Raw genomic sequence first — 57,671 nt, forward strand, 5'->3', positions numbered from 1 at the left:
GCTTAAACCATCTCTTCATAAGTACCCTCCCCAAAAAGGAAACGCTTACAATTTACTTGAGTATATGAATTTGAGCGAGAGCTTTCTCCACAAATATTGTCAATCATCCTTGATATTTTGCGATATTGGACCGATGACGCTTGCGGAATTCGGAAGGTGTACAGTTATTGTATTTTTTAAAAAGACGATTATAAGAGTTCACATTGTTAAATCCGTGACTGATCGCGATCTCCAGAATGGAGTCTTGACGGAACAGCAGTGCCCATTCGGACTTGATAATGCGAAAATGATTCAAATATTCCATCAGCGTGATGCCCTTGATCTCTTTGAACAGCTTGCAGATATGGAACTTGCTGAACTTCATATGCTCTGCCACCTGCTCCAGCTTGATCGGCTCGGCGTAATGCTCCTCCAGATATTCGCAGACCGCTTCAAGAAACTCGAACTTTTTGGATGGTAATCCGCAGGGCAGGCATGGTGCTGTATTGTTCGCATCAGCCGGAGGTGCTGTACGGAGCAGCAGTACGATCAGATCGTACAACCGGGATACCATGAGCCAGCGGTAACCGGGTCTCTGATTTTTTTTCTCGGCAGCAATTGCTTCTACATACGGTCCCGGATTGCCCTGACTGCTGGCTGGAATTACAGTCGTTTGATTAAAAAGTGCCCCCAGCTCCTGCATCTCCACTTCACTTGTAAAGCTTCCGGTCAATAGTTCAAGCCGAAACAGCAAAATCGTCAAGCGTTCGGTTCCCGGCAAAAAATAGTGTACATCCCCCGGCTTGATCAGTAGCATATCTCCTTGGCCCAGCTCCAGAATCTGCTCGTTCACGCCAATCCGTGCCTTCTTTCCATTCACGACCACAAGCTCTACCTCATCATGCCAATGTGCGGCATAATTGAATTGTGCACCTGTATAAATTAACCGAATGGGAAACCCGTCGGCCATGTGACCTGTTTCCAGAAAAGTAGGTACGCCCATATGCTTCGCCTCCTCATTTTTCCACACACATCTGCCTTATGTTTCTATTCATATGCCTGAATGTACTCACCCTGCTCTCCTATTCTAACTAAAATTGGGCTGCATATCCAAATCAACTGATTCAAGCTCTCTGGTTAGGGCTTTGCCATACAGACGTGATAATATAAGCAGTGAACATCTAAGAATCGGAGTGGTAAACATGAAATTTAGCGAATTTAAAGTGGGACAGCGTTACGAGACGGCGTCGGTTACTCTGAGCAAAGAGGATATTATGCGTTTCGCGGAGATGTACGACCCGCAGTATATGCATCTTGATGAGGAAAAAGCGAAAAAGGGACGTTTCGGCGGGCTGATTGCCTCGGGGATGCAGACGCTGAATGTATCGTTCAGGCTGTGGATTGATGTGGGCATCTATGGTGAACATATCATTGCCGGCACAGGCATGAATCAGCTTCAATTTCTCAAGCCTGTATATCCGGGGGATGAGCTGCATGTGATCGCCGAGGTGATTGAACTACGTCCCAGACGAGCAGGCAATGGCACAGTAACCGTGCTGCTGAGCACCTACAATCAGAAGGGACAGAACGTATTTCGGGCAGAGCTGAGTGCACTGGTTGATAATTAAGAGGCAGCAGCTTGATCGCATTGACATGCAGTGCTGCATATTCGTCCCCGCCGTGAATCACTGTATGTTCATATGTGCTGAACAGCAAAAAAGCCGCCAGCGGGCGGCTTTCGTCATGCTTTTTGTTTTTACGAGAACGAACCTCGCAATACTTGTCCAAGAATCTCGACACCTTTGACAATCTGCTCGTCAGACGGTGTCGAGAAATTGAGTCTTATCGCATTGCAAGGGTCCTGCTCATTCACCAGAAATGCATTGCCTGGCACAACAGCCACCCCTTGCGAAGCCGCAGTTTTGGCATATTCCACCATCGGCACATGTGCAGGAAGATCACACCACAGGAACAGTCCGCCATCGGGGCGTGTATAGGTCACGGCGTCACCCATATGCTCCTGCAGCTTCTCCATCATCAAGGTCGCCTTTCTCCGATAAACCTCGCGAATAAGCTGGATATGACCGGCATAATCATATTCTGTCATGAAGCGATGCGCCAAAATCTGCGGAAGCATAGCCGTATGTACATCCTCGCCCTGCTTGGCAACAACCATTTTCTCCACCACTTCATGCGGGGCTTGAACAAAACCAACGCGCAGACCCGCTGACAGGATTTTGGAGAAGGAGCCTACATAGATTACGATTCCCTCTTCATCCATTGACTTGATGGTTGGCACGTCCTCACCGCTGAATCGAAGCTCGCCATATGGATTATCCTCCAGAATCAACACGCCATATTTCTTCGCCAGCTCATAGATCGCTTTGCGTTTCTCCAGACTGGTCGTTACGCCTGTTGGATTCTGAAAGCTTGGAATCACATAGATCATTTTCACATTCGGCTCCGTTTGCAGCGCATGCTCCAGCTTCTCAATGTCCATACCGTCCATCTCCATCGGCACACCTGCCAGCTTCGCACCGGAAGCCCGGAAGGAGTTCAAGGAGCCGATAAAACTTGGACTTTCACAGATAATCGTGTCTCCTTCATTACACAGCACTTTACATGCAAGCTCAATTCCCTGTTGTGCACCTGACACAATAAAGAGCTGGTCAGACGGCTTGCCTGTGTTAAAATTACGCTCCAGATGCTGCTGGAGTGCTTCGCGCAGCGGCACATAACCTTCGGTAATGCCATACTGCAGCGCGGTAACCGGGTCTTGCTCCAGAATCGCTTGGGTGAAGCTGCGGATCGCTTCAATCGGAAATGTTTCCGGTGCGGGGTTGCCCGCTGAGAACGGAATGACATTTTGACCTGAAGAGGCCTTCAAAATTTCACGAATAATGGACGGCTGCAATGACGCAATCCGGTTGGAAAAGGTATAATTCATCTTCATTAACATCCTCTCGGCATCTGATCTGTTCTCTGTCTTCTGTCTCTCCATGATACATCAGACTCTATTATACGAGTATTTTTCGATTTGCTAAACAGTCATGTACTCGTTTGGGTGCTTTTTTTGTCACCCTTGCAATGAATACAGCAAAAAAGCCGCCTCACGGCAGCTTGATTATCTCATCTCAGAGCCTCTACTGCTTTAGTCCAAACGCTCTTCTCATCTCATGCCGGACAATCTCGTGGCCTTCACCACATATGACGCAAGCCCCGGGAACATTCGAGCGAGAGCTGGATAGAAACGATTGGTTCTGGCAAAAGCAAGCTGTTGAATCGTTCTGGCTCTGCGCAGCAGTGGAGCAAATTCACGGTTCGCCTCTCGTGTATACTCGCTTTGCCAAGCGTCATAGTGTAACTCGTCTTTCAAATATGAATCTGTCCACCGTGCGCATAGAATAGCGGAACGAAGAGCGATTGACATGCCGTCGCCACATAACGGTGGAATCACCAGCATTGCATCGCCAATATGCGGATAACTGGACCATGGTTCGGGCACATTGGACAGCTGTAACGGAGCAACGGATACCTGCGTTCCCTGAACCGTCCTGCCTTCGGATAAGCGGGCGGCAAGCCTGGTATTGGTAAGAGCCGCTGCCTGAATAATCTCAGGCACGGACTTGCCGCTCCCCTGCACCGAATCCAGTGTCAGCAGCGCAGCTACATTCACGGTGTCATTTTCAATCGGAGATATCCCTACATAACCTCCATTGCAAAAATAAAGCTCTACCCTCGCCGGAATGCGGATGCCCCTGTAATGAGACTTCACACCGACATATATCGTTTCATCCCGCAGTCCTTCCCCGCTCTCTGTTCCCCGCAGCTTTTTGCTGCCGTGGGCCCCGATAACAGCCTTTGCTTGGTAACGTATATATTCGTCGCCTTGCTTGACCTCAACTTCATACTTTTTGTTTTCAAGCTGCCGGATGGCGATAATGTTCGCTTTGGTAATGATGTTGGCCCCGGCTTCCCGCGCCTGTTTATGCAAATGCTGATCCAGCACATATCTGCTTATGCCATATGCTGTTCCAGGCAAAGGCGCTTCGATCTCACCGCCATCCGGCAGTATAATGCTGGCATGATCCATAAGACCAGTTGTCTTCTCGCAATCCAGCAAATCGACACCCAAGTGCTCCAGCATCTCCCTTGTTTCTGGTGACATAAACTCGCCGCACGTTTTATGCCGGGGAAACTGCTGCCGATCCAGCAGCAGCGTCCGATGGCCCTGCCGTGCAAGCTCGATGGAGCAGGCACTTCCTGCAATGCCTGCTCCAATAACGATGACATCTGTTGATCTTGTCATGTTATTGCCCCTCCCTGCTGAGGGATGACAACAGAAAAGCGAAATAACGGCTTCCATTCATAGGTCATTGTCTCATGATTCAAGCGCTGCCTGAGTTCCTGCCAGTCCTGACGGGTAAAGCCCTTCGCTACCGAAAGCGGTCCATCATGCCGGATATAACGGTTGCGCGAGATTAACCGGGTTGTAATCCACACAGCCTTATAAGACACCGTATGACGATGAATATCGTTGATTACTACACCATACCGTGATGTCCGCAGCATATGGCCCACCATGTTCACGAGCTGCTCTCCTTCAAAATGATGAATAAATTGCGAGCCTGTCACAATATCCGCCGACGCATCTGGCAGCGTCGTTAAATCAGCACGCTGTACTCGAACACGCGGTTCGTTCTGAAACAGCTGCCGGGCTTCCTGACATGCTTCCTCTGTCATATCCACTAACGTAATGTGCATATCAATGCCTTGTTTCTTTGCCCATTTCAGCAGCCTCTGATTCACATCTCCCGAACCAGCACCCACATCCATAAGGGTCAGCTTATCCGGCTTGCCGATGGACTCCCACAGCTTGGCTACGCCGGACACTGTCGGACCAGACGCAGCAAACAGCTTATTCAGGCGTCTCAGATGTCGCAGCGCTTCATGCAGTTCTTCTCCACCCATTGTGAAATCATCCATCAGCTCTTCTTCCTTGGCCCGACTATGCAGCGTTCTAAAAAAAGACATGATTCTGCTCCTCCGCTGCCAACGACAAGGACGGGATATATGTGAATTTCATTAATTCGGCTGTAAGTCCAGGGCCAAAAGCCATCGCCACGCCTGTCGTTGTAGACTGTTCACGAACTTTCATATCCATACGCATCGCCTGAAGCACAAACAGGATCGTATTCGAAGACAAGTTGCCGTAATCTCTCAAAATATCGCGGCTGTACTTCGTTTGCTCCTGCTTCAGCTTCATCACTTCCTGGACAGAGTCTACGATCCCGCGTCCACCCGGATGGATCGCCCACAGCTCCGGGAGCTGTTCATGCTGCAGAAGCCGCCGCAGCTCCTCTTCCAGATGTAAACCAAGCAGCTTGGGTATTCGTGGTGACAGATGCAGATCATATCCGTAATCTGCCACCTTCCAGGTCATATCTTGCGTCGAGTCGGGCAGCAGTACCGAATATCCAGTGCCCAGACTCAAATAATCTGTATGCTGTGCTTCAGGCCTGCCGACAATAGAGGCGGAGGCTGCATCCCCAAAGAAAGATGCCGCGAACAACGCTTCCCGATCCTGTACCGGCTGGAAATGAAGAGAGCATAATTCCACGCAGACCACCAGCACTTGAGAGCCGGGTGTACCCTGCACAACATCACGAGCCATCTGAATTGCTTTTAAGCCGGCAGCACAGCCCTGAAAAATCAACGGCAGGCGATTCACTCGGGCCGAGAGACCCAGACTACGAATCAAATCCACATCCAACCCCGGCAAATATTGACCCGTACAGCTGACCGAAATTAAATGGGTGATGCTTGCGGGTGATGCTCCTGCATCCAGCATCGCTTGCTCCGCAGCCTTGAGCGCCAGAGGAAGAGCCTCCCGCTGGAAGGTGTCCATTCTCTCCTTGGTAGTAGGGATATCACTGGGTTCACCAGATGCAATAGGTAAATAGCGGCATTCCTCAAGCGGTCCGAGATAACTCGGTTCCACCGTATATCGTGTCTCTACCCCGCAGGATCTGAAGATCCGCTTGGCAAATCGGGCCAACTCCGGGCGATCGTGCACCGAGGCGGCGATAAGCTCTGTAATTTCAGCCTGATCTACAACATGTACAGGTAAAGCAGTCCCCATACCAAGAATGGCAGCATCACTATGAAGGTGTTTCAAATTTGAATTCATACGAACCTCCTGTTTCGGGATAGGATCACCTCTGGTTAAAACCTCTTACCCTTTATGAAAAGGCAGGAATCCCCAAAAATAATATTGATCCATACAAAATTAAGCACGCGCGGTTTCTCGTAGATTGCTGATTGCCCGGATTTATATATTTTATTAACCCTTGTGCTCACTCAGAAGCCCGCTTCAGGAATTTGTACGTTCATATAAAAAAAAAAACACCTTCCAGGATACAGGAGAACCACGCTTTACACATGGGACTGTGATCTGTAGAAAGTGTTAGTGTATTCTGTTCTTTTATCACATCAAGTTATCACATCAATGAAAAACAGCTTATCTCGCAAAAACGGCCTTTAACGTGTCACTCATCAAATACCATGCATCTTCAGCCATCTGAATATCGCCGTGATGTGTGAAACCATGAGCTGCGCCCTCGTATTGCTTATGAGTCACATGAACACCGCTTGATTCCAGCTTCGCAGCATACGTACGCGCTTCCTGGGCGAGAGAATCTCTCTCCGCAGTAATAATAAGCGCTTCGGGCAAACCTGCGAATGAATCCGCCAGTACAGGAGAAGCCAGCGGGTTGTGCGCGTCTTCCGGCTCAGTCAGATACATCGCGTTAAACGTTCGGGCGATATCCGCAGGAATGGCTTCTGGAAAATCCGGCTTTTCCGCCGGGTCTGCAGCTACATCGAGTACAGCATAATCAATAATCTGCAGCAGAATTGGAAGCTCATCTCCACGTTCACGATTCAGCAGACATACTGCAGCTGCCAGATTACCACCAGCACTATGACCACCAATCGCGAGAAGAGAAGCATCAGCCGAGAACTGTGCCGCATGCTCATGCACCCATCTCACCACATCATAGCACTCATAGACAGCTGCAGGGAATTTATGCTCGGGTGCCAGCTTGTAATCTATATTTACTACCAGGCATTCTGCACGATCTGCGATCAAACGGCACCAGGCGTCATCTCCGTCTGCTTGTCCAAGCACAAACCCTCCGCCATGCATGTTAAAAAAAACAGGCAAGCCTGAAGACAAATCCTTCTTCCGGTTAGGTGTATATACCAGTACCCGTGTCTCTCCCGCGGAGGTGGGGATAAATTGCTCTTTTACCATAACATCATATGTAACACTTGGCTGTAAGGCTTGGCCCATTCCAGAGCTCTGCGCCTGCATATGCTGCACCATTGCAATCTGCTGCTGCTGATCCATTCTCATGCACTCCTTCGTATTGGTTTCATGCGATAAAATACCTCAACTGCTAGACTACTCTAGGCCCACGTTCCGTAACTTTATTCGCTCAGCGTCTCCTGAACTCTCTTGGGCAGCTTCTGTACAACGAGATTATAGGAATGATCAATCATGGCATAGATATCCCCGTTCGGTAAAGAATCATCCAGCATGACTGTATTCCAGTGCTTTTTGTTCATATGATAGCCGGGTTTGACCGCCTCATGCTGCTCTCTCAGATTTTCCGCAATAATAGGATCACACTTCAGATTAATACGGCTATCTTCTCCATTTCCCTCAAACAAAAGAGCAAACATTTTGTCTGCAACCTTAATCACAGCCGCATCAGGCCCGAACGGATATTCCTTCACAGCACCTTTTTTGGCAAGACAATAACTCATCATCGTTTCTATCAACGGTTCTCCCCCCTTTTGCCACAATCTACCACACTTTATTTTATCGAATGTACGTTTGCATGTAAATGATATTTGCCAACGAACCAAAAAACCTTCTCCGATATTCGAAGAAGGCATGCTTTGTTGTTGTATCTGCTAGAGCGTGTTCCTTCAGCGTTTTCAGACACGCCCTAGTTGGCCTGGTTGCTATGCGTTTTGGCACGGCGCTGCTGGCCCTGAACCGGAGATCGGCTGTTTGTTTGGCTGCGCTCAGCTTTACGAGCTGCTCCAGATGACGAACCACCTTTGGCATGAGACTGCTGCTCGCTCCGTACCGGGCGTGAGCCATTCGAATGACGTTCTCCTGATTTACCCCCAGATGCCCCTTTATCCCGTTTCGTGAACCACTCAGACTTCGGCTTCCGTGCCGGATTTGTCTTGGTTTTACCTGGTCTGTCAGCAGCAGAACGATGAGACCCGGACCCGCCGCCAGACGTTCGGGATGCCTGTTTCGTTGATTTCAGCTGTTGTGCAAACACAGGCATGTTGGTCATTGGATAAGGATGATCTTTGACCTCAGGAATGGATTTTTTGATCACTTTCTCGATATCTTTCAGGAAAGGAAGCTCATCCTGTTCACAGAATGAGATCGCCATTCCGCTCTTCCCTGCACGGCCTGTCCGGCCAATACGGTGAACATATGTTTCTGGAATGTTAGGCAGATTGAAGTTGATGACATGTGTCAGCTCCTCCACATCAATACCTCTGGCCGCAATGTCCGTAGCAACTAATACACGGGTGACGCCGCTTTTGAAATTGTTTAATGCCCGCTGACGTTCATTCTGCGACTTGTTGCCATGAATGGCCTGTGCGGTGACATTCACCTTAGCCAAATCGCGAGTAACCCGGTCTGCTCCACGTTTCGTACGCGTGAACACCAGTGCAGATGCAATCGTTTGATCCTGCAAAATGAGATTGAGCATGCTCTGTTTTTTGCCCTTCTCCAGCAAATATACAGATTGTTGAATACGATCCACGGTGGAAGATACCGGGGTAATCTCTACTTTCACCGGGTTGACCAGCAAAGTCTGCACCATTTTAACAATCTCTGGCGGCATCGTAGCCGAGAAGAACAGCGTTTGTTTCTTGTTCGGCATCTTCGCAATAATGCGTTTCACATCATGGATAAAGCCCATATCCAGCATACGGTCCGCTTCATCCAGTACGAGAATCTCCACCATGCTCAGATCAATCTGCTTCTGGTTCACAAGGTCCATCAAGCGTCCAGGTGTAGCAATGACAATATCCGCTCCCTGCTGCAACGCACGCTCCTGTACTCTTTGAGATACTCCGCCCACGATTGCAGTAGAACGAATGTCGGTGTATCTGCTGTACACTTTAATATTATCGGATATTTGAATGGCAAGCTCACGAGTTGGTGACAAAATAAGTGAACGAACCGCACGCGCTGACTTTACCTTTTTATTCGCAGAACCACCTTGAGTCCCTTGATTGCCTTCGCTTAATAATTGTATGATTGGCACCGAAAATGCAGCCGTCTTGCCTGTACCCGTCTGGGCACAACCAAGCAAATCTCTACCTGCAAGCACAGCAGGTATGGATTGCTCCTGAATGGGAGTGGGCTTGCTGTAATTTGCTTTTTTTAACCCTTCCAGAATCGGAGGGATGATGTTTAATTCATGAAATGTCATGTTATCTCCTTCATTTACGCACATCTATACATAAAAACAAGTCTTTATGTCACACGTAACAGTTAAGGATAACATTAAAAACAGGTTCTGTATACGTCCGCACGTTCATTTGATAATAAGTCCCATTAATCCGGCGAAGGTCGCCGCTTGATGAGGTGCAATAGCACATCCGGCCAGATCCTCCATTGTCAGCACAAGTGCATCGAATTCACTGTCACTCAGATCCAGGCCCTTCATCGCTGTTCCGGTGAACGCAACCTGATCCAGCTTACATGCTGCAAATGCGATTTTCTGTAATTTCAAATAGGCGAAGTCTGCTCCAATCAAGCTGCAGTCCGTATATTCCACCTGCTTGAGATGTGCAAACCGAAAATTGCTGTAGTCTCCTATACTCTGTGCAACATGTACATTCTGCCAGCGGCTGCTTGTAAAGTCCGTTCCCACCAGTTTGCAGTGCTGCCACTCCGTTCGATGCATAAACGAGTTCTGCAGACTCACATTGGAAAAGTCACAGTGCTCAAAACGTACATCCGTAAATTCACATTGCTCCAGTGAGGACTCGAAAATAGTCACATGCCGGAACACTACATTTTCAAAAGATACCTTGCTCGCTTCGAGCATGTCCAGCGTAACATTCTCAATCAGCTTATTCTTGTACTCTGTTTTCGAGTCCAAAGAATAGATCGGTTCAGCTTCAAGTAACTGTTGCTGCAACCTGGGTTTCTCAATTTTCATGCGCGTCTCCTTTGGACTTATGGATTACACTTTGATAGCTATAACCCGCAGTCTGGATATATCCAGGCTCCAATGCCCTTCATGAAAGAGCAGCGGTTCTACTTTCTTTTCGACAACCTCCATTATAGACTCCTGCTCTTCCGCTGTAATATCGTAGAAGAGATATTTGGCAAAGCTGCTTATCCAGTTCCGCACCCCCTGATGTAATGGCCTGCGTGTATCGATATGCTGAATATATAACACCCGAAATCCATGTTGCTCCAGCAAGCTTGAAAATTCTCCAACACTGGGGTGGAACCACGGATTACGCGTTTCCCAAGTGTAGCCTCGTGCAAGCAGCTCCTCCCGGACCGCATGAAGTATGATCGCCGTATTTCCCTTGCCCGCAAACTCCGTGACCAGACGTCCTCCCTGCTTCAGTGCGGCGTACATGCTCTGGATCACAGCAGAGGCATCCGTCGTCCAGTGCAACACAGCATGTGAAAAAACAGCGTCATAGCGCTGTTTCGTTCGATACTGACAAGCGTCCGCTGTCTGAAAATCAAGCTCAGGATAGTGATGCAAAGCTTGGGCGATGCTCTCTTCCGATAGATCAATCCCTGTAGTGATGGCGCCGGATGCTGCAATCCGGGCTGTTAATGCTCCGTTGCCGCATCCCACATCCAGAATGCGTTCGCCCGGAGCTGGCTGAAGAGCTGTTAAAATCGGTGTATTTTCAAAAATGGAACGTTGTTCGGTGTTCATTCTCTCTCTCCTTCGTATATTAAGGATATTAAATGTCTTTAATAACTTAATTCATTCAAAGAGAGCTGTCAATCTACCTTCACCGCTCATCGAAAAACGCTAACGATCTCCAGAAACGCTATTTTCGTCATATCAGGCCATTTTCAATCCTAACGATTCCCAGAAACGTTATTTCGCTGAAAAACAGCGTTTACCAGGCTAAAAGGCCTTTTTACGATGAAATAAGACTTCTGGAGATCGTTAGAATTTTTTTTCTCAACTAATGTCTGAAATAAGGTCTCTCGTAATCGTTAGCGCTTGAACTTCAACTTAAACTTGGGATTGAGCGAATTTGTTTACAGCACAGCCTTCAGCCAACGTCTGCACCCTACACAAGCGCCTCTGCTCGGATCGCAGCGATTTTTTCCTGCGTTTGTTCTTCATGCAGCAGCCTTATAATGTCACTGGTCAAAGCATCTACGTTTTCTACGCGGGTAGCCCAGCTTGTGCAGAATCGAACGGCACTGCGGGAAGCGTCAACCTTTTCCCAGAACGTAAACGTATACTGATTGCTGAGCTGCTCCAGCAGGGAATCCGGCAAAATCGGGAACTGCTGATTGGTCGGGGAGCTGTACAGAAACTGTACACCGTGCTGCTCAAGGGTATCATGGATTCTCACAGCCATATCTACGGCATGTTTCGAAATCTCCAGATACAATCCGTCTTCAAACAGCGTTTCAAACTGAATGCCGAGCAATCGGCCTTTAGCCAGCAAGCCGCCTTTTTGCTTGATGATATAACGGAAGTCACGCTTGAGCGCATCGTTCAAAATGACAACGGCCTCGCCCATCAGCGCGCCAATTTTGGTACCACCAATATAAAATACGTCACACAGGCGGGCAACATCCGCCAAAGTCATATCACATTCTGTGGATGCCAGAGCATACCCCAATCGCGCTCCATCAATAAAAAACGGCAAACCACATGCCCGGCTTACCTCATATATAGCTTCAAGCTCAGCCTTGCTGTACATCGTACCGTTTTCCGTCGGCTGAGATATGTACACCATGCCTGGCTGAACACTGTGCTCGGGTGACGATTCCTGCACATGTGCATCATAGACTGCCTTCACCTGTGCCGCCGTAATTTTGCCATCCGGACTCGGTACAGTCAGCACCTTGTGACCTGTAGCCTCGATCGCTCCCGTCTCATGAACCGCAATATGACCGGATATCGCTGCAATGACTCCTTGGTGCGGACGAAGAATCGATGCAATCACCGTGGTGTTTGTCTGTGTACCCCCTACGAGAAAATGTACATCTGCCGTCTCATTGCCGCAAGCCTGCCGAATCAGCGTGCGTGCTCGCTCACAATGCGCATCTGTCCCGTATCCGCTGGTCTGTTCCATATTTGTCTCCAACAATCGTTGCAAAATGCGTTCATGTGCACCTTCGTTATAATCACATTCAAATCGTATCATCGTTCTGTCTCTCCTGCTTTCTTGTTCAGCTTCTCTTGGATGTTCATCATGGAGGCATACACCTCTTGAATCTCTTCTTCATTCAGGTTTTGCATTAATTTGACAATCTGCTGATCAGACCGGGCGTTAAGTTCAGCATACAGCTCTTTCCCTTTGTCCGTCAGCCGAATCAGACTAACCCTGCTGTCTTCCGCGGAATCCACCTTGAGCAGCAGCCCTTCCTTCGTTAATTTATTTACAATGCGGCTCATATAGCTGCGATCAATTGTGAGTGTGTCAACGAGGTTATTAGCAATGCTCTCCCCGCGAATGCCAATCTCGATAATGACTCGTGCTTCTGCAAAAGAATACCCTGTCCCGAGAATGTGCTTATCCAGCACCCCGAGAATATTCGTATAGAAACGGTTGAAACGCCGCATATCTGCTAAAACTTCCGGTGGAATATGCTCAGAGTTCATATCGGAGCCCCCTTTTAGTGGACATTGTCAACATTATACTAATCAGGTTTGTGGACATTGTCAACAATATTGTTCTGTATCATTTGCAGATAAAATAACAAAAAAAAAGCCGCACCATGCGTGGTGCGACTAAAGGGTTAAACCAACAATAAATTAGGAAATGGAGCAAGTACAGTCTCCTGCATGTTATGAGTGAGTATGCTGCACTTGATGCAAACGGCTATATATTCCGCCAGCAGCCACCAGCTCCTCGTGATTGCCTTGTTCAGCGATGCCATCGGTATTAACTACGATGATGCGATCGGCATTTTTAATTGTGCTCAGCCGGTGAGCAATCACAAGTGTTGTTCTGCCAACAGACAATTCAGCGAGCGATTGCTGAATGAGTGCTTCCGTTTCCGTATCAAGGGCAGAGGTTGCTTCATCCAGAATGAGAATCGGCGGATTTTTGAGGAACATACGCGCAATCGACAGACGCTGCTTTTGACCACCGGATAGTTTCACACCCCGTTCCCCGATAATGGTATCCATGCCATCAGGCAAGCTTAGAATCAGTTCCTCGAGTGAAGCGCGGCGAGCCGCATCCCAGATCTGATCCTCTGTCGCTGTCAGGTCACCGTATGCGATATTCTCTTTAATCGTACCCGAGAACAGAAATACATCCTGCTGCACGATCCCGATCTGTTTGCGCAGGGAATGCAGCTTGATATCACGTATATCAACACCATCCACGGTGATCCTGCCCTCCTCTACCTCATAGAAGCGCGGCAGCAAGCTGCAGATCGTTGTTTTGCCTGCACCGGAAGGCCCGACAAAAGCAACCGTTTCCCCCGGACGCACGGACAAGCTGATCTGATTCAGGATGCGACGGCTCGATTCGTAGCCAAATGACACATTTTCGAAGCGGATATCCCCCTTCACATCATGTAATTCAACTGCTTCTTTACGATCCGAGATTTCAGGTTCCGTGTCAATGATCTCCAGATATCGCTTGAAACCTGCGATTCCTTTCGGGTAGCTCTCAATGACCGCATTAATCTTCTCAATGGGCCGGAAGAAAATATTGGATAACAGCAGGAATGCCATGAAATCCCCCATGTTAATTTTACCGTCAATGTAAAACCAGGCCCCGGCAATCATCACAAACACGGTGACGAGGCGCATCATCATATAACTGACAGAGATGCTTTTGGCCATCGTTTTGTAAGCGAGCAGTTTGGTTAGACGGAAATTGGCATTATCTACCGCAAACAGCTTCTTCTCATGCTCTTCGTTGGCGAAAGACTGAACGACACGCATACCGCCTACATTATCTTCGATGCGTGCATTGAAATTACCCACATCCCCGAACAATCTTCGATACGTCTTGGTCATACGACCGCCGAATACGATGATCACCCAGGCCATAACTGGAATAATGATAAACGTCAGCAAAGCCAGCTCCAGATTTATATTCGCCATCAGCCAGAATGATCCAATCAGTGTCATCACAGCAATGAATACATCCTCCGGGCCGTGGTGGGCCACCTCACCGATGTCGTTAAGATCATTGGTAATATGACCAATCAGATGACCTGTTTTGCGATTATCGAAAAACCGGAACGACAGCTTCTGGAGGTGCGCAAACATTTTCTCCCGCATGTTCGTTTCGATATTAATGCCCAGCATATGCCCCCAGTAAGTAACAACATAATTTAATACCGAATTCAGCGCATATATACTTAGCAACACAACACATGCAAGCAAAATAAGCGGCCAATCCTGCCCGGGCAGCAGCTCGTTAATAAATTTACTGACAGCAAGCGGAAATGCAAGCTCCAGCAAACCAGCAAAAACGGCACAGCCAAAATCAATTAAAAACAGCTTTTTATACGGTCGATAATACGAAAAAAAACGACGAATCATTCCTGTTCACGCTCACTCTCCACATTCATATTCGTTTGTACAGTGTATACCATTCTAAACAGTCTTCCAAAACATGTAAACCCATTCTTATTAATCTACAACCAAAAAGCCTTCTCCACAACACAAGATAGAGAAGACTTTTTGTATGATTATTCAATCGAACAGTACAAAGCAAAACAGACAGCCGCACAATACTACCTGGCGTTATCATGTTCACATTTTATTTTTTCAATGAAACTTCAAACACTGAATCAGGCTCACCTGCGAATACGATACGGCCGTTTTCAGGTAAGACAACCTCATTCTTCCCACTGATTACAGTGTGATGAATACAAACACCTCTCTGATCATACACAGCAAAGGAGCCATTTTCCGGCATCTTCACTGTCATTATCTTGCCGCTAACCGCAGCCGGTACCGAAAACCATCTCGCATAACCATCCGACTGAATCGATACCCTGGATTGCTTGCCGCTATATAGTGCTTGAACTATACCTTCACTGGCATATACGGGGCCTGATGCCGTAATATACTCGATTCCGTTTTGACTAAAAAACTGGATATCCGTTGTATCCCGACCAGCCAGGCCGGGAATCTGGACTTGGTTCACTGCCCGATTCGCTCCAATGATTTTACTGCTGCCAACATACCCGGGAACTTCCTTGTCTAACTGCATAGGGATAATTGTTGAAGCATGCAGATATGCCGTCGAAGTATATTTTTCATTGAGCAAATAGTACGTATTCCCCTCGCGCTGATTCCATGCCGCCTGAATCTCGCTCGACAATTCGTTGCTTTCGAGTTTTTGCGCCGTATATTCCGAGAATGCGAGCTGGCCTAGCCCCGGTATGGACATATAGGACCGCGACCACAAGTAGATCTGGCCGTTGGACTCTTCGACAAACTTTAATTTTTGTGTTCCTTCCTTGTTTACAAATGTCCCATCCGACGTGTAGATATATTGATCCGAAGTACTATTCGAAGCAGAAGAGATTAGCAGCTGTCCAGACGGGTCCACCTCAATCTTCTTCACCGGTTTATTGCCGCCATAATTTCCTGTGTACTTTAACAACTCTTCAGGCATATCAGCCTTTACAGGTACGCCAAACGATTTTGGCGGCTTGCGTTCCTGAATAATGTCCTTGGACTCCAGTGCGCTGAGCAACAGTTCGCTTGCTATCGTTTGATCCAGTGCGCTTGAGCCTCCTGAGGAAGTAACGGCTGCCGCCAGATTGTACTCTGGAAGTACGACCAGAGAGGAATGGTATGATACCGTATCTCCACCTTTTGTAACCGCCTTGATGCCGTACTCACTGAATGGATACAAGTCCACGCTATCCCATCCTAATCCGTAAGAGATAGACGCATCACTGTCCTCTGGCCACATGCCCTTTTTGTATTCTTTTTGTTCCATTTCCTGCACCGATTTGCTGGATAAAATGCCTTTGACTTCTCCAGTGAAGATTTGTGAAAATTTCACCAGATCTTGAGCCGTGGAATAGATGCCTCCTGATGCAATGATATTATAATTCTCTTGTGGAAGCTGGCCTTCATATAACGGCGAATAGATTCCTGCCATATCTGCCGGGTTAACCACATCCTGTGGTGTTTTCGTATGTCCCATGTTCAGCGGCTCTGTAAAGTGTTTGTGTATAAATGCCGTAAAGCTCATGCCACTGACTCGCTCAACCAAAATTTCAGCTAAAGTAAACCCGTCGTTCGTATAAACCGAATACGCACCAGGTTCTGCCTTCAAATTCTGTGTGGTCAATTGTTCCAAAAAGGTATCATGTGCAAATGTATCATTGTCCCCATACAAGGTTGCATTGTGGCTCGAAGTGCCCAGAAGACCGGCCGAATGGTTCAAAAGCATGCGTGGTGTGATTTGTTTATATCGATCATCTTTCATCTTGAATTCCGGAATATAGGTTGTTACTGGAAGATCGAGATTCACCTTGCCTTCATCCACCAGTTTCATCACCGAAGCTGTAAGAAACATTTTACTGGTTGACCCTATGCCATAGATCGTATCGGATGTAAGGGGAACTTTCCCTTGCAGGTCATTCTTGCCTGTCTGCCCGGAGACAACAATCTCTCCCTGATCCATCAATGCATACTGCACACTTGTGATCCCGTATGTCTCGGTAAGAGTCTTGGCCTTCTCTACCACCGTTTGCTTCGTTTTTTGATACGTTAGATCATCACTACTATTTGTATTAGAAGATTCAGCCATAACAGTCCATGGTGTTAATAGAGTTATTACCAGACTGAACACGGCGATTGAAGTTCGTCTCTTGATGACTCTCTTGGTCATGCTCTTATGCATGTTTTTTTGATCTTGAATGCTTTGTTTATCCTGTATGTTCATTCACATCTCCTCCTCTTCAAGTGACCAGCCTTCAGCCCATAGAGCTAAAAGCAAGTTTAATCCATGCACATGTACTGCTTATGACGTTTATATGAACAGAACATGAACAGGATCAAAAAAATGAAAAATGCTGTGTTCATATACAAGCGAGCTTGTACATAAACACAGCATTGAAGAGAGTCATTACAAGTTAAAAATGGACATGCCTTGAGTTGAATTATTCTGCCGTTGGCGGATGGATGGGCAAAGTGATGATAAACGTCGTCCCTTGATGGGGCTTGCTTTCCACCCGGACATCCCCTTGATGTAACGAAACAATCTGTTTCACGATAGCCAACCCCATACCGCTGCCGTCATATTTCCGACTGTGAGAACGATCCGCCTTGAAAAATCGCTCGAAGATACGCTTTTGATCCTCCAGAGGAATGCCGATACCCTGATCTGATATGTGCACCGTTACATGACGGAGATCCCGTTCCATTCTGACATGTATTATACCCTGGTCATTCGAGAACTTGATCGCATTGCCGAGAATATTTGTCCAAACCTGATTCAACTGATCATGATCCGCAAGAACTTGAACCTTCTGCAAATCCAGCTCAAAATGAATATCTCGGGCTGACCACTGAGGCTGTAATGCAACGATCACCCGCCTGATCTGCTCATCCAGGTCACGCGTCGCGAGTTGTAACTGATGAGACTGTGATTCGAGCATAGTAAGCTTAAGCAAGCTATCGCTCATTTTAGACAACCGTTTTGCTTCTGAAATAATAATGTCCAGATACCGTTCTCGATCTTGATCCGGTAAATCTACATTTTTCAGGGCTTGAGCATATCCTGAAATGGAAGTGAGCGGAGATTGTACCTCATGTGAGACGTTCGCGACAAACTCTCTTCTCATCTGCTCCAGTTGCTGCAAATCCTGCATCATCTCTTCAAAGCTGCGCGCGAGCGTGCCCAGTTCAGTTGTTTGCTTGATATTCAGCTTCACATTGAAGTCACCTGCCGCAATACGTTTCGTTGCCCGGGTCAACGTTTTGATCGGCCTTACCAGAAATACAGAAGCAATCAGGATGATCAGACTTCCGGCAGCTAAGGATGAGAGAGCAAAGATTGTCCCCCATTGGATTACAGTAGCAGCAGCGGGCGGCGACAGGGTTTCCAGAAACATGGCCCGGGTCCCGCTCGCAGTCTGAATCGGCAATCCCAGCAGCACCGTACCCAGACCATTGGGTGTCAACTCCAAAACCTTTCCTTCCATCACCTGCTGTATCTGCTCCCCCGTCACTGGAAGCGGTTGGTGATCTCGATGCTTCCCAAACGTGAGGAGCTGACCGGAAGGCTCAAACATGCGAATATAGTACAAATCAAGCTGCTTCATCTTGTTGATGAATGTATCCGCCTCCGATAGAGGCAGGGTTTGGTATATCTGTATTACATCCTGACCAAAGTTACGTATGTTGATATGGGCATTATCGTTAAGCTGCTCTTCAAAAATCCAGGTTGATAAGAAAAAAGCAATTAACGTTCCTGCTATTACAGAAACCAGAAAAGTCACGACAACCCGAATGTACAAAGACTTAATCATGAGTAGCCTCTAAGCGATATCCCAAACCCCGAACCGTTTCAATCTGAAAATCAGAGATCGTTGCAAATCGTTCGCGCAACCGTTTGATATGTACATCCACCGTTCGATCATCACCGCTATAATCCAGCCCCCAGATTTGATCTATTAATTGCTCTCGCGTATAGACTTGTCCCGGTGTGCCTGCCAGTTTGTACAGCAGTTCAAATTCCTTGAGCGGCAGGGTTAAGGACTCTTCACCAACGATGACCTTGTAGCTCTGTCGGTCCAGCGTAACGTTCCCAAACTGAATCAGGTGGGTGGAGCCGATTTTGTAACGCTTCAGCAGCGCCTTGACACGTGCCGTCAGCTCTAAAGGATCAAACGGTTTCGTTAAATAATCATCCGAGCCCAGTTCGAAGCCCTTTACCTTCTCCCAGGTCTCACCTCTTGCTGTTAACATAAGCAATGGCAGGTCAGCGTTCAGTCGTCTCAATTCCTTACACAATGCCCACCCGTCCATCACCGGCATCATAATATCCAGCACAACCAGGTCAACGGGAGTTTGCCGATAGAGATCAAGTGCCTGTTTGCCGTCCACAGCCTCTACTGTGGTGAATCCATCATTTCTAAGAAACAAACAGACAAGCTCTCGAATATTCGCATCATCGTCTGCAACTAATATGGTAGCCATATGCTTTTTTCTCCTTTGACTTGTGTTGTACGTATTTATTCTGCATCCACCAGCGATACCGTTAGCATTGTATGTTTTTTCATAACGCCTTGAATAGACACATCATGTGAGCCTGTTTCCTGAAAGCCTGCTTTCTGAAGAACCCGGATAGAACCTGCATTGTCGGGCACAGCACCACCCACAATCTGCCTGATATCCGTTTCTTCTTTGGCGAACTGTATCAGACGTTTCAACGCTTCACTCATATACCCTTGACCATTGTGCAGCCGATCTGTTGCATATCCGACCACCCAGGTTGCTGCGTCATTCAGTTCAATGAGAAACAGTGAGATTTCACCCACCAGTTCATCCGTATGATTTAGAAAAATACCGAAAGAATACCGTTTTCCAGCTTTTCTTCTTTCCAACCAATCCTGAATCAGCTCGGTCTGTGCCTCCAAACTATAAAATGCCTCATCTCGTTTATTGGCGGTAATGCTTTCGATCTGTTCTCGATTGCGAAGCTGAAAATGCTGGAGCAGTACAGCATCTTCTGCCGTCCAAGCTCTTAAATAGATTCGTTCAGACTCGTATTTCATCCTTAATCCTCCTACCTCCAGCGTAAAAACTGCTTAATCTCCAAGCTCCTCCAGAGCCATCTCCAATTCGTCAAGCTGTGCTGTCAATGTATTAACCAGCGTTTGCGCGGCTTCGAGTTTCACTTGAAAAGCCTGTCTTTCTGCGGCCTCTAGCGGCAGTTCACCTTTTTGCAATTTAGTTGCATACTCGGCCCATTGTTGTTTATATTGTTTCAGGCTTTCGTCAGCAGCAGTCTGCTTTTCTTTTACTTGTTTAATCTGATGCTCCAAATGCATGATTTCAGACAGACTTGCTGCGCCAGATAAGCGCTGTGAATATGTCATTGGTGTGATTCCCCCTGTATCGCATCATGCTTTCATTCAATTTCCATCGCTTTGCTCACATCATACGCTTCTATATTGATCTCAGGCTCCATTCCCATAGCCAGTCTTGCCAGCTGACTGCCGATGTATGGACCCATCGTCAAACCGGACGCTCCCAGCCCATTGGCTGTAATCAGACCAGGCCGCCCCGGAACATGCCCCAGCACAGGCAGGAAACCTGGTGTAAATGGACGAAAACCGACACGAACCTCATCGAGCGTACTATTTGCCAGTTCGGGTGCAAGCTCAAGTCCTTTGTTCAGTACTTCCTGCATACCGCCCGCTGTAATTCGTGTATCATATCCTTCAACATCGTTTTCGTGCGTTGCACCAATGACCATTTTTTGTGCCCCAAACGCCAGCAAATACTGGTCTGAAGGAGGCATGATGACAGGCCAGCCGCCTGTATCTGCTTCATGAACAGTTCGCAAATGCATAATCTGGGCCTTCTGGTAGTGTACTTTAAAATGAATGCCTAGCGGCTTCATCAGCTCATTGCCCCATGCACCGGTACAGACAACAACCGCATCTGCCTTATATCTTTCCGCGTTCACTTTGGCCCCTATTACTCGTCCTGCTTCAGAGACAAGGCAGGCATCTCCTTGAATCAAACGCGCTCCATGCCTTTGAGCTGAGCGAATCAACGCATCACGCATTGCTCTCCCATCAACCCGGGCACCTCCGCTAATGTACACCGAATGATAACCTTCCCCAAGCAAGGGGAAGCGTTCACGTGTTTCTGTTTCATCCAGACAAGTGATCGTTCCGATCTCCGGCGCATCCTGCCTGCGGAGCATGGCCCGCTCAGCCATCTTCTGAATCTTGTCGATATCGGTATGAATGCTTAGAGCACCTGTCTGTGCATATCCCGTATCCGTCTCACCTTCGAGCTCCAGTCCGGCAATAAGCTCAGGGTAATAACGCGCACCAGCCTTGGCAAGCTGATACCAATCCTGATTTCTCCGCTGGGACAACCACGGACAGATGATGCCGGCTGCCGCGTCCGTGGCTTGCCCAGCGTCTTTCCGATCTATAAGCAGAACCTCCACGCCTGATTTTGCCAAATGATAAGCTGTGGAGGCCCCTAATATTCCCGCTCCAATCACGATGACTTTCTTCAATATAAGCATTCCTTTCTTGTTTCGTACAAGCATTCCCTTCTCATTTGTACAAGCAATTCCTTTTCTTGATTAACTCATTCCTTATAGCGTATCTGTTTCACATTCTGTTGGCAAGACAAACACCGCTAAGCTCAGTTTCAGTTCACAGCAAACCAAGCGTTTTATATATTTAAAATAATTACATTTATGTAATATAATTTCTCTTAGTTCATTATAGGCTTCTGTTCTTGCTCTATTCACGCTCTGCGCATAAGACCTTTTACAAAGAGAGGAATAATTCAACAATGTCGCAACCTAACATGGGGAATCCGCCGGAATCCGATATGCCCCTAGTCATTACAGGGCAAAACCGGTTGACCGTTAATGAATTAATAGATTGGAGCCATCATTCACGGGATTACACCATTGTACAGTGCATCGGAGGAACAGGGCGCATCACAGCAAAGAACCGGGAGTTCTCCATTCGAAAAGGAACGACCCTTATCATGTTCCCGGAAGTCACCTATCATTATAACAATCCGAGCAGCAAGCTACGATTTGATTGCCTTTCTTTTAATGGCTACATTGTGCCACGATTTCTGCATTCTTTGCAGATCGGTGAGCTTCGTGCTTTCAAACTGGACGGAATGCTCGGCATACTGCTGCGTGAAATCACCATTGCGCTGAAGTCGAGACATAGGGACCAGATCTGGCACGGCTCCGCACTTCTCTATATGCTTCTGGTCAGGCTGACCATTGACGGTGAACGATACAGCGAGGTTGAACGAAATGAGGCCCGCTTACGACTGGAAGAACTTGTTGCATTCATCAAACAGAACTATCAGCAAGACCTGTCACTCTCCATACTGGCTGATCAGATGAAGGTGACTGAACAGCATTTGAACCGGATATTCAAGAAGGAATTTCATATGACACCTCTTGAATATCTGGTTCGCTATCGCTTGCTAAAGGCCAAGGAAATGCTCGTGCAGCAGAAGGATATCACAGCACATGATATCGCGAGGGCTGTCGGTTTTAACAGTGCAAGTTATTTCGGTTCGGTTTTTAAAAAATATGAAGGAATTTCCCCCATTGAGCTGCGCAAGCAATTTCAAGGATAGAAAATCTCAGTAAGAAGAGACAAACTCAGAAACGTGCAGTCAAGTCCGGCTGGGTCATGCTTACCGATAAAAAGTGGCATGTGCAGCCTGTTCCCGTTGGTGACTGCGCAACAACTCCTGCCCGAATCTCTCCTTCCATCGCCATGCCGAAATATCGAATCAGCTTCCATTCTTGCCCGTCGGGGGAGTAAAAAAAGGACAGGCAGCCCTCTACTTTTCTTATACGCAAATACGGATTAGCTACAGGAACCTCCATCGAATTGCAATCATCTGATGATGCATCTCGTGTAACAACGGAAACGATCGTTGCTGCTTTGCCGTCATATTCAAAACACAGTTTGCACCAGTTTCGTTCATCGACCATTACCATCAGGCAGCCGGAATCATATTGATGTTTCATATCCACTGTCAGCTGCGCGGTCATCTCAAAATCACCCGATACAGGCATCGACAGAAACGGCGCAGTCGCTCTTATATGCTTGCCCGCCGGGTCCTGAAAGAAATCGGAGCCTGCTTGTGCTTCCACGATCAGTCCACCCTGATCTGTATAGGACCAGTGGCTCGGCTCATTGATCCAGGTCAGCTGCCCTCTTGCTTCACTTGCCATTACATTCATCATTCAAACCTCCCAAAAATATGTGTGAATTACTGTACTTTATCCGTATTATACATTCGGTTTTTATACAGAAAAGCCCTTCTTCTACATATTTTTGTAAGGCTCAATCACTTGGGAACGCTGCTGCGGGTCAGGTAAAAACAGCATAATGATCATCAATACGAGATACAGTCCCAGAATAACACTGAACAGCCAGAATGGATTGTAATGGTACAGCAGCCCCGTCAGATACCCGGAAGGAATCGCGGTTAACGTCATCACCGTCTGTACAGCCGAAAACATGTCGGCCTTCTCATGCGTGCCCAGTCGGTTCATCAGCAGCGAATCGCGATACGTTTGCAAAATAAAGTTGCCCGCTGCAAGCACAATGAGTGTGAGAAACAGCATCGCTATATTACCGGAGGGTATCAGCAGAAATAACACGGCACCCACAGAGCTGAGCACAATGGAAAAGCTGACATACTTCTCTTCTGAACGCCGCTTCAGACGTGGAATAATAACCAGATACAATAACATCACGGTAATCGCCGTTACTACGGGAATAAATGAAATGACACGATCATCAAAGCTCAGCTGCTCCTTGAAATAAATCACCTGAAAAAAATTCAGCTGCAGAACGAGATTGGACAGCACTGTAATTAAAATGATAGGCAGTAATCTGCGCTTGTAGAACGACCGACCGAACAGACGCAGACTGGCGACAAGGCTTCGAAATACGCGGGTTTTGTTATGCAGCCCCATGAGTTCCTTACCAACTTGAGTTTCTTCCGTGTAGCGGTTACGTATGAGAAACATGGCCGTCATTAACAGGCCACCTGCAAAATAAATGCTCGCCAGCGTTGGTACAATACCAAAGTCCGCAATAACAACACCAGCAATCGGCGTTAACACCCCTGCACCCGTAATCATCATATTCAATATGGCGAACACCTTGGATCGTTTATGCTCCTCCACGTCCTCGATGATCAGACAATTGAAAGACACGGTGACAAATTTCGAGGTTGCATTCAGCAGATAAGCGATGAGGAACAGCCAGAAATTTTGTGAAAATGCCCAGATGAACATGGGGACACTCCAGGCGAGCAGATCAAAGATCAGTGTCGTTCGTTTACGCCCCAGTTTATTGGTCACAGCCCCTGCGAACAGCTGAAAAATGAAGGCAAAATAAAGATTCACCGAATTGATGATGCCAATCTCAATGTCGGACAAACCGGCCTCTTTCATATACAAAGGTGCGTAGAACAGGACAATCGTTCCCGGAATAGCCCACACTGGCTCAAGTAAAATGGAATACCGCGGATTTCTCGGCAAATCCTGAAGCAGCTTCACTCCATATCCCTTCTTTCTCTCTGCGAATCTCCCCGCCGTGACCAGTAGTTCGACATGTTGATCACACTAAGTCACTGAGCAAAAAAATGTCATATACTCACTGTTCACAGCGGAGAACCCGCAAATGTCTACATGCTTACAGAATGAGAGCTGTTTTCACCGAATTCATCGGCAGCTTCTCACCACTGCGCAGGTCATACCCCATCGTTCCATTAAATGCCTGCTCATAATCAGTCAAATACTCTTTAGCGGTTACCATTTGCTCCAGTTCTGGAATGCTCTGTGCAAACTTCAAGGCTGTACTGATCATGGAGTGCACAGCTACCGCACCAATGATGCTAAGTCCATCGTTAATCACCTGAGTTGATTTGAATGTCACTTCATAGCTGTCGTCATACCCCATCGGGATAATACGGCCACCTTTAGCGATGAGCTCCAATCCGACATGAAGCTGGTTGCCGACCGCATCCACGATGATGTCGAATTTTTTATTGTTATTGATCTCGTATACTTTCTCAAGGGTAAGTTCCTCCGGATAATAAGCATAATCTGCAATGCCCTCAGCAAATTGTTTGCGATAAGGATCGATTTCCGTACCCACGGTGAGTCTTGCCAATCTTTTGCTCACCAGCTGACACAGCGAGCCAATCGCCCCTGAACCAAGCACGAGCACAGAATCACTTGGCTTCACGCCTGCTTTCATGAACGTTTGCAGTACGCAGCCGAGAGGTTCAATCATCATTGCCTTTTCCCAGCTCATCGTGTCAGGAATGGGATAGATATATTTTTCGTGCCCTACAAAATATTCAGCAAAGGTCCCGTGCGTTGTCATGCCCACCTGGTAATCGTCGAAATTCTCGCAATAGATGAATAAACCTTCACGGCAATAAGAGCAGTTACCGCAGGATTGCGTAGGATCAACGAGAACCCGGTCCCCGACACGAATGCCACATACATCCTCTCCGACCTCGACAACAGTCCCCACGCCTTCATGACCGATGACCGTGCCTTTATTGGCAGCCACTTTACCTTTGACAATATTCAGATCCGTGCCACAGATGCCTGATCCATAGATTTTCACTTTGACTTGATTGGGTTTCTGAATGTTAGGCTCCTCAATGTCTTGCAATTCCACCTGTTTCAAATCCTGATATACGAGTGCTTTCATGGGTTATCCTCCTGATCATATAAATAAATTAACGTGCTCCTCCGTCATACATTGGTATGTTTCAGATGCTCCTGCTTCTGCTTTTCTTTCCAGTCTGACAAGATTTGAAGCAATGCTTCCTCTACCCAAATCAATTCCTCCCGTGTATGCGTATCAGAGAAAATAAAATAACCTTTCGTAAAAATGCCGTAATAGGCCATTTTCTTCACCATGAATTCACGGAACGGGTCAGTTTGAAAGTTTTGCTCGTCTATTGACTGAATATAGAAGCTCGCATAGGTTCCCTTCAGAGCTAACTCATCAGTAAGCCCCAGCAATATCAGCTCAGACTCCAATCGCTTCATGATTCGGGTAGCCGGTTCGCGCCACGTAGGCCACACTTTGGTATTTTTCATCAGCCTTTCGCAGGCAATGGCCGCTGCAAGAGCTATCGTTTCACTGGAATGCGCGTTGCTGAATCGAACCTGGCCTGCAAGGGACATCATGTGCTCAGGTCCCAACACAGCTGCAAGCGGAAGTCCATTGGCCATGCCTTTGGATATGCAGAGCAAATCCGGCCAGATATCATATTCGCCGGCAGTCGCCTGCTTGCCCATACGTATACCCGAAGTAACCTCGTCAAAAATAATAATGATGTCCTTGGAGGAACATAACGTTACCACGTCAGCCAGCTCTTCCTTCCTCCACTCATTCGGACACAAAACGATACAGGCCACATCCTCTTGAGATGAAATTTGTTCCTTGATCTGTTCATAAGCAGGCTTCTTGATCCAGATTGTGGAGCGCTCAATATCCTTCGGAATGCCGCGTTCCTTCGTCTGGCTGCCGTAATAACCGTACGCTGACCAGTCATGCCATCCATGATAAGCCGTTGCAATCACCTTGCTTTTGCCACTCGCTGCACGGGCGATACGGACCGCCCCACTTACTGCATCTGCTCCGCTTTTGGTGAAACGCAGCGATGCATACCGCCCCTCAAACCGCTCCAGGATCAACTTCGCACATTCCAGTTCAATATCTGCAGGAATGGAGAAGCTTGTCCCCTTCTTCAGCTGGTGAATAACGGTGAGCTGGATTTCACGTCTCGCATGACCCCAAGGAGCTGTTCCCATGGCCATCTCACAATCCAGCCATTCATTACCGTCAATATCTGTAAAGCGGGAATGGTAGGCCTCTGCACAGCAGACGGGCGTATGGCCTGGAAATAAACGTTCCGGGGCTTTGGCTAATGTACTGCAGCCGCTCGGTATAACCTTTTCGACCTGTTCCAACCACTCCAGATTCCGTGTGAATCTCGTGGCACGGTCCAGCGTACTCATTTTATTATTCACTTTGAAGCACCTCCCATATCGCGATGTTTGGTCAACTGCAAATCGTGTCTTATCGAACTTTAGAACCAGGCCAGCAGCCATCGTAGATGCGATCCATCGTGATTACGTTGCCATACAGATCAATAATTAAATCCTTGGCCCGATGAGCATGTCTCATCTCGATCCAGTAACGGTTCTCCAGCAAACGGGCGAAATTGTCCACCAGGAACAGCAGCCGATTTTCGCTATGAATCAATTCCTTGCCTAACACTTGCGGCAGCCAAATGGCTCCGCTCGAGTTGAATCGGTTGGAGTAGTCCCGTATCTCGGCAATGGGTGCAATCCGAGCCTCTTCAAGCTGGGTCCAGAAGGTATCTGCATCACTGCGCACTTCTGCAAGGTCTATGCCAACCATGGGAAGATGCGCATAATGGCGCTGTTTATCGAGCTGTACCTTCAGATGGCTGAACATAAAGGGCCATACATCAGCCTCAATGTGGCTTCCCCACTTTTTCCAGAATCGAGCCAGATTGTTTTTGCGGTTAAAATTGCGATGAATGCCGCTGCTGCGTTCCCAGTGATATGCCTGAATTTTAGGATTTATGACGGTATCATACCCTGCTTCTCTGGCCCGCATCTGATAATCAAAATCTTCGTATCCGTTAAAAAACTTCTCATCGAGGCTGCCAATTGTCTCATACACTTCTCGTTTCATGCCAAACATCGCAAACACGACGAGCTGCACAGAGAAAGTTTCCTTCGGAATATCTTCAGGAGATGCATTAAGGAACAAGTGTCGTCCGATCGTATCGGCAAACGCAATTCCACAATGCTGCACACCCCCGGTCTGTGGATATAACAGAACCCCTCCGATCATGCCGATGGTCACATCCGTGTCCAACGTTTCTTTCATCATCGATTGCCAATCGGGCTGCAGAATGGTGTCGGAATCCAGGAAAAAAATATATTCTCCCTCAGCAAGACTTAACGCCCTGTTAATAGATACAGCACAGCCAAGAGGAAAATCATGCTGAAGAATCTCAATCGTTACTCCTTCTCTGACCTCTTGTTTGAGCTTGTCCAGATGCTGAAAGACAGCCGAACCGGAACCGTCATTGATGAAGATAATCTGAGTTGACGGACATACAGTCCGAAGCAGTGAATCGGTGAACAGGTTCAAAATGTTATAGTCCTGATTAACGGGTACAATAATCGTATAAAGCATGTGATCCCTCCAGTTTAAGTTGGTGTCAATACAACAAAATAACAATGGAACCTGAACAAGTGCTGCGATATAGTGATCTGCCCGCTATCGACCTCCTTCGCTCTTTTTTGTATTATTTTGGATTAATTATGAATACAATAGAAATTTATATCTTTTTTTAGCAAAATAAAATCTCAAATTCTGAACACTGTTAATATCTGAATCCTGGTCAACTAAATATCTGAAGCTTGGTTAATGCAAAAAAAAGCACCTCTGATGCCTTCTCCCGCATACCCGAACGGAAGATACATCAAAAAGTGCTCTATGAAATAACGTATGTTCGCTTCTTAATTCCCCGCTCTTGCGGTCAACCATTCCGATTCTTTCGCTCCCAGGTTTGTAATGAACTGATGCAAAGAATGAGAGATCCATTTACGCGTATGAATGACAAGCTGAATTTCCAGTGTAAACTCGGTATGCTCCAAAGGCAGAACGGTTAATTCCCGTCTGCGAATTTCGTCCCGTGCAATCATTTGCGGCAGCAGAGAAATGCCAGTGCCCGCCATAATACTGCGTTTGATCGCCTCAGGACTTCCAAGCTCAAGCCCCACTTTGTATGCAATTCCATTCGTTCTCAGCACCTTCTCCAGCAGCTGTCTGTAATTGCATGAATCCTCAGGCATGATCCACTCCTCATCAGCCAGATCACTCAATACCACCTTGGACTTAGCCGCAAGCGGATGGTCCGAGTTAACGATAAGCACCAGTGGTTCCTCTCGAATGGTGATCCATTGCAAGCCCGTTTCCGGTGAAGCATTCGCCAGGATCAGGCCTACGTCCGCCTCTCCTTCTCTTACTTTTTGCAAAATGAGGTCTTCACGATCCGTCTGCAGCCGGATTCCCAGCTCGGGATATTGTTTGCGTGTCGTCTGGATCGGCACCGGCAGAAAATAGGAAGCAAGTGAATCCATCGTTGCAATGGTTAGTGATCCGCCGCCTTGCTTGGTCAGCTTTTCCTGTGAATGTTCATATATTTCGAGCAGCTGCCCGGACAGCTTGAATAACTCTTCTCCAGCGGAGGTCAATCTGATTTTATTGTTATTATAACGTTCAAACAATTTGACCTGATAGATTTTCTCCAGCTTCTGAATCTGGGTTGTCACACTTGATTGTGCATACCCCAGCTCTTCTGCTGCTTTGGTAAAGCTTTGGCGTAATGCCACCTCACGAAAGGTTTGAAAATAATTCAAATCCATACGGCTTCCCTCACATCATCAAAATTATTGATAACACCCATCATCTATTATAGCTAACTATGATACCTTTTCCCATGGTAAAGTGAATGAAATGGAATTCCAACATACATTTGGGGGTTATACGATGTTAACCGAACAACAGATTAAAGGTATTTATATCCCTGTCATCACGCCTTTTACCGAGGACCGTGAACTCGATCTGCCTTCATTTCAAAACTACATCAAAGTTATGGCAAACAGTGGCATCCATGGCTTGGTGATCAACGGCACAACTGGAGAATCACCTACTGTGACATGGGATGAAGTGGAACAGCTTGTGAAAGCCGCGAAGGAAACACTGAGCAGCATCAACTCGTCCGTACCCATAATGGTTGGAACTGGAACCAATGATACCGCTTCAACGGTGGCGAGAACAAAGAAAGCTGCAGCACTTGGCGCTGACGCTGTTCTTGTCGTTACTCCATACTATAACAGACCAACGGAAGAGGGTATTTACGAGCACTTCCGCATGGCAGCCAGCGTGGGCATCCCCGTGATGGTATACGAAATCCCGGCCCGTACAGGGGTTAGAGTTTCCATCGAGATGATGAAAAAAATTATGAACATCGATGGCGTTATTGGCCTTAAAGATAGCACAAATAACCTCGACCTCATGACAGAACTGGTACGTTGCGGCTCAAAGCCCATTTTGTGTGGAGATGATACCTTCTTCTACGATATGTTAACGAAAGGCGCAGCCGGCGGCATGATGGCATCGGCAAGCATTAACCCAGAACGGTTCCTGGAAGTATATAATCGTTTTGTGGCTGGTGAAAAAGAAGATGCCTACCGTCTCTATGTTCAGTTGCTTCCGTTCATTAAACATCTCTTTGAGGAGCCTGCGCCAGCCATGCTGAAGCACCTGCTTGCCAAACAGGGCATTATCGCCTCTGCTCAGCTGCGTCTGCCTTTGATGCCCGCATCGGAACAGCTGAAAGCAAAGATTGCACTGTAATTTACACGATCACGCCTATACCTTTCGGCAACTTCTATAGATTCAGACACAAAATAAGCCACAGCTTCTGCTGTGGCTTTTATTTATTTCGCAACAAAACCATGATATAACGTATCCACTACAAGAGCAGGCGCTGCGTTTCTGGCGAGATTGCCGCTGATCACTTGCTGCCATGTCAGAAAGAGCACAGAATAGAGCACTTCTACAATCCACGTTTTATCTATATCCGAACGGAAAAAACCTTTCTCCTGAAGCACTTCGATGGCATGCAGCACCGGTTCTCTCAGCTTCAAATATGCCTCTTCAATATCCGCGTTACAGTTAACGGTTGCATCATGCGCCAGAAAATGGATTTTGTCACCAAGCGGTATTAGCGCTTCAATCAGCTCGGGGATATAATGCTCAGCCCGTGCCTCATCCAGCTTCACATGCTGCAGCGTCTCGTCAACGACCTCAATCGCACGCATCGCCAGGTGAATCATCAGCTGTTCACGGCTCTCCACATATCTATGTAACGTTGCAATGCCAATGTTCGCAGCTTCAGCAATGTCATTCATTGAGGCATTTGGCTTCTCGATAAGCAGCTTGGTTGCTTCATCCAATATGGTATACATTCGATTTTGTTTGAATGTTAACTTCTCTTTTTTCATCGCGAACGGCACCTCTGTTCATTTGAATCATCATTATATCTTTTAACATAACATACTTTTCCACAAAACCAATCACTAACTGCAAGTTGTCGCTTCCATATCTGGTTTAAAAGGAAAAAGGAAAAAACCGCCCGTAGGCGGCTTCTTAGCATCAAAGTTTCCCATCTCGTGCTCTGTTACAGCTCGATCACTTTGGTCGCAATATTCGCACAGAACTCACTGTCATGCTCGACAAAAAGCAATGTTGGTGTGTATTCCAGCAACAATTCCTCGATTTGCATACGCGAAATGACGTCGATATAATTCAGCGGTTCATCCCAAATGTACAGATGAGCCTGCTCACTCAAGCTTTTGGCCAAAAGTACTTTCTTTTTTTGTCCAGCACTGAAGGTCGAGATATCTTTCTCCAATTGCAGTCTCGATAAGTCCAGCTTACTCAAAATTGCTCTGAACAGACTCTCATCGATCCCCTGGCTGGCAGCATAGTCAGACAATTGGCCGCCGAGATTGGAGGTGTCCTGTGACACATACGATACTTTAAGCTGTTGGTCCTTGCGAGCAGCTCCTGTATGTGGAATATCCTCATCACAGATTAATTTGAGCAGACTTGATTTGCCTGACCCATTTGCACCGCAAAGGGCAATTCGATCGCCTTTTTCGACTCTGAAATTCACATCCTTGCATACAACATTGGAGCCGTAAAAAATCGAGACATGATCGCACTCGACCAGCTCATTTTTGTGGTAAGGCAGCGGGTGAATTTGTAAACGATCGGCGGTTTCAATATTTTTAAGGAGCTTGGATTTCTCCTGAATGGCGGACTGCTGCCTCTGCTCAATATTTTTGGAACGCTTCATCATCTTGGCAGCCTTGTGACCAATGTAGCCTTTGTCCACCTTGGACCCGGAATTTCGGGTTCCATTTTTGCTTTTCTCAACCTCATCTGACCATTTCCCGGTCCGTTTAGCCGAGTCCGACAGACGCTTGATATCCTTGATCAGTTTTTCATTGCTTGCGAGCTCATACTGATCCTGCCTTCTTTTGTTTTCCCACCAAGCCGAGAAATTGCCTTTCTGAATCTCAATGTTTGTCTTGTTGATGGACAAAATGTGATCTACGCAGTGATCCAGAAAGGAGCGATCGTGAGAAACCAGTATAAATCCGCTTTTGCTGCGGAGATACTCACCGACCAGCTTTCTCGCATGCAAATCCAGATGGTTGGTGGGCTCATCAATGAGCAAAAACCGGTTATCCTTCAGGAACAAAGCAGCCAGCATCACTTTGGTTTGTTCTCCATTCGATAGCGAATCGAAAGAGCGATAAAGCACATCATCAGACAGCTGGAGCAGATTCAGCTCTCTCATCAATTGCCATTGAACAAAATCGGGAACAATCTCGGCAACGATATCAACTGTCATGGCTCCCTTGTCATGCACGTGGAAAGGAAAATATTCAAAGCTGACATTGGCGGAAATATGGCCGCTGTATTCATATTTGCCCAGCAGCAAATTCAGAAATGTCGTTTTTCCTCGACCATTCCTGCCGGTAAACCCTAATTTCCAATCCGAGTCAAGCTGAAAACTTACATGTTCAAATATATTATCGTAACTGCCTTCATACGCAAAGGTCAGATTGGTAACGCTGATTATAGACATAGAGATCATCCTTTTTATGTGAAATATAAAAGTTAGTCGGGCAGTGTATAACCTGACATGGCTTGCATCACTTTCATATTTGAACATAATCAGGACAACGCAAAAAGCCTCATTTAGAAGTGTTTGTTGTGTCCGGATTCTGTTAGCTTATGTTGTGAACCATGCCATGATTGGTGTTCAGTGACAGGTTCACAACAACATCCACAACCTCTAGTTCAGTCAACACTTTTCCCACCCCTTTCTTCAAGCACACATAGAATATCAAAAACTTAACATGAATGACAATCACGGGTCAACCTATGCTAAACGGCTTCCTGGGTAGTTCATTGACGTCCTGCAAACGCGGCTAATCTACTTTAGCACCATAGGAGCGTGCAAGAAGAACCGCCTGTTCGCGATCCATGCGTACCCCTTTCCAATCCAGAGATTTCAGATCTATTCCATCCAGAATAGCACCACGCAGATCAGCACCCTTCAGCTTCACCTTGCTCATGGACACTCTCGTGAGATCACAATCACGCAGGTCTGCTTTGGTCAGATCACACTCGCTCAGATCAGCTTCAAAGAAACGTATGCCACGCAAATCCTGTTTCCCAAGCCGGGTATGTCTCAGATTTGTATAAGACCAGTCGCCCTTCGTTAGGGTAATGCCGTCCATCTGGGCACCGGAGAAGTCCGATCCGGTCATTTTACAAGCCGTGAATTTGGAAGCAAACAGGTTCGCACCGCCAAACATACAGTTCTCAAATGCAGACTCCGTATGCAATGATCCATTCATAGACGCACCCTTAAAATCACATTCGATAAAACGGCAATTGTTCGTTTCGACCTCTTCCATGGAAGCATTCATGAACGTGCATTGTTTAAACACACAATTCACCAGCTCGCCATAACGCAGATCACGTCCTTCAAAGTGCACTGCTTCATACTCCTGATCCTTATATTGATACATTTTCACACCTCGTTTGATATCGTGTTGAAGTTCCATGCAGCTTGCTTTAAGTCACATGCCTTTAATGAATCACTTCAACTACTATACCATATGGATGTCAAGTGTATTACGTTTACACAAGCACTTTTGACATTCTATACAGGGATACCGCAGGTTTGTTGATTTCTCCGACCTTTTTGTACCCCAAACGTTCGTACAGCTTAATCGCACCGGTATTTTCCTGTCTGACAGTTAATGAGGACTTTGTTAAACCTTGCAGGACAGCCTGCTTCTCCGCATGCCGAATCAATTCGGTGCCTACCCCGAGCCCCCTGCTCTCTGGCAGCGTGGCAAGGATACCAATATGATACTCATCGTCTTCACCTTCTTTTAACGTCACCATCGTATAGAGCTCTTTCCAATGGCGCAGGTAGTATCCGATCAGCTTCCACTTGTGCAGATCAAACAGCTGCGAGAACGTCGGCATCGCCAGCTTGTTCATTAGAGTTGTCGGATAACAGATGATCATGCCAAGAGTTTTTCCATCTCGGACAGCCTCATAAGCATGCTCATGGCTAAACCGATTATTTCGGGTCTTCCACAGCTTTTGAAAGGTTTTTTCAATAACCGCAGGTGTTCTTGACCCCGCCAAGGAAAACTTCAAGTCATCCAGTGCCATCTCAGTTAATTTACCTCCAACTTCTGACTCTGGACTTGCTTTCAAAATGGCGGTTTGCGGGTTTGCTTTTACAATATTGGTTTTGCTCATAGCTCTCACTCCTGTAATCTTCTCTTGGTATGGGTGTCTGTTATTTAGTTGACGCCAAGCCAGGCGTAATGCCTTCCACGATGACGTTTACCGCCTGGATCGATAAGCCTGTAAAATGCTCAACCTGCTCAATGACTTTATGCTGCAATTCTCTGCAAACCTCATGCACCTTGCTGCCGTAACGCATAATAACTCGCACATTAATCTCCACAAGGTCGTCTACTCTTCGAATGTCTATGCCATTTTGCAGGCTGCGGCCGCTCCATATTTTGCTAATGCTTTCAACCCACCCGGCAGACATAGGTGAAATCTCGCGGGTAGCACTTGTTATTTTGCCGACCATTTTGGAGATAACCTCATCCGATATCTGTATATGACCTAATGTTTGTTGTATCAGCATATGAATCGCCTCCGATATTTTTGATAGATAATACTATCATTTAATTTAAATATATATCACAGGAGAATAAAATACAACTTTTTCTGTAAAAAGCAAAAAAACCGCTGTAATTGCGGTTTTTGGTTTTCAATCTATGTTAGAAAATATATAACCGGAGATTAATCCCACAAATTCATTCATGAGCTGATGTACTACAAATACGCTTTAAACCAGGCCTTCACCTGTTCAAAGCTGTCCACACGCAGCGAGGGTTTGCCGCTTTTGAGCAAGGAATGGTTGGAGCCTGGATAACGAATCAGTTTTGTTGTTTTGCCATAACGCTTCAGGGTTGTATACAGCTCTTCAGCCTGAGCAATCGGCGTTCGATAATCCTGCTCACCATGCATAATTAACAGCGGCGTTTCGATTCTGTGGGCATGAGCCAGCGGGGAGCGAGACCACAGATAGGCTGCATGCTCTGCCGGATTGCCACCGATTACACCTTCGACATAGGAAATGCCGATATCACTTGTCCCGTACATGGACAGCCAGTTGGAGATACAGCGCTGTGTAACAGCGGCCTTGAAGCGATGAGAATGAGCGATAATCCAGTTCGTCATGACGCCTCCATAACTGCCACCTGCCACACCCAAACGTAATTCATCAAGCTCATTATATGATGCAAGCGCATAATCCACGGCCTCCATCAAGTCCCGATAATCTCCACCAGCAAAGTCTCCACGGCATGCCCGGGCAAAATCCTGCCCGTATCCGATGCTTCCACGCGGGTTAACCCATAAAACGGCATATCCTTCTGCAAGCAGAGTCTGCATCTCATGGCTGAACGTTCCGGTATACATCGCGTGCGGACCTCCATGAATCTGTAGAATCAAAGGAAGCTTGCTCCCGGATCGTGAATCGGGTATAGCCAGCCACCCCTGAATCAACCAACCGTCCGAGGATGAAAATTCAATTCGTTGAGGGGCGTTAACCTGCCGTTTAGCCATAAATTCATCATTTCGGCGAGTGAGTCTGAGCATTTGTCCGTTTTCGACCTCTACGATATATAGCTCACTCGGATGTGAATCCGTCAACGCCGCAATCACCAGTTTTTTCTCATCAGCAGATACCGTATATTGATACACATCCTTCTCACCTGCCGGGGTGACTGCTTCGCAGCGTCCGTCAGTACGGACTCGATATACATCCACATTGCCGTGATGCGTGCCCAGAACATATACACCCTGCTGCGGAAAAGATCGACTGATTACCGGAGAAGGTGAAGCACTGGCCGATTTCATATCACTTAAAGCCGCATTGCCGATATGCATATCCAATTCAGGTGCCATTAGCCTGGGTACCCCCCGTTGTACGGGAATGGTAAACAGTTGATTGTGACTTCCGCTTCCGTATTGACGGTCACTGGCAATGAGAATGAGCTGGCTGCCATCAGGTGTAAACGAAAACTGGCTGATCTGAAGACTGGAATCTGTGACCTGGTATGGCACTGCCTCCTTCCCCTCATTCATGGAGACAATATATACGTCCGAGTGGTACAGCAGATCCGGGTCCACATGCTCTTCTTGCGTTTGTTTGGAAATAAATGCAAGCTTGAGGCTATCGGGAGACCATATCGGCATACTGACGCTCCAGCAGCCAGAGGTGATCTGTGTGATTTGCCCGCTGGCAATCTCGTAAACAAATAAATGGGTGTACTGACCATCCCACCAGCCCGCACCTTCAGCCTTTGGTGTCGTACGTTCATAGGCCTTACCACGTAATACAGATGTCGGAGCAGCAGATAATGCAGCATCGGAGCCGTTCATCGACTCATCATCTTTGGATTGAGCTCTATGCCCAGCTGCATTTGATTGAATTTTACTGGTAAACGCAATATAACTCCCGTCGGGAGACCAGATATAACTTATGATTTTACGTTCAGGAGATATGAGCATTACCGCTTCCGCCTCTCCTGTTGGAAGGCACCACAGCCCCTTACCCGCCTCAGTCGAACGCAGGAAAGTCAGCGTGCCTCCATCTGGTGACCAGGCAGGAGACGAGTCTTTCGTGCCATCGGTCAAAGCTACATCTTCCGTTCCGTCCAGGGAAATTCCACGAATCTGGGTGTTATACTCATTCTTTACCTGATCAATCGTCTGTTCGACGTATGCAACCTGCCCGTTTATACTGATCACAGGCTGACTGATCCAGCGGTATTGATTCAGATCCTCCGGCATAATCTGGCTTTTTTTCATCACCCTGTCTCCCTTCCGTTTTATTTATGAGTAGACTCTGTTCGAGGATCAAGCACATCCCGCAGCCAATCACCGAGGAAAATAACGCCCAGCACTGTAAACGTAATCGCCAGCCCCGGGAAAGTCGCAACCCACCAGCTTGTGGCTACATACTGCCGCCCATCGCTTAACATGCCTCCCCAGGATACATCCGGCGGTTTGATTCCCAGTCCGAGAAAGCTGAGCGAAGCTTCCATAATAATGGTTGTGCCCACATTCATACCACAGATGACGATAAAGGAGGATAATACGTTAGGCAAAATATGCTTTACTATCAGTCGTCCATTTTTGGCACCAATCGATCTCGCAGCAAATACGAAATCTCGCTCTTTGATACTGAGCACCTCACTTCGGACTACACGGGTGAATGGAACCCAGTTCGTTACACCGATCACCAGGATTAATGTTGTCATGCCGGGGCCTGCAATTGCCATCACAACAAGCATGAACAGAATCGTCGGGATCGCCATAAACGCATCGCCTACCCGCATAATTATGGCGTCCAGCCATTTTCCATAGAATCCTGAAATCAATCCCAGAATCGCTCCAATTATGCCGGAGACAATCACGGCCCCCATCCCCACAATGAGCGATACACGTGCACCATACACGATACGGCTCCACATGTCTCTGCCCAGATTGTCGGTTCCCAGCCAGTATTCGGCTGTCCCGCCTTCTAGCCATGCAGGTGGTTTGAGCCGATTGAGCGGACTGACTGCTGCCGGATCATGACTTGTAAGCAGAGGTGCAGCAATAGCAATCACGACAACCACCAATACCAGCACAGCACCGAATAATCCGGTCTTGCTAACCAGCAGCTGCTGCCAGATGGAACGAAAGCCAACAAATACACGTTTATGATTAGAATCATCGTTGTTATGGTTGTTGCCCGGTTCTGCGCCCTGAATGGACATTTCATTGCTGTCTCTCATGGATCGCACCCCCTTCTAGTCATATTTGATACGCGGGTCTAGCAGTCTGTAAGACACGTCCGTCAGAATGTTGACAAGCACGACGATAAAAGCAATCACAAACACAGCCGCCTGCACGATAGCCATATCATGGGTATTTACTGCTACTACGAGCAGCTGGCCCAGACCCGGCCAGGAGAATACCGTCTCGGTAATCAGCGTACCTCCGATCAAACTGGTAAATTGAAGGCTCATAATGGTCACGACCGGAATCAGACCGTTGCGAAAAGCATGTTTAACAATGACCGTCAAGCGGCCGAGCCCTTTGCTGCGTGCCGTGCGAACATAATCCTGGTTCAGAATTTCAAGCATGCTGGAGCGAATCAATCGAGTCATCTGAGCGGCTAAACCAACCCCCAGAGTAAATGCGGGCAGAATCAGATGTGACAAGCCCCCGCGCCCCGAAACGGGCAGCACACCCAGCATGACAGAGAATAGCAGAATCAGCATAATCCCCATCCAGAAGTTTGGCATCGCCTTGCCAATAACCGAAATGCCCGAAATGAGCAGGTCGGTAAACGTATTTCGTTTCACCGCAGAGATGACCCCCAGCGGCACAGCCATTAATACGGCAAAAAACATAGCTGCAGCAGCCAGCTCAAAGCTGGCAGGCAGTCGCTCCAGCACCAGCTCCAGTGCTGGCTGATTGTAACGGAAAGATTGACCGAAATCGCCCTGGATTGCATTGCCCAGAAACTTCACATATTGAGTGTACAGAGGCTGATCCAGACCCAATGCCTCTGTTAATACAGCCCGATCCTCCGCTGTAGCTGTCTCAGGCAGCATCAGCGCAACAGGATCACCTGTGACTCGAACCAGCACAAATACGATCAATGACACAATAAAAAGTACCGGAATAATCTGTAGCAGAGATTTGAATACGTATTTGCCCACTCCCGGCTCACCTCCCTTTTCAAAAAAAGAACGACAGGAACCAGTTCATCCAGTCCCTGCCGTTCACGGCTTACTCATGCAATGACAGGTGGTATAAGCCTGATGTTACTTTGCGGCAGGTGTAATTTCGTCAGCGTAGAACATCTCATCACTGCGCGGTGCAAAGTTCACTTTGTCATTGGTTCCATAGACGCCTTCCATCTGATACAGATACACAGCCGGACGCTCTTCGGCAAAAATCTGCTGTACCTGCTGGTACTGCTTCTCACGAGACTCAGGGTTCATGTTTACCAGAGCAGATTGCAGCAGCTTCTCCACCTCCGGATTGTTGTAATCCGATTCACCTTTGGCTTCTTCCACCATGTAACGGTTGTAGTTGTTTGAAGCATCGAACAAGGAGTTACCAATACCAATCATGAAAATTTCCTTGAATGATTTGGAGCTGTAGCGCTCGCTGAATGCACTCGGCTCAAGCACGTCCAGATTGATTTTGAATCCGGCTTGATCCAGCATCGCGGCTACGACTTCAGCTTGCTCTTTATATTGGGAGGAGACCGAAATCGTCATCTCAGCTTGCCCTTCAGCATATCCCGCTTCCTTCAGCAGCTGCTTCGCCTTGTCCAGATCATACAATGATGTTTTGTACAATGACGGATCGGCACCGAAGTTGCCTGGTGTCACCGAAGTCCGGGTAACAATTCCTGCTCCGCCAGCAATGCTGTCCACAATGCCTTGTTTGTCAATCGCCAGGTCAATCGCTTCACGTACCTTAGGATCAGCGGTAATGCTGCCCTCGGTCTGGCGGAAAATCAGCTGAAGCACACGCTGAATCGGTGCTTTCACAATTTTCTTATCTGCTTCGCCTTCGATACGAGCAATGTCTGTGGACGGAATCGAAGCTGCAACATCAACACCGCCAGCAAGCAATTCGGATACACGAGTAGATGCTTCAGGGATGACACGGAAAACAACTTCATTCCACTTCGGCTCACCGCCGAAGTATTTGTCATTTTTCACAAGCTCTACACGGTCGTCTTTGGTCCACTTACTGAACTTGTATGGGCCTGTGCCTACCGGCTCTTTCAGGAATGCATCCATGCCCTTGTCTGCAATATACTTTGCAGGCAGCATGCCAGCACCCATTTTGGACAACCGATTAAGAAGCAACGGGTCTTGTCCTTCTGTAATGATGTCGACGGTATGCTCATCAACTGCTTTGACTTCAACGATGTTTTTGAAATAACTGTTTTGTTTCAACGTATTGTCTTTGGCTACACGCTCCAGCGTGAATTTCACATCCGCTGATGTGAATGGATCACCATTGTGGAAGGTTACGCCTTCACGCAGCTTGAATCTCCATGTCGTATCATTCACTTGCTCCCATGATGTGGCGAGCGCAGGTACTTTTTTCTGTTGGCTGTCATTTTTGACCAGATAATCAAACACGTTCACAAGCACCGCTTCGCTGGCAGTATTGTTATTGTTGTGCGGATCGAAGCTTTCAATATCGGTTGCCGCTGCAATCGTTAATGTGCTGCTGGCTGTCGCTTCACTGCCGCTTCCCTCTGATGCCGTATTGTTCTCTGTACCTTTGCCGCTTCCTCCACAGGCACTTAGCACCATCACCATTGCCAGCAAGGTAATCCACAGACCTGTCCATTGTCTCTTATTCATTGCGATTCTTCCCCCTTAGAAGTCGTATTTCTTGCCAGATACTCAAGTGCTACAGCGGATAACAGGCCGACACCATAAGGCATAACCTTCTCATCAAGATCAAACATCGGATGGTGAAGCGGATATCGCGTGCGCTGCTCTTCGTTTCCCGAACCTAATCGGAAGAACACACCCGGCAAGTGCTCACAATAAAAAGCAAAATCTTCACCGCCTGTAGACGGCTTGATATAACTCCACCCCTTCTGTGCATTCACCTCGTCACAGACATCCGTCAAGAGATCAACCATGCCCAGATCATTGACTACAACCGGATAACCGTCACCATAGATCACTTCACATCCTGCGCCAAACGAACTGCATACACCGTTTACCACTTGTTTGATCAGATCAGGCATCCGTTCACGCAATTCAGGTGATAAGGTTCGCACGGTACCCACCATCTCCACTTCCGGTGCGATCGCCGTTCCCATATAACCTCCGGTAATTTTACCTATGGTCACCACAACAGGTTCCAGCGGATCAACCATACGGCTGGCAACATTTTGCAGTGCGGTAATAACTTGTGCCGATACTGCGATAGCATCGATGCCTTCATGAGGACGGGCCGCATGTCCCCCCTGACCATGAATTTTGATCACCAGCCGATCAGCTGATGCAAAGGCAACACCCTGACTCACACCGACTGTTCCTGTATCCTGACCCGGGGTCATATGCAAGCCCGCAATGGCATCCACCTTGGGATTCTCCAGCACTCCGTCCTGAATCATCGCTCTTGCACCAGCGAGACCTTCTTCGGCAGGCTGAAAAATAAATTTGATATTGCCCGACTTCGGTCTGCCAAGACTCGTAAGCAGTTCTGCTGCCCCCATCAAAATGGATGTATGTGCATCATGACCACAAAGATGAGCCTTGCCCTGTACTGTCGAGCGGTATTCTACATGCTTCTGATCCTCAATCGGCAAAGCATCCATATCAGCCCGCAGTGCAAAGGTAGGTCCATCCGTCTCTCCGCGAAGCAGACCTGTCACACCTGTCTGTCCAACATGACGTGTTACCTCCAGTCCAAGCTGCTCCAGATGCTCGGCTACAATTGCTGAAGTACGATGCTCCTCATAACCAATCTCCGGGTGGCGATGCAAGTCTCTGCGCCAGGCACTTAACTTGGCTTGCAATGGCTGAGCAAGCTCTATCAATTCGGATTGTTTCATTAAACGTCATTCCTTTCCTTTTCCTCTGACTCAGACAACAGCCGTGCATAGATTGCATCCGCCGAGAACTCGATATGCCTTTTCATCGTTTCCCGAGACTGTATGCTGTCCCGAGACTTCAGCGCTTCAAGAATTTCCATATGTACCTCGTAGTTCACTGAACGAATTCGCTCATTATAAGGCATCAGATCCAGTGCCGGGTTAATCTTGGTACGAATCTGCCTCACAGCTCTCTCGCAGTATGGATTGCCAGAAGCTTTAGCTATGGTCAGATGGAATTTGACATCCAGTGCCCTGAACCACTCACGCGTACAGTCCGGCTCAATACTTTGTTTCATATAGTCATGCAACAGCTCAAGCTCGCCTGCGGTGATCCGCTCAGCAGCCAGGAAAGCCGCTTCTGGCTCAATGATTGTCCGATATTCAAACACCTTGAGCATCTGGGCCCAATCCCGCTTGATCTCTTCTCTTGTACGTTTATGGGAGTTGGCCGTCAGCGGCAGGACAAATGTTCCACCTTTAGCCCCCACTCTCTTCTCGATCAATCCCTTATCCTCAAGCGCAGAGAGTGCTTCGCGTACGGTAATACGGCTTACATTAAACATCTCGGCCAAATCCCGTTCGGCCGGGAGCTGCTCTTCACTCATCAGCTCTTTCAGAATGATAGCTTCCTCGAGCTGTTCCCGAATAAATTCACTAACCTTTTTCGTTGATACTTTCTCGAATCGAAAGGAGAATGGATTAGACATCTGAACACTCCGATCTGTTTATGGTCTAGACCTTATACCATTAATATAATTCCGACTAAACTGATATGCAATACTTTTTTTCTAAAAAACAACATTTAATTCGTTTCCTGCTCCTAATCCACTCTCTTCATGCCGAGATATATCTGATAAACAGAGAAAAAAGACGCTCTGCCGCCAGGCAAAACCTCTTTATCATTAGATTAAGCACTTTTGATTAAACACTGACCGAATGATTTAACGTACCTGCTCGTCAGAGATGTATATCCATCTGCTAAGGTTCTTTGTTGGCAAAAGGTTTGAAATTCCTGGTCACAGCAAGCCGCTTGCTGCCTTCAAGATAGAACTGATCCTCCGCCCTCCAGGTATGACTTGCCTTGTTCTGCCTGCGAAGATACACATAGTTGTATGGCGAGGTCGCATAAGCCTTGTATCCCCTCTTCCTGCATTGCCTGAGAAACGTTACATCCTCTCCAACCGAACGGTCGGTGAAGCGAACTCTCTTTAATACCTTTTTACGGAACAACAAGGTGCCTCCTTGTACGAATTCCACAGGTTTGTTTTCCTCGCCAGGAGATCTTACCAGCAATACTCGTGAAGCCTCCAGATAAACCAGACAAGAGTGTTTGCCCACAATATCACTACCAGTTCGCCGGAGCGCATGCACCTGTTCTTCAAGATAGTAAGGAGAGTAATAGTCGTCATCATCCATTTTGGCTATCAGTGAATAGCGGGCTCTGGTTATTCCGGCATTCAAACATTGCCCCAGCGAGACCCTCTCCGGTACCCGGTATACGTGAACATGCGTATATTTCCGTATCTTTTTCTGAACCAAACGCATGTCCATGCTGTCCAGATTTAAAATAATAATCAGTTCTTTCCCCTTATAACGCTGACGACTATAGTTTTGCAGGATGTTATCGAGAAATTGCGGCCGATTGGTACAAACAACAATAGACACCGGATGAGAAAGCTGGCTGCTCAACATATCCCCTCTTTCAGCTTGTTTTCCCTCATCCTATGTACACGCATCCTGCCCGGTATAGACTGCTTTCTCTACTTTTTAACAAAATGCACAAAAAAACCTCTTCCCTTGTGAAAGGGATAGAGGTTCGGGAGTTAAACGTATCAGTTATTAAATTTTAGTTATCAAAATAAACCGCTTTGCCTGTACGCGCAGACTCGTAGATGGCCTCCAGAATCTTGGAAACCACCAGGGCCTGTTTAGGGGTAACCACCGGCTCGATATCCTTGTCGATCGCTTCGATCCATCTTCGCATCTCGATGTCTGGTGCATTTTCTGAAGCTCCTTCATAGAAATCTACCCCGCCTGAGCTCAGCTCAATCTCGTTTGTGTACAGGCGGCTGAACTTCTCGCCATTAATACGAAGTCCGTTTTTCATATCCGCACCCGCTTCTGTACCGCTCAGGCTGCATTTGGCCTCATCCACATCGAGAGAGTTCAAGGCCCAGCTGGATTCCAGCATGATGGTTGCCCCGTTTTCCATCACAATCATGCCAAAAGCCGAATCCTCAACCGAGAATTTCTGAGGGTCCCACGGTCCCCACGCATTGGCTGCATTTTCTCTTTGGGAAAGCTCGTGATGTGTCGTGCCGAGCACCACTTTTGGCTGATAATTATTCATCATCCATAATGTCAAATCCAGTGCATGTGTTCCAATGTCAATCAACGGTCCGCCGCCCTGCTTCTCTTCATCCAGAAACACACCCCAGGTCGGCACGGCTCTTCTGCGAATGGCATGGGCTTTGGCAAAATAAATCGAACCAAGCTCGCCTGCATCACACAGCTGCTTCAGATACAGACTGTCCTGACGGAAGCGGTTATTGTATCCGATGGTCAACTTTTTCCCCGTGCGTTCTGCGGCTTCCAGCATAAGCTGCGCTTCTGCTGCCGTCTTTGCCATCGGTTTTTCACACATGACATGTTTGCCTGCCTCAAGCGCTGCGATCGAAATCTCCGCATGGGAAATGTTCGGTGTCAGCACATGCACAATGTCCAGCGAAGCATCCTTCAGCAGCTCCTGATAATCCGTGTATATGTCTGCACCTTCGGAACCGTATTGCTTCCTGGCCTCCACTGCACGCTCCTCGACAATGTCACAGAAAGCAGCCAGTTCAACGTTATCCAGCTTGCTCAGGCTCGGCAAATGCTTGCCATTCGCAATCCCGCCACAGCCGATAATTCCAATGCGATATACTTTACTCATGCTAGTCACCCTCACTTTGGTATTGTTGTTTTATTTTATGAAAATGGTTGTTTTACTTCATGGAAATGGGTTGTTTCATTTTGCGAAAAGCCGACGGAGTCATCCCGAGCCGCTTGCGAAACACGGCATGCAGATAATTGGCGTTGTTAAAGCCGGAGGCCAGCGCAATCTGCTCAATGGAAGCATTGCTCTCCTGCAAGTTATTGCACACTGCCCGCAAACGAATGTCCTCCAGCACACGGCTGAATGGCATATCCGGCTGAACCTGATAGAAAATACGCTGCAGCTGACGGCTGCTGATGTGTAGCTTCTCGGCGACATGCTCCAGCGTCACAGCCGAAGCGTGATTGGCTTCCATGTACTGCACGGCAAAATCATACCGATATGCCGTCATGTCCCGCACAGGTGCTTCAGCCCGGATACCACCGGTATCATATGCGCGAACAGTTTTGAGCAGAATGCTGACCACCAGCTGCTTGATCGAGGTATAATATCCGACCATTTTATGATCACATGCTTCATAGGCTTCAAGAAAACAGGTCATCGCACGATGATAGTCCTGAACAGGAATATGCGGAAGTGTTCTCAGCTTTTCAATGGTCTCCTCCGATTCGGCTGCTTCCCAAGGATCGACATACTCTCGCGGCTTGTGCACAATGTCCACGTGAAGACACAACTCATCCATGTCCTCTTCCGCATCTGCCTCCTGATAATGAACAACGCCAGGCCCGGTCAGATATAACATGCCTTCAGACAACGCATGAGTCTGATCATCAATAATCACCTTGCCTTTACCTCTGGGGATCAGATGGAATTCATATTCTGCATGGTTATGAAAATCAACTATACGTCCCGCTGGAAACGTTGTCAGATGGAAACGCAGCACACGAATTTCGTAATGTCCCCATACCACGGTAATATCAAGCCGCTCCAGCAGATCCTGCCGGTCAAGCATTTTCCCATACGGATACAGACTCAAGCTGCCTTCCTCCTTAACATTACTTAACACCGAGCCTTTTTTATCTATATATGTTGAAGTGGAAATTTTACACATCCACTCCGATGACAGAACAACCTTCCAATCGCTGTTATCCCCAGATTTTTTTGATTCCCTTTTCCAAAGGGGAAAATCCGGTGATAAAGGCGACCGCTCCGCTTTTTCAGGTTTTTTCTGTCCTCTTCGTTAACGTGTAAATAAATAATTCAATTTATATTGCTTTCCAGCTCTACGAGAGCAATACGTCGGCCTTGCTTCGCTGAACGATTCGCCGCTTCCATCAGGCGGGTTAATTCCATCGCCATCTCAATGTTTTCAATGGCTTCTGTATCCTGCTGGATATGGGATACCCATTGATTGAATGCGCTTTCCACACTTTCAGCAACAGGAAGCTCTGTCCATTCGTTATACTGCTTCTCCCCTTCTTTCGTGCGAATTAGCAATTTATTCTCAGGTGTGCCGTACAGCAATGTCCCCTGTGTACCATGCAACTCAATAACAAACGGCGAATGACTGTTTACAAACCCGGCCTCCACTACACCAATCGCTCCCGATGCCGTTGATAGCGTTGCTACCGCATTGTCCTCGACTTCTTTGCCTGTAATATATCCAAAGCTGGCGTTTACCTCCGTAATGTCCTCATTCAGGAACAATCGGGTCAAGTACATCGGATGACAGCCCAGATCAATCAACGCTCCACCCTGGCAATCCTGCAAACTGTAGAAATGCTGCGGCAGCCAGTCTGATATTGCACCATCGTGAGACAACCGCACTCTGACATACGTAATTTGTCCGAGCAGCCCGCGTTCAAGCACCTCCTGAATCATTGCTGTATAGCCAGCGTAGAGGCGTGGCAAAGATACGGTCATTTTCACCCGGTTAGCCTGAACCTCTTTCAGAATCATATTGGCTTCTGCTTGTGTAGCTGCAATAACTTTTTCCGTAAAAATATGTTTGCCTGCCTTGGCGGCAGCTGTAATAACCTCTTCATGCAGTCTTGTTGGTGCGTCTACGATCACTGCATCAATGTCATCCTGATCCAGCATATCGGCAAGGGATGCATAAAAAGGAACGTTCAGGCGCTCAGCCGCTTCCTGCCCACGCTTTTCATCTTCATCCCAAACGGCAGCCATAACCGTATCCTGATGCTCCTGTACTTGTTTGATGTAATCCCATGCATGAACATGCCACAAGCTGATTTTACCTATACGAATAGTCACGAATGTCTTCCCTCCATAGTATATAATATTCTGACATTTATCTATAAGGTATCACATGATGCGGCTATTTTTAATCGAAACTCACGACAATAAATATATAATATTGCGACACTTGTTTGCTCAAACGAAACTAAAGGTGTATACACGAAATCCCATTCCCTTAATATATAAAAGCAATTGCCGGATACTCAGATAATATAAAAAGCCGCACATAGGCGGCTTCTCATATGGTCTGGATCATCAAGCTTCTGGCAATTGTGGTTGCTCTTCAATGCCTTAACGCAATCGAAAACCTTGTGTAACAATTTTATGCCCCGATACCGTCTGAGACATCTCTTCCAGTGTATCCTTCACCCGCTCAAGTACATCACTCTCATACGCGGCAGTACACTCAAAACCTGTCTGCACCTGCAGCTCGGCCGGATCAGCAGTCAAGTTAAACCAGCGAGCAATAACATCGCCCGTTTCTTCTGCAATTTTGAAGGTGGAGAAAGCGAGTGTTGAACGTTCGCTGTTCCAGTCAAGCCACTGTTTGCAAGGCGGTAATGCCAATTCTTCTCCATTCATTCCGTCTACCGGCTGAGCTTCCTTCGCATATTTATGAGCAAGTGTTCCCAGCTGTACTGTCGTCCAAGGTATAGGGTACATATAGGCGCTTGCACAAGCACCTGATTTCGCTGCATCTCCTGCAAACGGAATAATCGCATACTCCACCGACTGAGGGCCTTGGCATTGGGCTTCCGGTGTCTCAAATACACCCCAATCTCCCAGCTCGGACGAAGCACGAAGCAAAGTGACAGCAATGGTACTCCCCGAAGAATTCTGCAAAATCTCGTATTCATTCAGTCCTTTGCTCGCAGCCATCAGCCCTGTGCTTCCATCCGTCACATATACGAATGCCTGCTGGTGCTGCGCATTGCTGGGATTCACCCACTCCTTCGCCGGAGCGTTCGGACGTTTGGCGACTTCAAAGATGGAATCGGCATAATGACTATCGGTCACAAGGCCCGACGGGAACAGTGCACGCAGACGATGATCCGTAGCCTGATTATCAAAATCAGTTCTCACCTTGAGCAGATCGCTACCAGCTTCCAGTGTATACGTGGTTGTGATCTTGAGGGGAACCGTCTGCTGAACACGCTGCGCCTTCCGCTCCGTAAACGGAACCATATAGCGCTTCTCCTGCTCGAACAGCTCATCTGCGCCGGCTGGAATGTTCCAATGCAGTACACTTTGGATAACAGCACGATATGGTGAATGCTGCACAAGAAGGAGCTCAGCCTTGAGATGCTCCGTGGTAATTGCCTGCTCCCCTTCTGGCTGGCGGTACACATACTCGTTACCGATATCACCCGTATTTTCATAGGCATTCAGTCCATCATATTGCTTGCCAGACCGTTTATCCAGCAATGTGACCGTTCCGTTATCCTCTACAGTGACATGCAGATATTGATTTTCCATCACATTCCCTTCAGCTTGCACGGCGGGTACCGAATGGCTTTCCTGTTCCCAGGCTGGCACCAGACCATAGGTCTGAAACCCCAGAGCGGGAACCTGCTTCGCCTGGAAGGTCACCTTGACCTTACGAGCCATATATGGCTGCCGGAAGCGGTCTTTTGGAAGCTCATAACCGAAGTGAACGCCGAGATCCACAATCTCTGCTTCATACAGATTGCCTTCTGAATCGACGATCTGATATGCTGGCAGCGCGGCTTCTTCAAGTTTGCGCGCAAGCGCCTGCGGATTTGGTCCTTCCGGGAAAAAGGCCTTATCTACAATAAGCTCCTGTTCAATGATGCCGTTTCTTGTCCACCCCGCTGTGTTCAGAACGGTGAACAGCACCGCATCCTCTCCCCAGGCCTCGTTCTGCTGCACATCAATGGATTCGCCAATCGCCTGAGCGGTCTGGGACACCAGCTTCTCTGCCAGCTGCCTGCTCTTGGCAAACCGGGTAACCATCTCGCGGTGCACCTCATCTACACTGCAGCCGCAGATGCTGTCATGCGGATGATTCTGCATAAGCATCTTCCAGGCATGGGTGAGCAGATGATACGGGTATGACTTTACCCCGGCAGCATGGGCCATGGCTGCAAGGGGCTCCGCTACCTTTTCCAATAACGTCTGACCTTGCTGGTTTAGCTGCTTCAGATATACCCGCGCAGAGGCTGTATTCACCAGTGTTCCCCATCCATCCGTATGCTGACTGCGAAGCTCCCCTTCAATCTTTGCCAGGTTGTCTGGTACGTGCCTTGATACCGCCTCAATATAATCATCAAAATTGGAATGTATAAATTTCACGTCAGGATACAGCTCGGAAGCGGTACGAAGAGCCGCAGGCAGATCCGTCTGAATCGGCTGGTGATCACATCCGTTCATGAAGAGCAGATGTGGTGTCGAAGCAAACTTTTCGGCATCCTGCAGATTTTTGTCCCAATACACTTTGGCCTGCTCCGGGTCCACAGGAACCTCCATTCCGTTGCAGTACCAGTTCGCAAACAGAATACCGAGCACCTCCGAGCCGTCCGGAGAACGCCAGATCATCTCTGAATACGGGGATTCATACGCTTCTGCATCCACAACAGCGTTGTTGAATCCGGTCGGCTTCACGCCGCGCCCGAAGATTGCATTCTGAATGTCTGCCTGCTGCAAAATCTGGGGAGCCTGTCCCATATTACCGAATGAATCGGGGAAATAACCGGTTTTAGAGATGACCCCGAAAGGTTTGGCATCCCGATGCCCGATAAGCAAATTTCTCAGATTGGCTTCACTGCTCGTCAGAAACTCATCCTGCAAAACATACCACGGTCCAAATTTAATACGTCCCTCACGAATATAACGATCCAGTCTCTCCTGCTGATCCGGTCTCACCTGTAAGTAATCCTCACGGATAATCGTCTGCCCATCCAGATGGAAATAACGATATTCCGGGTCCTGATCGAGTGTATCCAGCAGTTTGTCCATCAGCTCCACCAGCAGCACATGATGATGCTCATAAGGCATGTACCATTCCCGATCCCAGTGAGTGTGTGAGATCAGATGTGCTGTTTTTTGGTTTGTCATCTGTTTTTCCTCCTATCCTTTTGTTGCGCCGCCCATGCTGAAGCCTTTGGACATATAACGCTGGGAGAAGATATAAAGCACAACGGAAGGCATCGTGTACAGCATCGAAAAAGCGGCAAGTCTACCGTACTCTACCATGCCGTGACTGCCGAAGAATTGGTAGATCGTAACGGAAGCAGGCAATTTCTCCGGAGTCTGAAGCAGTATATACGGTACAAAAAAGTTGCCCCAGCTGCCTGAAAAGGTAAAGATGGCGATCGTTGCAATGCCAGGCAGCATCAATGGAGCGACAATACTGCGCAAGCCTCTCCAGACCGACGCACCGTCAATCCAGGCGGATTCCTCCAGATCAATCGGAACCGAATCCATGAAATTTTTCATCATCCAGATACCATAAGGAAGTGAAGAAGCTGTCAGAAACAGCATCGTCGCCAGGATGGAGTTCTGCATTTTGAAGAACAGGAACATCTGAAATACGGGAACCATCACAGCAGTAATGGGCAGGGCTGTCATAAACAAGATGGATAACAAAAAGCTTTTCTTGAACCGCATCTCGTAACGGGATAGCGGATAAGCCGCCAGAACAGATACAGCCACTACAAGTACAGCCTGTCCTCCTGACAGAATCAGACCTACACCGAACGAGCGCAGATTGCTTTCATCACCAAGTACATCCTTGAAATTTTGCAGCGTCCAGGTTGCAGGCATCTTGATGCCTTGCTGTGCATTGGGATCAAAGGACGCGAGAATAATCCAGAGCAGCGGCAGCAAGAAGCACAGGCCGAGGAAAACCAGAATGCCGTACTGTATTTTACGTTGCAGACCGTGTTTGACCATCATAAGCACACCTCCTTCATCGTTACACTTTCACTTTCATAGAGCGGATATAGAACAGGCTTGCAACAATGCCAATAAACAGCAGCACAAGGGATATCGCCGTTCCGTAGCCAAATTGATAGTTTACAAACGCCTGATTATACATAAAGATAGGCAGGGTCTGTGTAGACGTGCCCGGGCCGCCCCCGGTCATCGTATAGATCAGAGTAAATACTCCCAGCGTCTGCAGTGTAACCAGCATCATATTTGTCACGATAGAGCCTTTCACCATCGGAACGGTGATGTGGCGTATAATCTGAAATCCGGTGGAGCCGTCAATAATCGCGGCCTCTTCAACTTCTTTGGGAATATCATCCAGAGCCGACTGATATACCATCATGGAAAACGCCGTTCCGTGCCAGATGTTGGCGATAATGACACTGACCATCGGGAAGCTGAACAGCCAGGAGATTGGACTTACGCCAAACCAGCCCAGAATCTGATTCAAGGAGCCGTTATCACTGAAAAAAGCGACCATACAGAACGCCACAACAATCTCGGGCGTTACCCAGCCAGCGATAACGATAATGCCGATGATGCGGCGAAACGTTATATTTTTTTCCTTCATTAGCAGGGCAAGAATAAATCCGAGCACGACCTGACCGATGACCGCAGAAAAGATCAGAAATACAAGTGTACGCCACACGCTGATTCGAAAATCCGGGTCCTGAAACATGTTTACAAAGTTCTGGAATCCTACGAATTCCAGACTTTTGGCTGCTGCACCGGTCAAAGCCATATTCGTAAAAGCAAAACAGATCGTTAATACAATCGGCACGATAAAAAACACCAGCAGCAGTGTAACGGAAGGCATCAGAAACAGAAATGCTCCCGGGGCTTTTCTTTTCATACGTCACTCTCCATTCGAACCGGAAAAAGGGGAGTTGTTCGCTCCCCCTCCGACTATATTGCAAGTAATTATTTCTCTTCGATATGCTCTGCTCCAACTGCACGCGAGACATTATCCTTAAACTGCTTGATTGCATCTTCTGGCGTCAATTTGCCCGAAGCGATGCTCTCCACAATGCTCTGCAACTGTGCCGATACCGCTGCATATTGATCATTCGTTGGGCGGAAGTGAGCCACATTCAACAGCTCCTGTGCTTCCTTCGTGTACGGACGAACCGTATAACCTGCCACTTCTGTTGAATCATTGCGTGAACTCAGGCTGCCTTCGGCTACGACACGTGCCGTTGCATTTTCTTTATTCATCAGGAACTCCATAAACTTCCAGGCGGCTTCCTTGTTTTTGGATTGGGCAGGAATAGACCACGCCCAGCCTCCCGACATTGTTGTTGCTCCTGGCGCCTGACCATTCTGTGTCGGGAACGGTGCAAATCCGATTTTATCCTCCACATTCGGAATCGGAGCAGCGCCATTCTCCGCCCAGGTTGAACCAGCCCAGCTTCCGTCTACCGCCATCGCCAGCTTGCCTTGCGGAAATTGCTGCTGGAACGCTATGCTTCCTGCTTGTCCGTTCAGCGCCACTTGCATTGTAGGTCCTGTTTTATCCTTATTGAACACTTGATCAATGAATTTGAATGAGTCCAGCAAGCCAGGGCTGTTCACAATCCATTTCTTTGCTGCATCGTCATACAAGGTGTCGGCCGTTCCGTACAGCAGCATTTCGAGTGTCTGCATCGTAACCCCTTCGCCGTTTGCTTTGCCTACAATGAGGTTCAGCGGTGTTACACCCGGAAGCTTCTGCTTGATTGTACGTGCTGCTTCAAGAACCTCATCCCAGTTTGCCGGCTTGAAAGGAACAGGCAGTCCGGCCTGCTGGAACAGCTCTTTGTTATACCAGATGCCGCGTGTATCCGATGTCGCCGGAATGCCGTAAACTTTGCCATCTTCCCCGGTAACTCCGGCCTTGAGGTTATCAATGATCTTGCCGTTCCAGTCGGACCATCCTTTCACCTGCTCGTCCAAAGGCTGCAGATAACCTGCCGCTGCATCCGATTTAAGGATGGAAGTATCCTCCGCAATAACGTCAGGCGCTGTATCAGGCGACTTCATCTGTAATACCATTTTGGAGGTGTAGTCACCTTCGCTTGCAAGCACTGGCGCGATATTGATCTCAATGTCGGGATTGTCCTTCTCAAATTGCTCTACCAGTCCAGACTTGAAAAACTTCGTTAGTGTATCCTCCGACCCGGAGGAACGGAATGACACGGTCACTTGTTGTTTGCCATCGCTGGACGCACCTGTGGAAGAGCTGCCGCTTGAGCATGCAGTTGTCAGAATAAGCAAAGAAGTCATTACAGCTGCCACTGGCATTTTCATTGAAAATTTTCTCATGTCTCGGTCTCCCCTTGCCCGGAATTATCTGAATTCCGAACGATATGATATACTCGCAGGTCCTCTTCTCTCCGCTTTACAACTTCTCTTTTCGTCTATATGACAGTAACTCGACTAGTTCATCCTAACGGTTATTTCTTGATGCGGAAGCCGCAGTAATCCATCACAAGCTCGCTGTATAACATGTTGGACCAGGAAAACCATGGGCGTGTATACTCATGCGGATCATTGGCCGAGAAGCCTTCATGTGTCAGTCCCGTACCCGCGTCTGTCTGCCGAATAAGCTCCAGCATATTCATCTTCTCCTGCATATCCCCAGAGGTTAGCCCCTGCATGGATAATGCGATATGCCAGATATACCCTTCCGGGGTGTGCGGACTTCCTATACCGGAAGCAGCCGAGCCTTCATAGAAATACGGGTTCGCTTTGGACAAAATAAACCGGCGTGTGTTCTGATAGATCTCGTCATCCTCCGTAACGTAGCCGAGGTAGGGCAGAGACAGGAGACTCGGCACATTGGCATCATCCATCAAATTGTAATTGCCTTGGCCATCGGTTTCATAGGCGTATATCATTCCATATTCGGGATGCTCCACAATTCCGTATTTTCGAATGCCCTCATCGATCTGTTCCGCAAGCTTCCGAGCTGCTTCAGCCATTTCATTATCCTGCAGTACCTTCAGCGCAATCTCCTGCACGTATCGCAGTGCCACGACCGCAAACATATTGGACGGAATCAGATAACCATATTCACAACGGTCGTCACTTGGACGGAAACCGGACCACGTCATTCCCGTATACACAGTCTCTGTCCCGCGTCCCTCCCGGGTCAGCGTGTCCGTCTCCGGTGCGTCCAGACGCTGGAATGTATAAGGAGAACGAGTCTCATGATGCTGCTCCACTTGCCATAAAGCTATAATCCGGCTTACTGCTTCGCGGAACACCGTATTAAACTGATCGATTCTGCCTGTGTTTCTCCAGAGCAGGTAACTGAGCTGAATCGGATACGCCAGGGAATCAATCTCATATTTCCGTTCCCAGATCCAGTCATTCATTTCCGTAAGGTCCGTTTGATGTCCGTTGCCGCTCTCTGTTTCGTTAAAAGCGTTTGCATAAGGGTCCAGCAAAATGTACCTCAACTGCCTTTCGACCAGACCGGCAATCATGTCAGACAGCTCCCGATCCTCGGAAGCAAGAATCAGATAGGGTCTGACCTGAGCGGCAGAATCCCTGAGCCACATCGCCGGGATGTCCCCGGTAATGACAAAAGTCGTACCATCTTCCTTACGCTGAATCGTTGTTGTTAATGTATTGGTAAAGCAGTTTCCGAACATCTCCACAAGCTTGGGATGATCCGGCAGGTGACCCTTTACTTTATTGATCATCTGCTGAATGGAAGGAGAAATATCCTGTTCTTTTCTCGTTGTCTCCATAGGTCCTCCTTTGTAAAAGCCAAATAATGAACCGCTTTCATTATCCTAAAACGAATTAAATGTTATGTCAATATATTTATTCATATATCATCATGTTATTTAGTGAGAAACAAGTTGAATGGTATGTTAACTTTTGTAAATACAGGTAATCTGAACATATGCATCTTACTTTCCACTGCCAATTTACGAGCACACAAAGCCTTACCCGGCTTAAATCTGTACAACAAAAAGAGACCTTGTCACCAAGGCCTTCCCTCATATCAATCATGTTATTTCGGTTCAAATACAGTATTTTCCCTTACCTTGCTTGTTGATGTCCCCTTTACCAATGCCGCAGGCAACGTGATGCGCTTCACACCACCTGATTCCTGTCCCTGCATATGCTGCAGCACCATGTTAAACGCCTGTGCTCCCATTTCAAACTGGTTCTGCTTGAGATGCGTAATTCGGCTGTGTCTCTCCGTATGCGGACTGTCAAAGCACAGGATAGACAACTGCTCGGGCACGCGTATGCCAATCTGCTCCGCGGCCTCCAAAGCAAGTAAAGCAATGTCATACTCAGCTGCAAATACAGCGGTAATCTGCGGGTACTTCTTGAAATGTGCAGCCAGTGCCTGAACGTCACGTCCCTTGGCTTCAGGGTCAAATTCACTAGGCAAGGATGACAGAATAGACTCTACCCACAGCTCGCGATTCACCAGCACGCCTTGATCATTATGGGCTTCAATAAACCCTTCAATCCGTTCCTCAATCGTTGTCGTATTCACTGGAGGCTGCGTCAGAAAAGCGATGTGCTGATGCCCCAGTTCAAACAAATAGGTTGTGCCTTCTCTCGCAGCTCCAGCATTGTCTGTGCTGACCGAAGATGCTGGAATGCCCTTTAAATATCGATCGATCATCACAAACGGAAACTTGCTAACGACCAGCTTCAAAATTTCGTCGCTGAAATACTCCCCCTGCGCCGGGAAAATAATCATACCGTCTACCCCAAGCTCCAGCAGTTCACGAATGCATTGCTCCTCCTGCTCGGGTATACCAAAGGAACGCCTGAGCACCAGAAAGCTGTCATGCTGCCGCGAAGCTTCCTCCATCCCGTACAACAGCTCCGTACCGTACATATCACTGAAATTGGTGATGACCAGACCGATCAGCAGCTTGCGATTCTGCTCTTTTCCGGTCATCGGTGAAGCACTACGCCCAAGTCCATCCAAGGTGACAGCTGTATCCGCCACAAAAGAACCACGTCCAGGCTGCCGAACAATCAGTTGCTCATTCGCCAGCATCTCCAGCGCTTTCTTCGTCGTAATCCGGCTTACGCCAAACTCGTCACATAACTCTTTTTCCGATGGAACACGATCACCAACTTTATATTGCTGCAGCTGTATTCGTTCTCGCAACGATTCAAAGATCTGTTCATACATCGGCTTGGAAGCCGAGTCTTTCCCCAATACAAGCACCTCCATAAACACCTTAACTGCATAAGTCTTATATCGTAATATATCATGTTATATCATTAAAGTGAAGGAAAGATCAATATTATTGTATGTACACGTACTTTTATTCTTGGAATAGCTTATTCACTTGAGCTCGATCTAAGTTGAGCTAAAGAATTTACACAGTCCACTCCGATGACAGAATAACCTGGAGAGTAGCGGTTATCCCCAGATTTTTTCGATCCCCTTTTCCAAAAGGGAAAATCCGGTGAAAGCGTATGCTTCTGAAGCAGCTTTCTTTCAGAAAGCTTTTAGGCGACCGCTTCGCTTTTTCAGGTTTTTTCTATCCTCTCCGTTCACGTGTAAATGAATAGTTCAACTTATATAGAATCTAACATGGAATGCTTATTTAGCAAATGTGTACCAAGATCAACCAACCTCGTTAGCTGTCCATCTGTGCAGACATTTCCTACGCCCTGTTTGCTGTACGTTTTGGGGCTTAGACAAAAAAGAAACGGCACAGGACTTTTCCCATACCGTTCGGTTCAGATTCCATTGTTACTCTGAGTTTTGTGTTTGGGCTAAACTTAATACATTGCTTTGTTAACATGTATTAAGAGAATTCAAGACTGTAGATTGTTTTGGATACTGTATCTGCTATGTTATTTAGAAATATAGATTCTCTTTGAAAAAGTATATCCGAGATTTCCCCAGAGAAAATATGAAATAACCCCAACAATTAAACTAAAAATGTAAAGGTTTGAGTAAAGTGCTATCAAAATAAATATCATCGATAAAGATATTGTTATCGCGCTCAAATTTAGCAGAACTCTGTTTGAAGGGAGTCGCGTATTTTTTTTTGGCAATGGTAAAAATGCTGGATATAATCCAACCAAAAATCCAAGAACACAAAGAGGTAACATTGGATTCACAAGCCTTATAAAGCTACTGTTTGGATACTCAGTAGTTAAATATATTTGATAACGTATAGAAAAATGCAGAGCACACAATAGAATAACTAGAAATAATATAATCTTAAAAACATTTATAATAAGATTTGATATCTTCAACACCGCCTTCAAAGCAAATTATTGACTTAATATATCATATTCATACAGGATATTACAGGGTCAATGCGCTTGGAGTAAAACTATATGATATATCTGTTTCGGCATCATACTCATACGATGACAAAACCAATGAAATTAAATCTGTACAAAACCCAATTAGTGCAAATGCATCTGGAGGTATTGGTTGGGTAGGTGAAATCACACAGAAAAAAGCTTACAAGATTGACAACAAAGCATGGGATCTGATTGCCAATGCAAATTATAGCTACATCAAGCTTATTGGTAACTATGCGGGACACATCGAAGTTCGTTTTACTGGAACAGGTAACTGGTATATGCATGATACATATATTGGTGATTCTCATTATTGAGTATACGTAACTGATCAAAATAGGCTGTCTCAA

General features: G+C 47.3%; 51 protein-coding genes (1 of these 51 only partly in view). 4 read left to right on the top strand and 47 right to left on the bottom strand.

The genetic code is table 11. The features are described 5' to 3' along the window. Together ACQSGY_RS03875 and ACQSGY_RS03880 are read right to left on the bottom strand one after the other, a co-directional pair. Positions 1 to 19: the beginning of an ABC transporter substrate-binding protein gene (locus ACQSGY_RS03875; RefSeq protein WP_248061836.1), read on the bottom strand. 1,259 nt of this gene lie to the left of the window's left edge; the window shows 19 of its 1,278 coding nt (coding positions 1–19); it begins with the start codon at positions 17 to 19; its stop codon lies beyond the left edge, outside the window. A gap of 84 nt (positions 20 to 103) precedes the next feature. After that, entirely contained in the window at positions 104 to 982 is an 879-nt protein-coding gene (locus tag ACQSGY_RS03880; RefSeq protein WP_427050733.1) for an AraC family transcriptional regulator, read from the bottom strand. A 199-nt stretch (positions 983 to 1,181) separates the two neighbouring features. Here ACQSGY_RS03880 and ACQSGY_RS03885 point away from each other — a divergent pair, with 199 nt between their 5' ends. Further along, on the top strand, positions 1,182 to 1,607 hold the full coding sequence (locus tag ACQSGY_RS03885) for a MaoC family dehydratase (protein ID WP_216513836.1): 426 nt from the start codon (positions 1,182 to 1,184) through the stop codon (positions 1,605 to 1,607). A gap of 128 nt (positions 1,608 to 1,735) precedes the next feature. Here ACQSGY_RS03885 and ACQSGY_RS03890 read toward each other — a convergent pair whose 3' ends face one another. The 18 genes from ACQSGY_RS03890 to ACQSGY_RS03975 all read right to left on the bottom strand — a co-directional run bounded on the left by ACQSGY_RS03890 (position 1,736) and on the right by ACQSGY_RS03975 (position 21,504). Next, positions 1,736 to 2,926, bottom strand: coding sequence for a PLP-dependent aminotransferase family protein (locus ACQSGY_RS03890; RefSeq protein ID WP_427050734.1), 1,191 nt, complete (start codon positions 2,924 to 2,926; stop codon positions 1,736 to 1,738). A gap of 222 nt (positions 2,927 to 3,148) precedes the next feature. Continuing rightward, on the bottom strand, positions 3,149 to 4,288 hold the full coding sequence (locus tag ACQSGY_RS03895) for an NAD(P)/FAD-dependent oxidoreductase (RefSeq protein WP_427050735.1): 1,140 nt from the start codon (positions 4,286 to 4,288) through the stop codon (positions 3,149 to 3,151). Beyond that, positions 4,285 to 5,013, bottom strand: a complete 729-nt coding sequence (locus tag ACQSGY_RS03900) for an SAM-dependent methyltransferase (RefSeq protein WP_427050736.1) — start codon at positions 5,011 to 5,013, stop codon at positions 4,285 to 4,287. Before ACQSGY_RS03900 ends, ACQSGY_RS03895 begins: the two co-directional genes overlap by 4 nt. Beyond that, positions 5,000 to 6,169 (bottom strand): type III polyketide synthase, encoded by a 1,170-nt coding sequence (locus ACQSGY_RS03905; RefSeq protein ID WP_427050737.1) that lies wholly within the window; start codon positions 6,167 to 6,169, stop codon positions 5,000 to 5,002. Before ACQSGY_RS03905 ends, ACQSGY_RS03900 begins: the two co-directional genes overlap by 14 nt. Before the next feature lie 330 nt (positions 6,170 to 6,499). Further along, complete coding sequence (locus ACQSGY_RS03910; RefSeq protein WP_427050738.1) at positions 6,500 to 7,396, bottom strand: alpha/beta hydrolase; 897 nt, start codon at positions 7,394 to 7,396, stop codon at positions 6,500 to 6,502. Between the two features lie 74 nt (positions 7,397 to 7,470). Continuing rightward, positions 7,471 to 7,824, bottom strand: a complete 354-nt coding sequence (locus ACQSGY_RS03915; RefSeq protein ID WP_427050739.1) for an MmcQ/YjbR family DNA-binding protein — start codon at positions 7,822 to 7,824, stop codon at positions 7,471 to 7,473. Positions 7,825 to 7,994: 170 nt separating this feature from the next. Next, entirely contained in the window at positions 7,995 to 9,515 is a 1,521-nt protein-coding gene (locus ACQSGY_RS03920; RefSeq protein ID WP_427050740.1) for a DEAD/DEAH box helicase, read from the bottom strand. Positions 9,516 to 9,620: 105 nt separating this feature from the next. After that, positions 9,621 to 10,250, bottom strand: coding sequence for a pentapeptide repeat-containing protein (locus tag ACQSGY_RS03925; RefSeq protein ID WP_427050741.1), 630 nt, complete (start codon positions 10,248 to 10,250; stop codon positions 9,621 to 9,623). A gap of 24 nt (positions 10,251 to 10,274) precedes the next feature. Further along, positions 10,275 to 10,994 (bottom strand): class I SAM-dependent methyltransferase, encoded by a 720-nt coding sequence (locus ACQSGY_RS03930; protein ID WP_427050742.1) that lies wholly within the window; start codon positions 10,992 to 10,994, stop codon positions 10,275 to 10,277. Between the two features lie 367 nt (positions 10,995 to 11,361). Continuing rightward, complete coding sequence (locus tag ACQSGY_RS03935; RefSeq protein ID WP_427050743.1) at positions 11,362 to 12,453, bottom strand: threonine aldolase family protein; 1,092 nt, start codon at positions 12,451 to 12,453, stop codon at positions 11,362 to 11,364. Next, entirely contained in the window at positions 12,450 to 12,911 is a 462-nt protein-coding gene (locus ACQSGY_RS03940; protein WP_427050744.1) for a MarR family winged helix-turn-helix transcriptional regulator, read from the bottom strand. The genes ACQSGY_RS03935 and ACQSGY_RS03940 overlap by 4 nt, the downstream gene beginning before the upstream one ends. A 186-nt stretch (positions 12,912 to 13,097) precedes the next feature. Next, entirely contained in the window at positions 13,098 to 14,816 is a 1,719-nt protein-coding gene (locus tag ACQSGY_RS03945; protein WP_427050745.1) for an ABC transporter ATP-binding protein, read from the bottom strand. A 220-nt stretch (positions 14,817 to 15,036) separates the two neighbouring features. Further along, positions 15,037 to 17,142 carry a serine hydrolase domain-containing protein gene (locus ACQSGY_RS03950; protein ID WP_427050858.1) on the bottom strand — a complete coding sequence of 702 codons (2,106 nt, stop codon included), beginning with the start codon at positions 17,140 to 17,142 and terminating at the stop codon, positions 15,037 to 15,039. 259 nt (positions 17,143 to 17,401) lie between these two features. Continuing rightward, the gene (locus ACQSGY_RS03955; RefSeq protein ID WP_427050746.1) at positions 17,402 to 18,772 is read right to left on the bottom strand and encodes an ATP-binding protein; all 1,371 of its coding nucleotides are present in this window, start codon (positions 18,770 to 18,772) and stop codon (positions 17,402 to 17,404) included. Then, a complete protein-coding gene (locus ACQSGY_RS03960; RefSeq protein ID WP_427050747.1) occupies positions 18,765 to 19,442 on the bottom strand; it encodes a response regulator transcription factor in 678 nt (225 codons plus the stop codon). The genes ACQSGY_RS03955 and ACQSGY_RS03960 overlap by 8 nt, the downstream gene beginning before the upstream one ends. A 35-nt stretch (positions 19,443 to 19,477) precedes the next feature. Beyond that, complete coding sequence (locus ACQSGY_RS03965; RefSeq protein WP_427050748.1) at positions 19,478 to 20,020, bottom strand: GNAT family N-acetyltransferase; 543 nt, start codon at positions 20,018 to 20,020, stop codon at positions 19,478 to 19,480. Between the two features lie 33 nt (positions 20,021 to 20,053). After that, positions 20,054 to 20,344 (bottom strand): hypothetical protein, encoded by a 291-nt coding sequence (locus ACQSGY_RS03970; RefSeq protein ID WP_427050749.1) that lies wholly within the window; start codon positions 20,342 to 20,344, stop codon positions 20,054 to 20,056. 32 nt (positions 20,345 to 20,376) lie between these two features. Continuing rightward, positions 20,377 to 21,504, bottom strand: coding sequence for an NAD(P)/FAD-dependent oxidoreductase (locus ACQSGY_RS03975; RefSeq protein WP_427050750.1), 1,128 nt, complete (start codon positions 21,502 to 21,504; stop codon positions 20,377 to 20,379). A 284-nt stretch (positions 21,505 to 21,788) separates the two neighbouring features. Here ACQSGY_RS03975 and ACQSGY_RS03980 point away from each other — a divergent pair, with 284 nt between their 5' ends. After that, complete coding sequence (locus tag ACQSGY_RS03980; protein ID WP_427050751.1) at positions 21,789 to 22,604, top strand: helix-turn-helix domain-containing protein; 816 nt, start codon at positions 21,789 to 21,791, stop codon at positions 22,602 to 22,604. Positions 22,605 to 22,629: 25 nt separating this feature from the next. On the opposite strand, the gene ACQSGY_RS03985 is transcribed toward ACQSGY_RS03980, so the two are convergent. The 6 genes from ACQSGY_RS03985 to ACQSGY_RS04010 all read right to left on the bottom strand — a co-directional run bounded on the left by ACQSGY_RS03985 (position 22,630) and on the right by ACQSGY_RS04010 (position 29,487). Next, positions 22,630 to 23,223, bottom strand: coding sequence for a DUF1349 domain-containing protein (locus ACQSGY_RS03985; protein WP_427050752.1), 594 nt, complete (start codon positions 23,221 to 23,223; stop codon positions 22,630 to 22,632). An 81-nt stretch (positions 23,224 to 23,304) separates the two neighbouring features. Further along, complete coding sequence (locus ACQSGY_RS03990; RefSeq protein ID WP_427050753.1) at positions 23,305 to 24,549, bottom strand: MFS transporter; 1,245 nt, start codon at positions 24,547 to 24,549, stop codon at positions 23,305 to 23,307. A 136-nt stretch (positions 24,550 to 24,685) separates the two neighbouring features. Then, on the bottom strand, positions 24,686 to 25,717 hold the full coding sequence (locus ACQSGY_RS03995; protein ID WP_427050754.1) for a zinc-dependent alcohol dehydrogenase: 1,032 nt from the start codon (positions 25,715 to 25,717) through the stop codon (positions 24,686 to 24,688). Positions 25,718 to 25,761: 44 nt separating this feature from the next. Further along, a complete protein-coding gene (locus ACQSGY_RS04000; RefSeq protein ID WP_427050755.1) occupies positions 25,762 to 27,048 on the bottom strand; it encodes an aminotransferase class III-fold pyridoxal phosphate-dependent enzyme in 1,287 nt (428 codons plus the stop codon). 49 nt (positions 27,049 to 27,097) lie between these two features. Beyond that, positions 27,098 to 28,252: a glycosyltransferase family 2 protein gene (locus tag ACQSGY_RS04005; RefSeq protein ID WP_427050756.1), complete on the bottom strand. Its 1,155-nt coding sequence runs from the start codon at positions 28,250 to 28,252 to the stop codon at positions 27,098 to 27,100. Between the two features lie 326 nt (positions 28,253 to 28,578). Then, positions 28,579 to 29,487: a LysR family transcriptional regulator gene (locus ACQSGY_RS04010; RefSeq protein ID WP_427050757.1), complete on the bottom strand. Its 909-nt coding sequence runs from the start codon at positions 29,485 to 29,487 to the stop codon at positions 28,579 to 28,581. Positions 29,488 to 29,611: 124 nt separating this feature from the next. Between ACQSGY_RS04010 and dapA the strand changes: the two genes are divergently transcribed. Beyond that, positions 29,612 to 30,481, top strand: coding sequence for a 4-hydroxy-tetrahydrodipicolinate synthase (gene dapA, locus ACQSGY_RS04015; RefSeq protein WP_427050758.1), 870 nt, complete (start codon positions 29,612 to 29,614; stop codon positions 30,479 to 30,481). Positions 30,482 to 30,564: 83 nt separating this feature from the next. Here the strand turns inward: dapA and ACQSGY_RS04020 are convergent, their stop codons facing one another. The 21 genes from ACQSGY_RS04020 to ACQSGY_RS04120 all read right to left on the bottom strand — a co-directional run bounded on the left by ACQSGY_RS04020 (position 30,565) and on the right by ACQSGY_RS04120 (position 56,221). Then, complete coding sequence (locus tag ACQSGY_RS04020) at positions 30,565 to 31,131, bottom strand: TetR/AcrR family transcriptional regulator (RefSeq protein ID WP_427050759.1); 567 nt, start codon at positions 31,129 to 31,131, stop codon at positions 30,565 to 30,567. A 176-nt stretch (positions 31,132 to 31,307) separates the two neighbouring features. Further along, on the bottom strand, positions 31,308 to 32,786 hold the full coding sequence (gene abc-f / locus ACQSGY_RS04025; protein WP_427050760.1) for a ribosomal protection-like ABC-F family protein: 1,479 nt from the start codon (positions 32,784 to 32,786) through the stop codon (positions 31,308 to 31,310). A 346-nt stretch (positions 32,787 to 33,132) separates the two neighbouring features. Beyond that, a complete protein-coding gene (locus ACQSGY_RS04030) occupies positions 33,133 to 33,738 on the bottom strand; it encodes a pentapeptide repeat-containing protein (RefSeq protein WP_427050859.1) in 606 nt (201 codons plus the stop codon). 112 nt (positions 33,739 to 33,850) lie between these two features. After that, positions 33,851 to 34,486: a GNAT family N-acetyltransferase gene (locus tag ACQSGY_RS04035; protein WP_427050761.1), complete on the bottom strand. Its 636-nt coding sequence runs from the start codon at positions 34,484 to 34,486 to the stop codon at positions 33,851 to 33,853. A gap of 40 nt (positions 34,487 to 34,526) precedes the next feature. Next, on the bottom strand, positions 34,527 to 34,886 hold the full coding sequence (locus ACQSGY_RS04040; RefSeq protein ID WP_427050762.1) for an Asp23/Gls24 family envelope stress response protein: 360 nt from the start codon (positions 34,884 to 34,886) through the stop codon (positions 34,527 to 34,529). A gap of 191 nt (positions 34,887 to 35,077) precedes the next feature. Then, positions 35,078 to 37,120 (bottom strand): S9 family peptidase, encoded by a 2,043-nt coding sequence (locus ACQSGY_RS04045; protein ID WP_427050763.1) that lies wholly within the window; start codon positions 37,118 to 37,120, stop codon positions 35,078 to 35,080. A 20-nt stretch (positions 37,121 to 37,140) separates the two neighbouring features. Beyond that, positions 37,141 to 38,091 (bottom strand): ABC transporter permease, encoded by a 951-nt coding sequence (locus ACQSGY_RS04050; RefSeq protein ID WP_427050764.1) that lies wholly within the window; start codon positions 38,089 to 38,091, stop codon positions 37,141 to 37,143. Positions 38,092 to 38,106: 15 nt separating this feature from the next. After that, the gene (locus ACQSGY_RS04055; protein WP_427050765.1) at positions 38,107 to 39,024 is read right to left on the bottom strand and encodes an ABC transporter permease; all 918 of its coding nucleotides are present in this window, start codon (positions 39,022 to 39,024) and stop codon (positions 38,107 to 38,109) included. Positions 39,025 to 39,129: 105 nt separating this feature from the next. Beyond that, positions 39,130 to 40,698, bottom strand: a complete 1,569-nt coding sequence (locus ACQSGY_RS04060) for an ABC transporter substrate-binding protein (RefSeq protein ID WP_427050766.1) — start codon at positions 40,696 to 40,698, stop codon at positions 39,130 to 39,132. Further along, positions 40,695 to 41,906: a M20 metallopeptidase family protein gene (locus ACQSGY_RS04065; RefSeq protein ID WP_427050767.1), complete on the bottom strand. Its 1,212-nt coding sequence runs from the start codon at positions 41,904 to 41,906 to the stop codon at positions 40,695 to 40,697. Before ACQSGY_RS04065 ends, ACQSGY_RS04060 begins: the two co-directional genes overlap by 4 nt. Continuing rightward, positions 41,906 to 42,655: a FadR/GntR family transcriptional regulator gene (locus ACQSGY_RS04070; protein ID WP_427050768.1), complete on the bottom strand. Its 750-nt coding sequence runs from the start codon at positions 42,653 to 42,655 to the stop codon at positions 41,906 to 41,908. Before ACQSGY_RS04070 ends, ACQSGY_RS04065 begins: the two co-directional genes overlap by 1 nt. A gap of 271 nt (positions 42,656 to 42,926) precedes the next feature. After that, the gene (locus ACQSGY_RS04075) at positions 42,927 to 43,640 is read right to left on the bottom strand and encodes a glycosyltransferase (protein ID WP_427050769.1); all 714 of its coding nucleotides are present in this window, start codon (positions 43,638 to 43,640) and stop codon (positions 42,927 to 42,929) included. Between the two features lie 154 nt (positions 43,641 to 43,794). Further along, positions 43,795 to 44,880, bottom strand: a complete 1,086-nt coding sequence (locus ACQSGY_RS04080; protein ID WP_427050770.1) for a Gfo/Idh/MocA family protein — start codon at positions 44,878 to 44,880, stop codon at positions 43,795 to 43,797. Between the two features lie 52 nt (positions 44,881 to 44,932). Then, positions 44,933 to 45,859: an AraC family transcriptional regulator gene (locus ACQSGY_RS04085; protein WP_427050771.1), complete on the bottom strand. Its 927-nt coding sequence runs from the start codon at positions 45,857 to 45,859 to the stop codon at positions 44,933 to 44,935. A 224-nt stretch (positions 45,860 to 46,083) separates the two neighbouring features. Then, positions 46,084 to 47,097, bottom strand: coding sequence for a Gfo/Idh/MocA family protein (locus ACQSGY_RS04090; protein WP_427050772.1), 1,014 nt, complete (start codon positions 47,095 to 47,097; stop codon positions 46,084 to 46,086). 276 nt (positions 47,098 to 47,373) lie between these two features. After that, positions 47,374 to 50,157 (bottom strand): alpha-mannosidase, encoded by a 2,784-nt coding sequence (locus ACQSGY_RS04095; protein WP_427050773.1) that lies wholly within the window; start codon positions 50,155 to 50,157, stop codon positions 47,374 to 47,376. 12 nt (positions 50,158 to 50,169) lie between these two features. Beyond that, positions 50,170 to 50,994 carry a carbohydrate ABC transporter permease gene (locus ACQSGY_RS04100; RefSeq protein WP_111273418.1) on the bottom strand — a complete coding sequence of 275 codons (825 nt, stop codon included), beginning with the start codon at positions 50,992 to 50,994 and terminating at the stop codon, positions 50,170 to 50,172. A 22-nt stretch (positions 50,995 to 51,016) separates the two neighbouring features. Further along, positions 51,017 to 51,883, bottom strand: coding sequence for a carbohydrate ABC transporter permease (locus tag ACQSGY_RS04105; protein ID WP_216513797.1), 867 nt, complete (start codon positions 51,881 to 51,883; stop codon positions 51,017 to 51,019). A 68-nt stretch (positions 51,884 to 51,951) separates the two neighbouring features. Continuing rightward, positions 51,952 to 53,331, bottom strand: coding sequence for an extracellular solute-binding protein (locus tag ACQSGY_RS04110; RefSeq protein WP_427050774.1), 1,380 nt, complete (start codon positions 53,329 to 53,331; stop codon positions 51,952 to 51,954). A 131-nt stretch (positions 53,332 to 53,462) separates the two neighbouring features. Then, positions 53,463 to 54,764, bottom strand: coding sequence for a glycoside hydrolase family 125 protein (locus ACQSGY_RS04115; protein WP_427050775.1), 1,302 nt, complete (start codon positions 54,762 to 54,764; stop codon positions 53,463 to 53,465). Between the two features lie 269 nt (positions 54,765 to 55,033). Then, positions 55,034 to 56,221: a GntR family transcriptional regulator gene (locus tag ACQSGY_RS04120; protein WP_427050776.1), complete on the bottom strand. Its 1,188-nt coding sequence runs from the start codon at positions 56,219 to 56,221 to the stop codon at positions 55,034 to 55,036. A 1,033-nt stretch (positions 56,222 to 57,254) separates the two neighbouring features. Here ACQSGY_RS04120 and ACQSGY_RS04125 point away from each other — a divergent pair. Continuing rightward, positions 57,255 to 57,638, top strand: a complete 384-nt coding sequence (locus tag ACQSGY_RS04125; RefSeq protein ID WP_427050777.1) for a hypothetical protein — start codon at positions 57,255 to 57,257, stop codon at positions 57,636 to 57,638. Positions 57,639 to 57,671: the final 33 nt, after the last annotated feature.

Source organism: Paenibacillus sp. TC-CSREp1, from assembly GCF_050171015.1.
GTDB classification, from domain to species: Bacteria; Bacillota; Bacilli; order Paenibacillales; family Paenibacillaceae; genus Paenibacillus; species Paenibacillus silvae.

Excerpts from the sequence above, each read along its gene's own strand:
- ACQSGY_RS03955 (WP_427050746.1), bottom strand. The coding sequence starts at position 18,772 with ATGATTAAGTCTTTGTACATTCGGGTTGTCGTGACTTTTCTGGTTTCT.
- ACQSGY_RS03905 (WP_427050737.1), bottom strand. The coding sequence starts at position 6,169 with ATGAATTCAAATTTGAAACACCTTCATAGTGATGCTGCCATTCTTGGT.
- ACQSGY_RS03940 (WP_427050744.1), bottom strand. The coding sequence starts at position 12,911 with ATGAACTCTGAGCATATTCCACCGGAAGTTTTAGCAGATATGCGGCGT.
- ACQSGY_RS04005 (WP_427050756.1), bottom strand. The coding sequence starts at position 28,252 with ATGCTTTATACGATTATTGTACCCGTTAATCAGGACTATAACATTTTG.
- ACQSGY_RS03910 (WP_427050738.1), bottom strand. The coding sequence starts at position 7,396 with ATGAGAATGGATCAGCAGCAGCAGATTGCAATGGTGCAGCATATGCAG.
- ACQSGY_RS04115 (WP_427050775.1), bottom strand. The coding sequence starts at position 54,764 with ATGGAGACAACGAGAAAAGAACAGGATATTTCTCCTTCCATTCAGCAG.
- ACQSGY_RS03930 (WP_427050742.1), bottom strand. The coding sequence starts at position 10,994 with ATGAACACCGAACAACGTTCCATTTTTGAAAATACACCGATTTTAACA.
- ACQSGY_RS03960 (WP_427050747.1), bottom strand. The coding sequence starts at position 19,442 with ATGGCTACCATATTAGTTGCAGACGATGATGCGAATATTCGAGAGCTT.
- ACQSGY_RS03985 (WP_427050752.1), bottom strand. The coding sequence starts at position 23,223 with ATGATGAATGTAATGGCAAGTGAAGCAAGAGGGCAGCTGACCTGGATC.
- ACQSGY_RS03880 (WP_427050733.1), bottom strand. The coding sequence starts at position 982 with ATGGGCGTACCTACTTTTCTGGAAACAGGTCACATGGCCGACGGGTTT.
- ACQSGY_RS04050 (WP_427050764.1), bottom strand. The coding sequence starts at position 38,091 with ATGAGAGACAGCAATGAAATGTCCATTCAGGGCGCAGAACCGGGCAAC.
- ACQSGY_RS03925 (WP_427050741.1), bottom strand. The coding sequence starts at position 10,250 with ATGAAAATTGAGAAACCCAGGTTGCAGCAACAGTTACTTGAAGCTGAA.
- dapA (WP_427050758.1), top strand. The coding sequence starts at position 29,612 with ATGTTAACCGAACAACAGATTAAAGGTATTTATATCCCTGTCATCACG.
- ACQSGY_RS03920 (WP_427050740.1), bottom strand. The coding sequence starts at position 9,515 with ATGACATTTCATGAATTAAACATCATCCCTCCGATTCTGGAAGGGTTA.
- ACQSGY_RS04060 (WP_427050766.1), bottom strand. The coding sequence starts at position 40,698 with ATGAATAAGAGACAATGGACAGGTCTGTGGATTACCTTGCTGGCAATG.
- ACQSGY_RS03950 (WP_427050858.1), bottom strand. The coding sequence starts at position 17,142 with ATGCATAAGAGCATGACCAAGAGAGTCATCAAGAGACGAACTTCAATC.
- ACQSGY_RS04075 (WP_427050769.1), bottom strand. The coding sequence starts at position 43,640 with ATGTTGAGCAGCCAGCTTTCTCATCCGGTGTCTATTGTTGTTTGTACC.
- ACQSGY_RS03895 (WP_427050735.1), bottom strand. The coding sequence starts at position 4,288 with ATGACAAGATCAACAGATGTCATCGTTATTGGAGCAGGCATTGCAGGA.
- ACQSGY_RS04065 (WP_427050767.1), bottom strand. The coding sequence starts at position 41,906 with ATGAAACAATCCGAATTGATAGAGCTTGCTCAGCCATTGCAAGCCAAG.
- ACQSGY_RS04070 (WP_427050768.1), bottom strand. The coding sequence starts at position 42,655 with ATGTCTAATCCATTCTCCTTTCGATTCGAGAAAGTATCAACGAAAAAG.
- ACQSGY_RS04020 (WP_427050759.1), bottom strand. The coding sequence starts at position 31,131 with ATGAAAAAAGAGAAGTTAACATTCAAACAAAATCGAATGTATACCATA.
- ACQSGY_RS03980 (WP_427050751.1), top strand. The coding sequence starts at position 21,789 with ATGTCGCAACCTAACATGGGGAATCCGCCGGAATCCGATATGCCCCTA.
- ACQSGY_RS03995 (WP_427050754.1), bottom strand. The coding sequence starts at position 25,717 with ATGAAAGCACTCGTATATCAGGATTTGAAACAGGTGGAATTGCAAGAC.
- ACQSGY_RS03965 (WP_427050748.1), bottom strand. The coding sequence starts at position 20,020 with ATGAAATACGAGTCTGAACGAATCTATTTAAGAGCTTGGACGGCAGAA.
- ACQSGY_RS03935 (WP_427050743.1), bottom strand. The coding sequence starts at position 12,453 with ATGATACGATTTGAATGTGATTATAACGAAGGTGCACATGAACGCATT.
- abc-f (WP_427050760.1), bottom strand. The coding sequence starts at position 32,786 with ATGTCTATAATCAGCGTTACCAATCTGACCTTTGCGTATGAAGGCAGT.
- ACQSGY_RS04040 (WP_427050762.1), bottom strand. The coding sequence starts at position 34,886 with ATGCTGATACAACAAACATTAGGTCATATACAGATATCGGATGAGGTT.
- ACQSGY_RS03890 (WP_427050734.1), bottom strand. The coding sequence starts at position 2,926 with ATGAATTATACCTTTTCCAACCGGATTGCGTCATTGCAGCCGTCCATT.
- ACQSGY_RS04030 (WP_427050859.1), bottom strand. The coding sequence starts at position 33,738 with ATGTATCAATATAAGGATCAGGAGTATGAAGCAGTGCACTTTGAAGGA.
- ACQSGY_RS03945 (WP_427050745.1), bottom strand. The coding sequence starts at position 14,816 with ATGATTCGTCGTTTTTTTTCGTATTATCGACCGTATAAAAAGCTGTTT.
- ACQSGY_RS04100 (WP_111273418.1), bottom strand. The coding sequence starts at position 50,994 with ATGGTCAAACACGGTCTGCAACGTAAAATACAGTACGGCATTCTGGTT.
- ACQSGY_RS03900 (WP_427050736.1), bottom strand. The coding sequence starts at position 5,013 with ATGTCTTTTTTTAGAACGCTGCATAGTCGGGCCAAGGAAGAAGAGCTG.
- ACQSGY_RS04035 (WP_427050761.1), bottom strand. The coding sequence starts at position 34,486 with ATGAGCAAAACCAATATTGTAAAAGCAAACCCGCAAACCGCCATTTTG.
- ACQSGY_RS04045 (WP_427050763.1), bottom strand. The coding sequence starts at position 37,120 with ATGAAAAAAAGCCAGATTATGCCGGAGGATCTGAATCAATACCGCTGG.
- ACQSGY_RS03885 (WP_216513836.1), top strand. The coding sequence starts at position 1,182 with ATGAAATTTAGCGAATTTAAAGTGGGACAGCGTTACGAGACGGCGTCG.
- ACQSGY_RS04095 (WP_427050773.1), bottom strand. The coding sequence starts at position 50,157 with ATGACAAACCAAAAAACAGCACATCTGATCTCACACACTCACTGGGAT.
- ACQSGY_RS03970 (WP_427050749.1), bottom strand. The coding sequence starts at position 20,344 with ATGACATATTCACAGCGCTTATCTGGCGCAGCAAGTCTGTCTGAAATC.
- ACQSGY_RS04105 (WP_216513797.1), bottom strand. The coding sequence starts at position 51,883 with ATGAAAAGAAAAGCCCCGGGAGCATTTCTGTTTCTGATGCCTTCCGTT.
- ACQSGY_RS04080 (WP_427050770.1), bottom strand. The coding sequence starts at position 44,880 with ATGAGTAAAGTATATCGCATTGGAATTATCGGCTGTGGCGGGATTGCG.
- ACQSGY_RS04110 (WP_427050774.1), bottom strand. The coding sequence starts at position 53,331 with ATGAGAAAATTTTCAATGAAAATGCCAGTGGCAGCTGTAATGACTTCT.
- ACQSGY_RS04010 (WP_427050757.1), bottom strand. The coding sequence starts at position 29,487 with ATGGATTTGAATTATTTTCAAACCTTTCGTGAGGTGGCATTACGCCAA.